The sequence below is a fragment of the Brevundimonas sp. FV1ps31S genome (assembly GCF_058681265.1).
In genome coordinates, this window is the sequence record NZ_CM178735.1 from 676,584 (window position 1) to 732,287 (window position 55,704).

Sequence of the window (55,704 nt, forward strand, 5' to 3'; positions counted from 1 at the left end):
GGTTCATCGCCTATGGGCTGATGTCCCTGCCGGCGGCGGCGGTGCTGGGCCGGCTGGGCTACAGCCGTTCGATCATCGGCGCCCTGGTGGTCATGGTGGCGGGCTGTCTGATCGTGCCGGCCGCCACGGCCGCCGACTGGTACCCCGGCGTTCTGATCGCCCTGTTCGTGATCGCCTCAGGCGTCACCCTGCTTCAGGTCGCGGCCAATCCGCTGGTCGCCGAACTGGGCAGCCGCAAGGGCGCGTCCAGCCGTCTGAACCTGTCGCAGGCCTTCAACTCCCTGGGCACCACGGTCGGGCCGTGGCTGGGGTCGCACGTGCTGCTGACGGGCGGCGTCTTCGCTGCGGGCGCCGTGGTCACGGCCGCGACCCGCACCCAGTCGCTGCGCAGCATCGACATGGCCTTCCTGGGCATGGGCGCCTTCTTCGCCGTCGTGGCCTTCTTCATCTTCACGGCCCGCAAGAAGATCAATGTGGCGGCCCCGGCCGCGACCGAGGCGGTCTCGCCGCTGAAGGCCCTGTCCTCGCCCTGGGCGATCTTCGGCGCCCTGGCGATCTTCCTCTATGTCGGTTCGGAAGTGGCCATCGGCGGCATGCTGACCAACTTCCTGGAAAGCCCCGATATCCTGAACGCCCCGATCGAGACGGCGGGCAAGATGGTCGCCCTCTACTGGGGCGGCGCCATGGTCGGCCGGTTCATCGGCTCGTGGGTGCTGTCGCGGGTCTCGCCCGGCGTGGTCCTGGCCTGCTGCACCGTCGCTGCGGCCGCGCTCTGCCTGCTGGTCAGCCAGATCGGCGGACCGACGGCGGCCTATGCGGTCCTGTCGATCGGCCTGTTCAACTCGATCATGTTCCCGACCATCTTCACCCTGACGCTGGAGCGGTCTACGGCGCCGACCTCGGCGACCTCGGGCCTGTTGATCTTCGGCATCATCGGCGGCGCCCTGCTGCCGCAGGTGGCGGCGCGCATCGCTGACGCCGCCGGCGCCCTTCAGCCGGCCTTCCTGGTGCCGATGGCGGGCTATGTCGGCCTGACCGTCTTCGCCATCGCCTGCGCCCGCACCAAGGCCAAGGCGGAAGTGACCACGGTCGCCTCGCACTAAGGGCCGGTCGTCGGACAAGACAAAGGGCGCGGAGGGCGACCTCCGCGCCCTTCTTCATTTCGGGGGCGTGATCAGCCGTCGATCAGGGACTGAAGGATCGGCGCCAGCCGGTCTCGCATCGCCTCGCATTCGGCCGGCTCGATGTTGAAACTGCCGCCGCCCAGTTCGCGGCTGACCGACATGCCCATGATGAATCCCGCCAGCAGCCGCGCCCGCACCGTGGCGTCCGGGCCGCTGAGCCAGTCTTCCAGGGGGCCAAAGAAACGGGCCGTGCAGGTGGTCTGCACCATGTCCGCCGCCTTGGCCGAGCCGATGGAGCGCAGCATGATCGACATGCCCTTGAGCTTCTCGGCCTTCTTGGGTTCGAACACGATCTCATGGGCCACGCGCCGGCCGAAATCGGATTTCTCGCCCGACATCAGGGCGCTGCCGTCGCCGCAGCTGTCCAGCGCCGCCAGGAACAGATCGTCCTTGGATCCGAAATACCGGCTGATCAGGGCCGCATCGACGCCGACGTCGCGGGCGATGTCGCGCATGCCCACGTCGTCATAGCTCTCGGCCGCGAATCTTTCGCGTGCTGCGTCGAGAATGGCCGTGCGCGTCGCAGCGGCGTTCCTCGGGCGTGGGCCGGGACATAACAAGGGGATGACACTCCACAGAACAATAACCGTAGACACCATATGGCTTTGTCAACGCGTGTTGACAAGCGCCACGACGCCCATCATTAAGTCACCACGCGTTGACAACGGCCGACTCCCCATCGGCCTCTGTCCGCACGACAGGGATTTACCTCCGACAGGGAGATTGCGCAGATGCGCGGGCTGAAGATTGCGGCCGTGTCCGTCATGGTGACGGGCGCGCTATATGGATGTTCCCCCAAGGCCGAAGGCCAGGCGCCCGGCGCCCCGCCGGTGACGGTGGCCACGCCGCTGCAGCAGAAGGTGGTGGACTGGGACGAGTTTACGGGCCGCTTCGAGGCGGTCGAGAGCGTCGATGTGCGGGCGCGGGTCGGCGGCTATGTCCAGGCCGTCCACTTCCGCGACGGCCAGATGGTCCAGAAGGGGCAACTGCTGTTCACCCTGGACCCGCGTCCGGCCCAGGCCGCTCTGGCCCAGGCCCAGGCCCAGGTCGCTCAGATGCAGTCGCAACTGACCCTGGCCCGCGCCAACCTGGCCCGCAGCGAGACCCTGCTGGCCTCGCAGGCGGTGTCCAAGGCCGAATATGATTCCAACAAGGCCGCCGTCGATGCAGCCGCCGCCAATATCGCCGCCGCCAACGCCGCCGTGCGCACGGCGCGGCTGAATCTGGAATATACGCGGGTCACCGCGCCGACCTCGGGCCGCGTTTCCGATCGCCGCGTCGATCCCGGCAACCTGATCGCCGGCGGCTCCTCGGCGGGCGACATCCTGACCACCATCATTTCGGGCGGCCCGATCCACTTCGTCTTCGACGGGTCGGAAGCGGTCCTGCTGAAATATCTGCGTGACGGCGGCGCTGCCAACGGCGCCCCGGTCCGCATCCGCCTGCAGGACGAGAGCGGCTTCACCCGCACCGGTCGCCTGGACTTCTCGGACAATGCGCTGGACACCTCGTCAGGCGTCATCCGCATGCGCGCCATTGTGCCGAACGGCGACGGCTTCCTGCGTCCTGGCCTGTTCGGTCGCGCCCAGGTCGCGGGCGCGGGCTCCTACGACGCCCTGCTGGTGCCGGACACCGCCATCGGCACCGATCAGTCGCGCCGCGTCGTCTCGGTCGTCAACGCCGACGGCTCGGTCACGGCCAAGGCCGTCCAGCTGGGGCCGATCGTCCAGGGTCTGCGCGTGATCAAGTCGGGTCTGGCCCCGACCGACCGCGTGATCATCGCCGGTCTCCAGCGCGCCGCCCAGCCGGGTTCGAAGGTCACGCCCAAGAACGGCCGCATCGCCCCCGTCGCCGAACAGGCGTCGGACGCCCCGGTCACCCAGGCGGCTCCGGCCTCGACCGGCTCGTTCGCCAACAGCCTCTCCACCGGCGACTAAGCCATGAACATATCCCGCTTCTTCATCGACCGGCCGATCTTCGCGGCCGTGATCGCGGTGGTGATCACCATCATCGGCGTCTTCGCCTATCCGCTTCTGCCCCTGTCGCAGTATCCGGAGATCGCGCCGCCGACGATCACCATCAACGCCGCCTATCCCGGCGCCTCGGCCGAGACCCTGGCCGAAACCGTCGCCGCCCCCATCGAGCAGGAGGTGAACGGCGTCGAGGACATGCTCTACATCACCTCCTCGTCCACCTCGGACGGCGCGGTGGCCATCACCGTCACCTTCCAACCCGGCACCGATCTCGACGCCGCCCAGGTGCTGGTCCAGAACCGCGTCTCCCTGGCTGAACCCCGTCTTCCCGACGCGGTCCGCCAGACCGGCGTCGTGGTCACCAAGGCCGAGAGCGGCTTCCTGATGGTGCTGGGTCTGACCTCGCCCGACGGCTCGCTCAGCAACGACTATGTCGGCAACTACGGCAATTCGACGCTGCGGGACCGTCTGCTGCGGCTCGAGGGCGTGGGTGCGGTCCAGGTCTTCGGCGGCGGCAACTATTCGATGCGGATCTGGATCGACCCGGCCAAGGCGGCCGAGCGCGGCCTGACCGGCCCGGATATCGTCGCCGCCCTGCGGGCCCAGAACGTCCAGGCCGCCGCCGGCTCGATCGGCCAGCCGCCGTTCCCCAACAGCGCCTCGGCCTTCCAACTGCCGATTCAGGTTGAAGGTCGTCTGACCGATCCCGACCAGTTCTCCAATGTCGTCCTGAAAACCGACAGCCAGGGCCGCGTCACCTATCTGCGCGACGTGGCTCGGATCGAACTGGGCGCCCAGGATTACGGCATCCGCGGCTTCTTCGACGGCCAACGCGGCGTCGGCCTGGCCGTCGTCCAGCAACCGGGGGCCAACGCCCTGGGCACCGCCGAACGCGTGCTGGCCGAGGTCGAGGCCGTCAAGGCCGAACTGCCCGCCGGCATGGACCTGTCCGTCCCCTATAATCCGACCGAGTTCGTCGCCGCCTCGGTGGAGTCGGTTCAGCACACGCTGATCGAGGCCGTCATCCTGGTCGTGATCGTGGTCATGATCTTCCTTCAGACCTGGCGGGCGGCGATCATCCCGATCGTGGCCATCCCGGTCGCCCTGGTCGGCACCTTCGCGGTGCAGCTGGCCCTGGGCTATTCGATCAACTCCCTGTCTCTGTTCGCGCTCGTCCTCGCCGTCGGCATCGTCGTCGATGACGCCATCGTCGTGGTCGAGAATGTGGAGCGGGCCATCAGCGAGGGGCTGACTCCGAAGGAGGCCGCCTACCGCTCGATGCAGGAGGTCTCCGGAGCCCTTATCGCCATCGGTCTGGTGCTGATCTCGGTGTTCATTCCGACGATGTTCGTGCCCGGCATCCCCGGCATCTTCTATCGCCAGTTCGCCGTGGTCATCGCCTCGGCCTCGGTGATCTCGCTGTTCGTGTCGCTGACCCTGTCGCCGGCCATGGCCGCCCTGCTGCTGAAGCCGCACAGGAAGGACCACGAGAACGACCGCAAGCCGGGCGTCCTGGGTTCGGTCGTCTATTACGGCGGCTGGGCCGGGCGTAAGTTCAACGAGGGCTTCGACTGGCTGTCGGATCGCTACGGCCGTCTGACGGCGCGCCTGGTGCGCACCGTGGGTCTGGTTCTGATCATCTACGCCGGTCTGCTGGGCCTGACCGCCTGGCGTCTGGTGGATACGCCCTCAGGCTTCATCCCCGAGCAGGATCAGGGCTTCCTGATCGGCGTCATCCAGCTTCCGGCCGGCGCCTCGCTGGATCGCACCGAGGCGATCATGCAACGCGCCAGCCAGATCATCCGCGACACCAATGGCGTCGACGGCACCGTGGCCTTCGCCGGCCTCGACGGCGCCAGCTTCTCGTTCGGCTCCAACGCCGCCACCATCTTCGTGCGTCTGAGCCCGTTCGAGGACCGGACCAAGGAAGAGGCCGCCGCCGCCCTGGCCGGGGCCATCACCCAGGCCACGGGTCAGATCGAGGACGCGCAGATCTTCGTCATCGCTCCGCCGGCGGTCCAGGGTCTGGGCAACGGCAACGGCTTCAAGATGATGATCCAGGACACCTCGGGCGCCGGCTACCGCGCGCTGGAGGGGGCGACCTTCGCCATGATGGGCGCCGCCGCCCAGGCCCCGGATCAGGTCAGCCAGGTCTTCTCGACCTACAACACCGGCTCGCCGCGCATCTCGGCCGACGTGGATCGTGACAAGGCGCTGATGATGGGCGTCCAGCCCGGCGCGGTGTTCGACACCCTGGGGGTCTATCTGGGCTCGTCCTATGTGAACGACTTCAACATGCTGGGCCGCACCTATCGGGTGACGGCGCAGGCCGAGCCCCAGTACCGCGACGACATCGCCGACATCGCCAACCTGAAGACCCGCTCGTCCAGCGGGGCCATGGTGCCGATCGGTTCGGTGGCGAACCTGGTCAATGACTCGGGTCCGTCCCGGATCGTCCGCTACAACCTGTTCCCGGCGTCCGAGCTTCAGGGCAACCCGGCCATGGGCGTGTCTTCCGGCCAGGCGCTGGGCGTCATGGAGCAGATGGCGACCAGCACCCTGCCGCAAGGCTTCAGCTACGAGTGGACCGAACTGGCCTACCAGCAGAAGGCGGCGGGTTCCGGCACGACCATGATCTTCCTGATGGCCGTGGTCTTCGTCTTCCTGGTGCTGGCGGCCCAGTATGAGGCCTTCACGCTTCCGCTGGCGGTCATCCTGATCGTGCCCATGTGCCTGCTGGCGGCCATGATCGGGGTGAACCTGCGGGGCCTGGACAACAACATCCTGGTCCAGATCGGTCTGGTGGTCCTGATCGCCCTTGCGGCCAAGAACGCCATCCTGATCGTCGAGTTCGCCAAACAGGCGGAAGAGGACGAGGGCATGAACCGGTTCGATGCAGCCGTGGCTGCGGCCCGGACCCGCCTGCGTCCGATCCTGATGACCTCCTTCGCCTTCATCCTCGGCGTCGTGCCGCTGATGCTGGCGACCGGGCCGGGCGCCGAAATGCGCCAGTCGCTCGGCACGGCGGTCTTCTCCGGCATGTTGGGCGTGACCTTCTTCGGCCTGATCTTCACGCCGGTCTTCTATGTCGTGACCCGCTGGCTGTCGTCCAAACTGCCGCAAGGCAAGAAGCCGACGCCGAAGTCGAACGTCACCGAAGCCGTCCGCTACGATCAAACTTCCAGCCTGACCGATCCCGATGCGCCGGCTCCGGCCGCCGGGCGGGGAGGGGACATCTGATGACCCGCACCAAGACCCTCAGCTTCCTGACCGTCGCAGCATCCGGCGCCCTGCTGGCCGCCTGCGCGGTCGGGCCCCAGGCGCCTGCCGCCGACCTGCCTGTGGCCGGGACGGGCGCCTTCGTCGGCTCCGCCTCGACCACGGTCTCGACCGCCCAGGCGCGAGACGACTGGTGGCGGCTGTACGACGATCCGACCCTGGACGGCCTGATCCGTCAGGCCTTCGCCGAGAACAACGAGCTGGAGGCGGCCTTCGCCAACCTGCGCGCGGTTCGGGCGTCGCTGTCCGAGGCGCGCGTGGGCCGGTTCCCGACCACGACCACCAGCGCCCAGGCCCAGCGCAGCCGCGCCTCGGCGGCCACCTCCTCGGTTCTGGAGGCGGACGGCAAGGCGCCCGAGATCGACACCTATGACGTCGGTCTGTCGGCCAGCTACGAGGTCGATCTGTTCGGCCGGGTGGAATCGACCATCCGCGCCGCCCGCGCCGACGCCCGCGCGGCCGAGGCCGCCCTGGCCACGGTCCAGGTCTCGGTCGCGGCCGAGACCGCCCGCGCCTATGCCGACGCCTGCTCGGCCAACGCCCAGATCGCGGTGGCCGAACGGACGCTGGGGCTGCAACGCAATACGGCTCAGCTGACACAGACTCTGCTCGACGGCGGGGCGGGCACCGGCCTGGACGTGGCCAGCGCCCGCGCGGCCCTGGCCCAGACGGCGGCGACCCTGCCGACGCTGCGCGCCTCGCGCAACGAAGCCCTGTACCGTCTGGCGACCCTGACGGGCGTGACACCGGCCGAGGCCAGCCAGGCCGCCGCGGCCTGCGTCCGGCCGCCGCAACTCAGCCAGCCGATCCCGGTCGGCGACGGCGCGGCTCTGCTGGCGCGACGTCCCGACGTGCGCCAGGCCGAGGCGAATCTGGCCGCCGCCGCGGCCCGCGTGAACGTGGCGACCGCCAACCTGTATCCGCAGATCAGCCTGGGCGGCTCTCTCGGCTCGACGGCCCAGGACTCGGGCGAACTGGGCGACGACCAGAACTTCCGGTTCAGCTTCGGTCCGCTGATCAGCTGGTCCTTCCCCAACGTCTTCGCCGCCCGCGCCCAGATCAAGGCCGCCGACGCCCGCTCCGACGCGGCCCTCGCCACCTTCGACCAGACGGTGCTGACGGCCCTGCAGGAGACCGAGACGGCGCTCAGCAACTACGCCAACGAACTGGACCGCCGCGCGGCCCTGACCGAGGCGCGCGATCAGGCCGCCCGCGCCGCCAACCTGTCGCGTCAGCGCTTCAACGCCGGCGCCGACAGCTTCCTGCTGGTGCTGGACGCCGAACGGACCCAGGCCGCCGCCGACGCCGCCCTGGCCCAGTCGGACGCCCTGGTCACCACCTACCAGATCGCCCTGTTCCGCGCCCTCGCCGGCGGCTGGCAGGCCGACAGCTGATCGAGAGCCCCGTCCCTCGCGCAGGCGAGGGGGCGGGGCCGTCGACGTCCTCTTTCCTTATGTCATTCCGGGCGTAGCGCAGCGGAGACCCGGAACCCAGCGGCGCCGCAGACGAAATCTATCCGCCGCAGGATGTCGAAAGACCGATTCCGCTACAGGTTCGCGCTCCCGCGCGCCGCTGGGTTCCGGGTCTCCGGGCCAAGCGGCCCTCCGCCCGGAATGACGAAAGTAGGAGGCCAGTGGAGAGCTGACATGGTTGCTCCCCGCTTGCAGGGAAGGGCCGCCGCATTGCGTCTGCGGCCCGCGTACAGCCCGATCCGCATCCGATCCTCGGGTCAAGCCCGAGGATGACGGGCTGAATGTGCCCAACCCCGCTATCGTCTGTCCCTGCCACGTCTTTCGTCACCCCCACCCACACCGCGGCGTCAGAAAACCTGGTTGCGGCGCCAGGAGCGGACACAGATCCAACTGCCGGAAGCGGACGTTGGTCCTCGGTCGATGTGATCCTTCAACGAACAGTCAAGCCTTTCCGACAAATCCTGTGATCGCGTTGATCGTAACGGAACGGCAACCGAGACGATTGAAGACGAGAGGCGACCCTGGGAGATTTCAAGCGTGGCGGAAAGCTTCAACTACATCTCGATCGGCGGCTGGGACGGCGAGGATCTCAATGATCTGAGCATGGGGCGGGGGCGAATGTTCGAATATACGCCGACCGACATCCAACAGCGCCTCGCCAAGCTGGATTCGACGGCTACCGACTATCTCGAAGCTCTACCGACCTTCCTCTGCAGGGAGGTGGACCGCACGCCACAAGGAAGCGCCTTGCGCGTCCGCTATGGACGGGTCTCGATCGTCAGAGTCGGCAATCGCAGGCTGGAGTTTGTCTTCACGACCGAGACGAACTTCGGTGAGCTCACCTTCGAAGACATCGAAGCGGCGCGAGCAGTCTTCAGCGCAGACCCATTCCAAATGTTCCGCACCCATTGGGCGGTGCGCACAGGGGACGTCCAGTCCATTCTGGACCGACTGTCCGCCGCCCAATCGGCGACGGCCGCACCGGTCGCCGCCACAGCCCCCGACCCTGCAGCCTCGCCTGCGGTGCCGCCACGAAGCAAGGACATCCTCGGCTCGGCAGACAGTGTCGAGGGTTTCCTCAAGTTGCTCTACGAGGCGCTCAACGACGATGGCGCCGAAACCTTCTTTCGGGGTCACGAGAACGCCGCCTTCGAACTCGTCCCGTCGCTGTTGCGCAAATGGGCCGACGGAAACTGGCAGTTCATGCCGAAGGAAGATCGGCTCTGTCAGGACCTCCTGATCAGCCACCACGACGAGTTCCAGTCCGACACCTATTGCTTCGACCGTCTGGTGCGAATGCAGCATTACAAGCTGCCCACCCGGCTTCTCGATATCACCAGCAACCCGCTCGTAGCCCTGTTCTTCGCCTGCCATAGCCTTCCGGAGCCCCTCGACGTCGACGGCGAGGTCATCATCCTACAGGTCGCTTCAGAGCGGATGCGCTACTTCGACTCCGACACGGTGAGTTGCGTTGCCAATCTCTCCAGACTCACATACGCGCAGAAGGATAGGCTCGACCTCGACTTGGACCTCAAGCTGTTCAACGCAACCGAGATGGCTGGCAAACTGCTCCACCATATCCGCTCCGAGAAGGGGTATTTTGAACCGCGCATTGATCCTGCAGATCTGGGTTCCGTCCTCTGCGTCAAAGCCAAGCACAGCAATAGCCGCATCAAGTCCCAATCCGGCGCCTTTCTTCTATACGGCCATGGTGCGAATCTCCCTGACGAGGGCGAGGAAGGTATCGCCATCAAGCGCGTCACGATCACCAACAAAGGCGAGATTCTGAAGCAGCTCGATCGGATCAACATCAACGCAACCACCGTCTATCCGAGCATCGAACAGACCGCCGTTCACTTGAGAGATCTGTACCGTATTCCAGACGTCGCGCCCGCGCCGGCGGCCTAGCAGCGGAAGCGGACATCGCTAAGGACTGCGTTGAGTCAGGGGCAGTCGTTTCACACCGACTAGGGCGATGTCGGAAACGGGTCGATTTGCGAAATGGGCGTCAGGCCCGGAAGCCGACATTGGCGCTAAGGCGGAACTGTCGCCTTTTAGGTCGGTCGGAATGCCGGATTCCGGTCCCAGCGCTTGCCAGACCCTTACCGTCCGGACGCCGATCCACGTCCCTCCGACCGACGACTATCCCGCCCTCCGCGTGCAGCGGCGCTGATGAGCGATGCCTTTGAGAAAGCCGCGGCGCACCAGGCCGGCGCGGATCGCCGCTTGAACTTCTCGATCATGGGCCGCCGCGCCGGACAGGCGACGCACCCAGCTCCTCAGCGGGATGAAATCGGTGGCGGTGTCGCGAACCATGTCGAGCGCGGCGTTGGCGGCCTGGTCGCCTGTGCCGGTCGCCGGCGACTCCTGGTCAACGTCGGGCCCCAGGGCCTCGTCCAGGGCGTCGATCTGGGCGATGACGGCCGAGCAGCGCTGCAGACCCGCCGTCGCATAGGGGGCGCGGCGCGCGGTGATCAGAATCTCGGGCACCTCCTGTCGCCGCAGGTTGAGATCGTCCAGCGGCGCCGTCGCCGCCTCGCCCACGCCGTCGCTGAATGTCTTTCCGCCCTGGGACGCTTGATCCCGGTTCAGCTGCACGCCCGATAGGCCAGGCACGGAGCCACAGGCCCCGAGGCCGGACAGACCCAAGGCCAGGATGGGCAGGACGATGAGGCGACGGGCGAATTTCAAGGAACCATTCCAGGGTGATGATAGCAGACACAGCGTTCTGGTTGCAGGACAGTTCCGGCGGCCGCCTTGATCCGGCGCAAACCAGGTCTGTAAATGGGCTGTCTGGGGCAGGATGCGAACATGGGCTCGACGCTAGGCTCAGAGTCGCGCGGGCCCCATGAGCAGACGCCCGCTGCATTCTGAACACCGCTATTGAATTCCCTCGACGTAGCGACGCAGCTCAAACCTAATCGCATCGGGCTCATCCTCCTCTATCGGGCACGGCCGGAAATGCATGGCGGGGGCCGTCGACACCTCGCACCCTCCTCTCCACTATCGAGCGGACAGCGTCTCACCTAAGCAGCCGGACAGCTTACAATCATGATCGATCCATCACCGGTCCGCAGGTTCTCTTGCACCGCCTGCGGCAAATGTTGCGATCGGGGACCGGAGATGGAACTCGGCGAGAGCTTGGGTCTCGCTGACCAGTTCCTTCTGTCGCTGCTATTTAAGGTTCACAGCCTTCCACGGAATGAACGGACTGAAAGCGCTCGTCGGTGGTGGAGGACCATAGACACGCGCCTGGGTCCTGGACCGGCGTTGGATGAGCATCGCCGTCATATTGAGATTTTCTCCGCTGTCCGCCAGGTTGATCGAAGCCGTGATCGTCAGCTGTTCTTGTCCATTTCCGCGATCGTTGAGGATGAGCACGACGGCAAATGTCCAGCGCTGCTCGAGAACAGCTGCAGCATTTACGATCGCCGCCCTTTGACGTGCCGCACGGTGCCGCTGCACTACTCGAGGCCGCCCTCCACGCTTGCGCGCTATGTGGACGGCTTTGTCGGAACGCCCGGCTATCAGTGTGCGACTTCCGAGGCTCCGGAAATCCTGAAGGGAGCCCGAATCCTCTCCCCGGAGATCCGGGCGTCTTGGGACGAGGCTGTACAGGTCGCGAACCGCGACCGGGACTGGAAGACGGCGCTCGTCGAGTCGATGAAACATCCCGAGGTGGCGGCGGCAACGGGGCTTCCGACCTTGGACGACGTCATTGCGAACAGCGATCGGGGCTACGCTTCCATGGTCCCAATCCTGGTCGCCTGGCGCGTCGCAGTCCGTGCCGAACTGATGACGTGGGAGATCCACGCCGACCTCTGTCGAAAGCAGATCGCGCTTGCCGAGAAGGCGATGGACGCCAAGCCGGAACGCCACGGCGATCTGACTGAAAGAATACACCTCTACCGATCCGCGCTCGGCAAGTAAGGTTGGGGGCTATGCGCCATCCCGGACCTCAGTGAGGTCCGTTGCGGGTCGTATCGTCGCACGGTCACATAGCCGACCCGCAGCCGGCCCCTGGGTTGGAATGGAGAAAGCCGCCTTTCGCCCGCCCTCTCAGGCCCATCCGCCCTAGCCGCCACCGGCCGGGGCCTTTTCCCTGGCGCCCTCCGGATCGGTGTTAGGCTGCGGTTCCGGTCTTTCACATGTCCATCGCCTGCGCACAGCCTCGTCCCGAGGGCGGTGCGCCCGATCCGCGCAACCGCACTCTATTGCACCGGTTTTCCCGGGGTCCGATCAGCCTAGAACAGGAAGGTCGCGCGCAGCAGGAAGCTGTAGCGGACATAGTCTTCCAGCAACTGGGCGTCACCCGAGATGGACAGGGAGCTCAGGCCGTTGGCCATGGTCATGCCCAGGCCGAAGATGGGGCCGCCGCCGCTGATCGGTTCGCCGGTCAGGGTGAAGCTGTCGCCGCCGCTGATGTAGCGCGCGGTGGTCTCCCCATAGTCGGCCGACAGGATCTCCTTCCAGCCCAGCTTCAGCTCCGGCCGGAACATCTGGTCCCGACCCAGGCCGTAGCCGATCTTCAGGGCTGCGGTGGCGCTGGCGATGTGTCCGTCGCGGTCGTCGATTTCCAGGTCGAAGGCGTCGCCGCCGCCCGATTCGCGACGCGAGCCTTCCGACAGGCTGAAGTATTCGGCATAGACCTCGGGCCGCAGCGACAGGCGTCCGAACCGGTGCTCGTAGGAGACGCCGCCCGCGGCCGACAGCGTATAGCCGTCCCAGTCCGCATCCGAGCTCAGATAGACGTCGTCGCCGACCAGGGTGCGGGTGCTGTTGAACGAGGCGTAGCCCACCGCGCCCCGCGCCCAGCCGCTCCAGCCATGGCCCTGGGCGCGCCAGTACAGGCCCAGCTCCAGCAGGTTGGACGACAGTTCCTCCTCGGCCTCCGACTCCGGGTCCTGGATGTCCGAAGAGGCCAGGGCCACCGAAACGCCGACCGCGCCGGCCTCGGTCATCTTCTCCACCCCGCCCGCGACGCCGAAGCCTTCCGAGCGATAGCCGTAGGTGTCGGTCTTGTCCTTGTCCTCGTAGAAGTTGATCTCCTGGACCCAGCCGCTGACCTCGCCGACGGCGGCGGTGCTGTTGCGGTTCGCCAGGGCCTGGGTCACGGCCTCGACCCCGCTGGACAAGGACATCAGCGTGCCGCCCGAATGATCCGGCAGGGTCTGCTCGTACAGGTTCATGAAATCGTCGCGCGTGGCCTGGTCGAGGAAGGCGTCCATCACGTCTTCGTCGCGGCTCAAGGCGCTGTAGAAGGCCTCGTAGGCCGCCGTCTCGACGCCGGACAGCTCCATCTCCGTCGTCGTCCGCTTGCGCATGTTCACATCGACCGTCCCCGCCGCCTCGTCGGCGGACAGGGTCGAGACGATCATATAGGGCGAGTTGCCGGTCAGATCGGTTCCCTGGACGTCCCCGTAAGACAGCGACCCGGCCGTCACGAGGCGCACGGTCTCGCCGCCGTCGTCGACGAGCGAGTCCAGGTGCAGGCTAATCGTCGCCCCGTCCGCAAAGACGGCCGCGCCGGACACCACATAGTCGCCCACCGTCCCGGCGTCGGGATCGACGGTGAAGTACAGTTCGCCGCTCTCGCCGACCGTCAGACTGGTCAGGTTCAGCGTCTCGCCGTGAAGTCCCTGCAGAACCCCGTCGATGATGTTGATGTCCAGCAGTCCATCCTCGTCCGACAGGGCGCCCTGGTAGGTGGCGCCGCCGTCGATCGACAGGCTGTCCGCCCCGGACCCAAAGGCGATGTCGCCGACCACATAGCCGTTCTGGATATCGACGACGTCATTCCCCGATCCCAGCAGGATGTCGCCGACGATATAGGGCTCGGCCGTGTCGGCGACGCCGTCGTTGTCGTCGTCGTTGTCGTCGTCGTCCTCGGCGTCCAGAATCCCATCGTCGTCGTCGTCCGGGTCCTCGTCGTCGTAAAGGCCGTCGCCGTCGTAGTCGGACAGGAGGTCATTGGCCGCCGCCGACTGGGTTATGGTCACGCCGGTGGTGTTGGCCGAGAAGTCGATGGCAATGGTCTTGCCCGTGATCTCTTCGTCGTCGGTCTCGTCGTCGTCGTCATTGTCGGTCGCGACGATGTAGCTGACGATGCCGCCCGTGTTGGTCAGACTGGTCACCAATCCACTGGCGTCGCGGATGGCCACCGCATCCCCCGCCTCGCCGTAGATATAGGTCGAGATGGTCCCGCTGTTGACGATGCTGGACAGGGCGGCGTCGGCGTCGATCTGCACGGCGGTGGAGGTGTCCGCCGCTTCCGTGGTCGCCGTGGCGGTGATTGAGCCGCTGTTGACCAGCGTGGGGGTCGTGGCGCCCGACGCCAGCCGCAGGGCGGTAGAGTCAGCCTCGCTAGAACTGGCGGTGATCGAGCCGTCGTTCAGTATCCCGCCTTCGATCACGGTCGATCCGGTCCCGCCGCCGATCAGCACGGCCGTCCCCGCGATATCGTCGAAGATGCCGTACGCCGTGATCGAACCCTCGTTGACCAGGCCATAGCCGCTGTCGCCATAGGCGCCGACGATGGTGTCGCCCGTCTCGGCGCCTATGGCCAGGGCGGGGGCGGCGCCATAGGTGCTGATGGACGACGTGCCCTCGTTTTCGTCCAGGATGCCGTCGCCGTCGCGGTCGTCGTCGTCCGCGTTGAGGGTTCCGTCGCCGTCGTCGTCCTCGTCGCCGTTGTCGACGCCGTCGCGATCATCGTCGCCGTCCTCTCCGTCGGAGTCCTCATAGGCCGGCGCGGCGCCCAGCAGTATGCCGCCGCCGACGCTGGCTGTGACCTGAACGGCCGACCCGGCCTGAAGCAGATCGTCCGCGTCGAGGTCTTCCAAATAGAGGCTGTCGTCGGACAGGTCGACGTCGTCCGCATCGTCCTCGTCCAGGTCGGCGACGGCGGTCGGTTGGTAGGTGTACCGGTAGCCGTTGCTGGATACCGAAGACTGGATCTGGAGGGCGCCGGAGACCGTGTTCTCGACCGAGACCCCGACGGAGCCTTCGCCGGTCACCGAGATCGAACTTCCGCTCAGCAGGATGTCGCCGTCCACATCCCCCGCGATGCGCACGCCGACGCCGTTGTCGCCGGTCACTGACACCGAGCCGAGGACGGTCAGATCGCCGGCCAGGGCGCTCTCGATCGAGATCCCTGCGGAGTCGTCGCCCTGAACGGCGATGCTGCCCGTGTCCTCGACCAGGATATTCCCGGTGCGTACGCCGTCTCCGGCGACGCGTATCCCGTACCGGTCGCTGCCGCTCGCGAAGGGGCCGTCATAGTCGCCGTCGTCGTCCTCGTCCTCATAGCTGTCGATGTCGTCGGTGATCGTGATGCCGCCACCCATCGTCAGATCGCCGGTCTGGCCGGTTTCGAGGAGGATGCCGGTGTCGCCGTCCTCGGCCTCCTCCATCGTGATCAGGGAGCCTTCTTCCAGCACGACGTCATTGTCGGAATCGCTGGTGATGGCGACGCCGCCGGTCATGACGACGGAGCCGTCCTCGGACACGGTCACGTCGGCCGCCGCACCGTTGGACACGGTCGAGGTCCGGACCGGCGTCGTCCGGGCGGAGCCGATATCGACCTGGGCTTGGGCGGCCGAAGCCAGCACGAGCGGCGCGATGGCGGCCGCTGTGGCGAACCTTGAAAGCATGTTGAGCAGATATCCCGACGACGACATTGTCGGGGCGCACAGTTCTTGGTCCCGGTGGCGGTTGTGCGGTGAAGTTGTTTCGGCGGTGAAGCGCAGGCGCTCATGCTTGCGCCGACGTATTTCGGCGCTGAAGTAATTGGCGTCAGGGCGCGGTTGTGGCGGTCGCCTCCCAGCGCGGCGCGGGGGCTGCGTCTGCGCATAGCGACGACTCCGTCGCGGCGGCGAAAAGGTCCTTGGCGGCGTCGGAGACCGAGATCAGATCCAGAGCCGGCTCGGCCAGGGTCGCGGGCCAGGCGCTGATGTCGGGGCCCAGTCGGTCAAGCGTGGCGTGCAGTTCGGTCAAGGTCATGGGTCCAGATCTTCTTCTGTTTCCGTAGGTCTTCCCGGAGCGCCATCCTGCCTCTTTTAAGCAGGGAACGCACCGAGTTTTCAGTGGCCGCAAGCCGCGCCATGATCTCCGGCACGTCGGCGTCCTCGAAATAGTGCAGGCTCAGCACCCGTTGCTGGGCCGTGGGCAGGCGAAGCAGCGCAGCACGGAGGCGATCGGCCGTCTCCTGGCGCGTGATCAGTTCCTCTGCATCAGGCCCGCCGCCGGCGCCGAAATCCTCGAGCGCGCTGCTGAGCGCGTCGGCCTCGGTCGGCGTATCGCGACGCCGTCTGCGATGGTCGATCGAGCGGTTGATCAGCACCCGGTGCAGCCAAGTCGTGAAGCGCACGTCGCCCGGGGTCCAGCCGCCCCGCTTCCACAGCGAGAAGAAGACCTCCTGCACCACGTCGTCCGCCTCGACCTCGTCGCCGAGGATGTTGCGGCAGACGGCATGGGCCATTCCCCGGTGCCGCTCCATCAGCGTTCGCAAGCAGAGATCATCACCGGCGCGCATGGCCTCATAGAGCTCCTGGTCGGACGCGACGGCGCGATCGGCCATCGGTGCGATGTCTTGATGGTTGAAGGTGTGGAGCGCGTGCGAGTGCATGATCAATACCTGCGTTAGGTCGATCAATACAAAGCAACGTGCGTGCCACAGGCGAATTATTACTGTATTGTATTATTCTGATTTAGTTGTGTCGGACGAGACATATTTATAATTGAACGGACCATGTTCTGAATTGGATCAGTCACGATTGACCATTCTCTGTTGCGCTTCGGTAGCATTCCGATGCGCCGGACAGAGCGATGGGTGCGGGCGTAGAATCGCTGCAGGTCAGCGCCTTCAGGCCCGGCCGCCGCGAAATCCATATGGAGTTTCAAGGCGCTAATGATCTGGCTGGCGACGCCGAGGTGAAAAACCATCTCGTCCAGCCGATTCTGCTCATCGGCAGATTTTGCCGAGGCCACAGCGGAGTAGAGTTTCTGGTGCAGGGCCAAGGCGATCTCAGTGGGGCTGAGCGCCAACTGGCTGGTGGCGCGATAGCCGGCGATGGCGCGGGAATAGGCGGCGTTACTCATCATCGTCACTCGCGCCGAGGATGGCCTCGATCTGCTCTTGCAGCAGACGGGCGGCCTCCAGTTCGGCTTCCATGTTGGCGTATTGGGTCACAAGCTTGGTTCGGTAGGTCTCGGCGTCCTCACGGATTTTGTCCGAGCGGTCCGACAGGTCGGTGTTGATTTCGGTCAGGGAGTCGATGCGCTGCTGGATCAGGCTGGTCGAGCTGTCGTCGAACTGCGTCAGGGTCTGCGTCAGCAGATTGGCGAATCCCTGCTGGATCGAGACAGAGATGTCCCCGGCGGTGGCGGGCGATAACGTGAAGGTCAGGCCTTCGTAAATGGTCCCTTCGGCGCCCACGAGGCGCGATCCTGAAACGGTGAAGGCGGCGCTGTCGCCGTCGGCGGCGGCGCTGGTGATCGCGCCCGTTTCGTCCGTGACGATGGTGAGAGTGAACGACAGCGAGCTGGTCGTGTTGTTGGCCAGCATTTTGAGGTTGCTGTCCGAGGCGGAGAAGTCGGTCTCGAAGAAGCTCTCGACGGCGTCGAGGTTGGAAAGAATGGCGTCGTTCAGCGCTGTCTCGTCACTGAGTTCCAGAAGGCCTTCCGAGGTCCAGGTGATGCCCATGTCGCTGAACATGGTGATGTCGTCGGAGGCGGCGTCGCTGCCGGAGTTGATCATGGTCTGCAGGGTGGAGTTCAACATCCGCAGGACCGAGTCGGCGAACAGGACCGCGTCCTCGTCCGCCCCGCCGTCCGAGGACACCGCCGACTGGTCCAGCATGTACTGCTTCAGCGCATTATAGGCGTCGACGAAGTCGGTGATCGCCGTCTTCACCGCCGAAGAGTCTGTGGAGACCGTCAGTGTGGCCGCCCCGTCGGTCACCCCCGACAACGACAGGCTCACGCCTTCGATGACGTCGGTCAGTTCGTTCGTGTCCCGCGTGACCGTCGCCCCGTCCACGGTGATGATGGACGGTTGGGCTTCGCGCAGAACATTGGCGAAGGCGCCGGTGTCGTCTGTCAGTCCGATGGTTTGTGCGACGTCGTCGCCGGAAACGGAGGAGATGACGATCGTCTGATTGGTGTCGGTCGCCGACAGCACCAACTGGACGGTCGAGGAGTCCAGGGTGATCAAGGAGGCCTGCACCCCGGTCGTGTCGCTCTGGGCGTTGATGGCCTTGGCGAGGTCGCTGAGGGTCGTGGTCGCGGTGACGGTGATCTCGACCGATTCTTCGCCGTCGACGCCCAGAGACAGAACGCCCGCGACGCCGATGGCGTCGGTGGATGAGCCGGACGAGGCGCTGACCTTCATCGCCTGGGCCAGTTGAACCACTTCGATTTCGTAGTCGCCGTTGATGGCGTCGCTGGTGACATCGACGGCCAAGCCAGTGACGGTCTCGCCGGAAGTGCTGCTCAGCGCCGCGCTGCGCGAGTCGAACGAGTTCTCGGACCCCAGGCTGGAATAGGCCGGCAGGGCCAGGCCTTCGATCGCGTCGGATACGGCGGCGACGAGGGTCTGTACTTCCTCGTAGGCCGCGATCTCGGCCTCGTTGGCGGTGATCTTTGCGTCAAGGGTGTCGGCGCGCGCGGTCTTTTGCGCCACGGCCGTCTCGATCAAGGCGTCGGTGTCGAGACCGGAGGCCGTCGAGGTGATGTAGCTGGCGCCGCTGCTGGTCGAGACGCCGGCTGTTGAGGTTGTGCTCATGGGATGTTCCGGGCGCGGGCCTGAAGGTCAAAGGGAACGGGCGGGGGCGAACCCCCGCCCGCGCCGTCACTGCAGGAGCTTGAGCAACGACGACGACATGCTGTTCGCCTGGCCCAGGGCCGCGATGGCGGCCTGCGTCAGGGTGGACAGGTTCGTGTAGTTGGTCTGTTCCGCAGCCAGATCGACGTCCGAGATGGCCGACTTGGAGGCCTCCAGGTTTTCAAGCGAGGTGTCGATGACGCTCGCCCGATACTCGAAGCGCGACAGGCTTGCGCCCACATTCGCCCGAGCCGTCGAGATGGTGTTGATCGCCGTGTCGACCGCAGTCATCGCCGTGGCGGCGTTGGCCGAGGTGCTGACGTCGGTCGAATCGACAGCTAGGTCCGTCGCCGTCGCTCCGTCGATGGTGATCGTCAGCGTATCGGTGCTGGCGGTGCCCAGGAGGAAGGAGACGCCGGTGGAGAAGTCGCCTGCGCCGTCGAGCAGAGCCGAGCCGTTGAAGTTGGTCGACGAGGCGATGTCGTCGATTTCCTCGATCAGCTGCTGGTATTCTGCGTCGATGTTCGCCCGTCCATCATCGTCGACCGAGCCCGATTGGGACTGGGCCGTCAGAGCCTTCATCCGTTGCAGGATGTCGCTGATCTGAGACAGGGCGCCGTCGGCCGTCTGAAGCACGGCGGTTCCCTGTTGGGCGTTGATGGCGGCCTGTTCCATCACCACGATGTCCGCGGAGATGTTGGTCGAGGTGGCGAGGCCGGCCGCATCGTCCTTGGCGCTCTGGATGCGTTGTCCGCTGGACAGTTTCGCCAGGGAGGCGGACTGGGCGGCGGAGTTGGCGTTCAGATAACGCAGGGCGGTGTTGGCGGCGGTATTGGTTGAGATACTAGGCATTCTTTCCTCATTCTCTCCAGACTGAACACCGTCGGGCGGTCGCTCGACGGGAAGGCCGCGGCGCTTTCTGGCCCCGACCTTCAGCAGAGAAACGGATCGGCCCCGGCAAATGGGGCGCTGAAATTTTGTGCGCCCCATCGGCGCCGGTCGCCTCGTTGAAGCCGGGACATCCACCGGCTTCGGCGGCGACCCATGACCTCGGTTAACGTAACGACATCAACGGCGACGGCGGCGGCGACGACCTCGTCCTCGTCGTCCGCCCTGTCCATCGACATGGACGAGTTCCTGGGGATCCTGGTCACCCAGCTGCAGAACCAGAACCCGCTCGAGCCGACGGACGTCACCGAGTTCACCAATCAGCTGGTCGGTTACGCCCAACTGGGCCAGCAGACCTCGACCAATGACACGCTGGAAAGCCTGTCGTCGTCCCTGACCTCCATGCTGACGACCCAGAGCGCGGGTTATGTCGGCCAGAAGGTCGAGTACGACGGCGCCATGGCGCCGGTCCAGGACGGGTCCGCCAGCTGGACCTACACCCTGGACGGCGCTCAGTCCTCGACCGCCCTGGTGGTCACCAATCAGGACGGCGACGTCGTCTGGAGCGGGACCGGCGAGACCGGCGACGGCGAGCACGGCCTGTCGTTGAGCCTGTCCGACATGAGCGACGTCGCCGAGGGCGACATCCTGACCCTGACCTCGGTCTCCACCGACGCGGACAGCGCGTCCACGTCCAACGCCGTCACCGCCTTCGCCACCCTGGACGCCGTCGTCTTCGAAGACGGGGTCACGACCTACCAGGCGGGTGACGCGGTCATCGATCCAGCCGCCGTCCTCGCCTTCTACGGCCAGGCCTGAGGAACATTCCATGAGCCTTTCCGCCTCTCTTTCTTCGGCCGTTTCAGGCCTGACCGCGCAGAGCGCGGCTCTGTCGGCGATCTCCGAGAACATCGCCAACTCCTCCACCACTGGCTACAAGACCAAGGAGACCTCGTTCGAGGCCCTGGTCAGCGCCAGCATGAAGTCCAGCGCCGCCGCCGGCGGGGTGACCACTTCGATGAGCCGCGCCATGTCGGTTCAAGGCACGATTTCGACCAGCGCGACCGAGACCAACCTCGCGATCAACGGCTCGGGTTATTTCATCGTCGCCGACAACACCTCCGGCGCGACGTCCGACCTGGCCTATACGCGCAACGGAAGCTTCTCGACCGACGCCTCCGGCTATCTGGTCAACTCCGAGGGCTATTATCTGCAGGGCTATCCGACCGACGAGGACGGTAATGTCGTCGGCGGCGGAGTTTCGGGTCTGGAGACGATCAACCTCTCGAACCTGACCAGCCCGGCTGAGGCCACCTCTACCGTGAGCGTCTCCGCCATTCTTCCGGCCGAGGCGGAGGTGGGCGACACCTTCACCTCCACCGCCTCCGTCGTCGACAGTCTGGGCGCCACCAATATCGTCGATCAGACCTGGACCAAGACTGACACCAACACCTGGACCTTGACGACAGGCGACCCCTATTCAGCCTCGACGGGTGAGGCCACGGGTACAGCCAGCGCGACCACGATCACGATCACCTTCGACAGCAGCGGGCTTCCCGCCACCATCAGCCCAGATCCGGCGGAGGTGACCTTCAGTTTCACCAATGGCGCCGCAGACGCCACGGTGGAAATGGACCTCGGCGAAATCGGCTCGTCGTCAGGCGTCACCCAGTCCGACTCCGGCGGCAACGACCCCAGCCTCACCGTCAACAGCATATCCAACGACGGCATCGTCGCCGGATCCTTGACCAGCGTCGCCATCAATGACGGGGGACAGGTCGAGGCGACCTTCAGCAACGGCCTGACGAAGGTCATTTATCAGGTTCCGGTCGCGACCTTCGCCAACTCGGAAGGCCTGACCCAGGTTTCCGGCACGACCTTCAAGTCCACGAACCTCAGCGGGTCGGCGACGATCAACCTTTCGGGCGTCGGCGCCTCCGGCAGTATCGTGGCCAGCGCCCTGGAAGGCTCGACCACGGACACCGCGACCGAGTTCAACAAGATGATCGTGGCCCAGCAGGCCTATTCCGCCGCGTCCCAGGTGGTCGGCAGCGTCAAGGACATGTTCGACACCCTGATCTCCGTGGTGCGTTGATGGACGAGATCGGCCGTATCGTCGACCGGGCCGGCCGCTCACGGCGCACTGGCTTCGATCGCCCCATCGTCGAAAGCTACGAACAGGCCGCCGCCATCGCGCGCGATCTGGCCGAACGTCTGGCGACCCTGCCCTGGTCGGACAAGGCCTTGCTGATCAGCGACGTTCGGCTTCTTGAAACCGCGCTGAAGCGACGGGCGGACACCCTGCGCGCCGTAATGAGCGAAACCTCCGCCGAGATCATCCGTCTCAATCGCGGGACAGGGGCGGCGGGCGCCTATGCGGCCGGAGGACGGCTGGGCGCGCGGAGGCGGCCATGAGCCTGTCCGGGGCCCTCGCCAACGCCTCCGCCGCGCTGACGACGTCCCAGTATCAGGTCGCCCTGAGCACGACCAATGTCGCGAACGCCAGCACCGACGGCTACACGACCAAGACCTATTCGGCGACGTCCCAGACTGCGACCCTGGCGCTCAGCACCGGCGAACTGTCGCGCGTCACCGACACCTATCTGCAGAAGTCGCTGATCACCAGCAGCGCCTCGGCCGGTTACGCCGAGACGATCGACAGCTATCTGACGCGCTACGATACGCTCTTGGGCGACACCTCCAGCGACGGCGACGTCGCCAGCCTGACCTCGGCGCTATCGACCAGTCTCACCAGCCTGGCGGCGGGCACGGGCGATACCGACGCCGCCGCCGTCGTCAGCGCCGCAGCGGAACTCGCCGATGGGCTGCGCACAATGTCTTCCGGAATCCAGGATCTGCGATCCGACGCCGACGCCGCCATCGCCACGACCGTCGATGAAGTAAACGCCCTCCTGCAAGAGATCGACACGCTGAACGACCAGATCGTGGCGGGGCAGGGCGATCAGACCAGCTTGGCGGACTCACGGGATACGGCCCTGCAGACGCTTTCAGGCCTGGTCAGCGTCACCAGCTATACGGACGCTTCTGGGCGGCTGAACATCTATGCCGACGGTCAGATGCTGGTCGGAACCACCGTCAGCACCCTGTCCTTCACGCCTTCCGGCACGGTGTCGGCCGACTCGGTCTATCCGGCCAGTCTCTCCGGCGTCAGCGTCAACGGACGCGACGTGACCTCCAGTTTGACCGGCGGCGAACTCGGTGCCCTGATCGCCCTGCGTGACGAGGTTCTACCCGCCGAACAGGACGCCTTGGACAGTCTGGCGACGACCCTGATCTCGGCCCTCAATACGGCCGCCTCCACCGGCGCAGCGGCGTCGCCCGGCAGCCTGACCTCCACCACCGCCGTCACGGCCGCCACGCCGCTTTCGCTGACTGGGACTCTAGGTGTGGTGCAGTCGACTACGGCCGGCGTCGCCACCGCTATCGACGAGATCGATCTGTCCTCCGTCACTACAGTGGGGGAGCTGGTCGATGCGTTGAACGGCGTCAGCGGAATCACGGCCGGCATCGTCGATGGCAAGCTGACGATCTCGAGCAGTTCGGGCGGCGTCGTGCTGGATTCGTCCGTCGCCCTGACCTCGGGCGGAGAGACCCTGTCCGACTGGATGGGGTTCAACGATGTGTTTTCCGGCGTCGACGCCTCGACCATTCGGGTCACGGCCGCCCTGACGGTGAACCCCAGCCTTCTGGCGACGTCCAGTCTGGATACTTCGGCGGCGGTGGGGCAGACCGCCGTGGCCTCGGGTGGGACGGGCGGGGCCTCGGCCTTGCTGGCCGCAATGACGGATGAACGGTCTTTCGCTGAATCCGGAAATCTCTCGGCGCGCACCCGCAGCCTGGCCGACTATGCGACGGACGTGCTGTCCGGGGCGGCGACGACCATATCGACGGCGGCCAGCACGGCCGCCAGCGCCACGGCCCTGCGGGACGGCTACGCCAACAGTCTGAGCAACGCCACGGGCGTAAATCTGGACGAACAGACCGCCCTGGTCAGCCTGTATCAGCAGCAGTACGAAATCTCCGCCCAACTGATGTCGGCCATCCAGGCGATGTACGACGCCCTGCTCAGTATGGTGGCGTCGTGATCGGGCGGGTCTCCACCTTCAGCCAGACCCTGTATGTTCTGGACCGCAGTCTGGCGAGCCAGGCCCGGCTGGCCGATGTCCAGGGCCAGACGGCGTCCGGGCTGAAGAGCGACACCTTCGGCGGCTACGGAACCGCGACCAGCGCAATCACGCGCCACGAGGCCGATATCGCCGCAGCGGACGTCGAGTCGGCTAGCGCCACCAGCGCGCTCAATGTGGTCGAACAGGCCTATTCGGCCCTGGGTTCGATTTCGGACCTCACCGAAACCATTCTCTCGTCCTTGGCCACCTATGGCGAGGACAGTACGACGTTGGCGTCCCTAGCCGAAGGCTGGCTCGACGATCTCGAGAGCCTGCTGAACAGCACATACGGCGATCAGGCTCTGTTCGCCGGCGACGCGTTGGACGCCCAGGCTGTGGATCTCGACGCCTGGGACGCGGCGGATGCGGACGCCTATTACAACGGCGGATCGTCGGCGCGCGCCTATACGACATCGGACGGTCAGGTCATCGCCCTGTCGGTGACGGCTGCGGACCCGGCCCTCAGCGGGTTGATCGACACTCTAAAGGGGCTGGAGGCCGGGACCACGTCCAGCGCGGACGCGCTCGACGCCGTGCAGGCGGCGGCGTCCGATATCGGCGTACTTCGGGCGGCTCTGTCGTCCAACGCGTCGCGTCTGGAGCGGATCGCCGAACAGGCCACGGCCCGCAGCGATTCTCTGACGACCCTGGTGAGCACCTTGAAGGAGACGGACCTCGCCGAGGCCGCCATCCTCGCCACCCAATACGAGACCCTGCTTCAGACCTCCTATTCGACGCTCAACATCCTGATCTCGGTCAAGCTGTCCGACTATCTGCGATAGGTTGACGTCAGCCGGGTCGCTTGGTCGGGCGCACGAAAGTGGAGATCTGGCAGCGTTCAGAACATAAAATCGCTCTCAGTAACGGCATATAACCGAGTTTATGGGCAGTTCTGTTTCCACTCTGAAACAAACGGCCGTTCAGACGAGGGTCATTGATGTTGGAAAGCAGCGCCTCCCGGATATTGGTCGTAGATGACGACGCGGGCATTCGCGACGTTCTGGGCGACTACCTGTCGCAACACGGCTTCATCGCCTATCAGGCCGGTTCGGCCAGCGAGATGGATGAGGTCCTGGCCAGCACCCCCGTCGATCTTATCGTCCTGGATATGATGATGCCGGGCGAGGACGGCCTCTCCGTCTGCCGTCGCATGTCGGGCAAGGGCGCGCCGATCCTGATGCTGAGCGCCATGAGCGAGGAGACTGACCGGATCGTCGGACTGGAGCTGGGCGCCGCCGACTATATCGGCAAACCTTGCAATCCCCGCGAACTTCTGGCGCGCGTCCGCGCCGTGCTGCGTCGGCAGGAGACGGCGCAATCGCCGATGTCCGGCACGGTCGTCACCTTCCTGGGATGGCGTCTGGATCGGGTGCGTCGCGAGATCACGACGCCGAGCGGACAGGAAGTCTCCCTGTCACGCAGCGAGTTCGTCATGCTGGAGATGCTGGTCGAGAACGCCGGCCGCATCGTGCGTCGCGAACAACTGCTGGCCCATGCCCGCGCCATCGGCCGTGACGTCAACGAGCGCGCCATGGACGTCCAGATCAGCCGACTGCGCCGCAAGCTGAACGAGGAAGACAGCAAGGAGCTGATCGTCACCGTGCGCGGCGAGGGCTATCTGTTCGACGCCGTGGTCGAAAACGAACACTGAAGTCATGAGCCGCATGCGGCCACCGACCGTCTTGTTACAGGTGGCCCTGATCGCTGTGGTGGCGGTCATCGCCACCCAGTTGACGACTCTGGCGATCGTCGTCCTGGCGCCGGCGCCCCGGCCGGCCGGCTATACGCTGGCCGCCGCCTCCGCTGCGCTTCGGGGAGAGACGGCGAAGACCGAGGATGGGCGGCCGCTGCGACGACGCTTTCAAGCTGAGGCGCCGTTCGAACAGGAACGCGATCCGCTGGCCGACGCCCTCGCGCGCAGCCTTGCGTCTGAACTCGGTCGCGACGTGGCGGAGGTCCATGTGCGCATGGACAGCGCGGGGCGTCCGCTCTGGGCTCGCCCGCCGCGTGAGCCTCGGGCTCTACGCAGACCTTTCGGACCCGACGAATGGTTGGGCGGCGTGCGGGTCGGCGTGGTGTCGGACCAGATCGCCTTTCCGCCCTTCCTCGCCACCGTCCGGATGGACGACGGCCAATGGTCGACGATCACGCCGCCCAGAGGGTGGCTGGCGCCGTGGCAGATCGCACTGTTGCTGAGCATGCTGCTCAGCCTGGTGCTGCTGTCGCCGCTGATATGGTGGATGGCACAAAGACTGGCGCGGCCGATCCGGCGGTTCGCCTATGCGGCCGACCGGCTGGGCGCGGACCCGGACGCGGCGCCGCTGACGCCGACGGGCCCCAATGAGGTGCGTCTGGCGATCGCCGCATTCAACGATATGCAGGCCAAGCTGAGGGAGCATATCGAACGTCGCACCCATACGGTGGCGGCGATCGCGCATGATCTTCGCACACCCCTGACGCGGCTGAGGTTCCGCATCGAGATGATGCCGCCTGAACAGCAACGCCAGGCCATTCGCGACATCGAGGAGATGGATGTCTTGATCGCCCAGGCGATGCAGTTCGTCAAAGGCCAGTTCGACGTCGGCCATGCCGAGACGCTGGACTTCGGCGATCTGGTTCAGGACATGGCCGGGCGTTACGCCGACACGGGGGCGGATATCGCCGTCGCGGCCGAACCGGGGCTGGAGGTGCGCGGCGATCCGGGGGGTCTCAGGCGCGGCCTCTCGAACCTGATGGACAATGCGATCGGGCACGCCGGCGCGGTGTCGGTCAGGGTCGGGGCCGAGGCCGGGCGCGCCGTGGCGCGGATCCAGGATCAGGGGCCGGGCATTCCCGAGGATCAGCTGGAACGGGTGTTCGACCCCTTCTTCCGACTGGAGGCGTCGCGAAGCCGCATGACGGGAGGGGCGGGCCTGGGCTTGTCCATCGCCCGTCACGCCGTGCGCGCCCACGGCGGCGATCTGACCCTGGCCAATGCGCCCGAGGGGGGACTGATCGCCACACTGTCCTTGCCGCTGGTCGAGGCCGACGCGGCTTAGCGGTCGTCTCAGGCCGCGGCCGGCAGGCGGACCTCTGCGGTCAGGCCGTCCTGTGACCTCAGCCGGATAGCGCCGCCGTGGGCGAGAACGATGGAGCGGCTGTTGGCCAATCCCAGGCCCATGCCGGATGCGTCGCTGGCGACCGCGTGGGGCGCCCGGTAGAAGGGCTTGAACACCCGTTCCAGCTCGCTGTCTGCCAGGCCCGGTCCGAAGTCGCGGACGGTCGCGATGGCCTCCGCCCCATCCTTGTCCAACCGGACCACGGCGCGACCGCCGTATTTGACGGCGTTGTCCAGCAGGTTGGCGAACACCCGGTTCAGGGCGACAGGATCGGCCTGGACCTCGACCGGTTCGCCGGGCTCCAGGGCGACGTCGGCGCCGCCGGCGACGGCGTTTTTCACCGCCTCGTCCAGCAGGGTGCGCAGGTCAAGGCGCTCGCGCGCGCCGCCCTCGGCCTGGTCGCGCATGAAGGTCAGGACTGAGCTGATCATGGCCTCCATTTGGTCCATGTCGCTCTCGAAGCCCGGCTTCAGCTTTTCGGGCGCGGCCTCCAGGCGGAACCGCATCCGGGTCAAAGGCGTGCGCAGGTCGTGGGAGATGGCTCCGATCATGGCGGTGCGGTCCTCCACATAGCGTTTCAACCGGGCCTGCATCAGGTTGAAGGCGGCGGCGGCGCGAGCGATCTCGGCGGAACCGCCCTCGACGGTGGCGGGGGCGGACGGATCGCGGCCAAGCCGTTCGGCGGCGTCGGCGAAGCTGCGTAGGGGAGCGGTCAGGCGGCTGGCGAACAGCCAGCCCAGAGGCCCGACCAGGATAAAGGAGAGCAGGAACCACAGCATGACGCGGCTCTGCCAGGCGGTGGGGAAGGCTTCCGGCCGAGGCTTGACCACGATCCAGCGATCCCCGACCCGCTGGGCGGCGATGAAGTCGCCCTCGACATAGCCGGCGGAGGCAGGGGCGAAGAGGCCGCGGCGCATGGGCGTCACGGGCGCAGCCTCGGATGCCTGGACCAGGTCTGCGGTCTCGGCCTGAGGTGCGGAGGCGCCGGGGGCGAGGGCCGGCTGGGGCGTGTTTGTCGGGGCGTCAGCGGATGCGGCGGCGGGCTGGACCGAGACCCGGGTCGTCGTGGGCTCAAGAGGGGCGACTGGCGGCGTCCTGTCGGGGGCCGGAGCAGGGGCGACGGGGGGCGAGGAAGATGAGGGCGACAGGGTCGTCGAGGCCCTGACCGTCGTCATGACGCCATAGGTCGGGGCGGCGGTGTTGCGGCGGGCCACCATGGCGGCCGCGAGGGCGCGGCCCATGCCGACCCCGCCCGGCTGCAGCGCCGCGCCGTCGCCCGTCTGCCCGATGGGACGCGGCAGGCCGGCGTCGCCGGTGGCCGGCAGGCTGAGGCGCGAGGCCATGGGGCGGCTCAGGCGAGTTTGGCCGCCGGCCCACGGCGGGGTCCGGGCGCCGCTCAGGGTTCGGTCCACGCCGGGGCGTGAATGGTTCCAGGCTTCGCGTCCCGCTGAGGCGTTGAAGCCGCCGGGCTGAAGGCCGGACCCGGAGCGGCCGAGGAACGGCGCGGTCTGAGGGCTTGGCTGGCGGTTGCGGATCAGGGCGGGATTGCCGAGGCCGATGGGCAGGAAGGCGGCGGCGACGATCCGGGGGCCGGCGGCTTGCGAAGACGCGCTCTCCGGGCGGTTCTGGGGCGGTCGCGGCGCCATCGGCTGCGCGCCGGCGGGAAGCGGCACATAGAACATCAGGACGACATCGGACGGATCGGCCTTCAGCAGATCGGCAAGGCGGTCGCGGGGCCCGACAGCGCTGAGCCAACCCGGCCCCTCGGCGTGCGGCGCCTCGTCGACGACCTGGCGCAACAGGGGGCGGGCGTCGTCGATGGCGACGGATTGACCCCGCATCGCCTTGGCGATGTCCTCGAGACTGTGCTGAGGCGGCGGCTGGGGCGGAAAGGTCAGGGTCATGAGCAGGGTCGCTCCCTGGGCGACGACCAGGACCCCGATCACCAGAAACATGACATGACCGGCGATCGGCATCGGGGGCAGACGGAACCTGTCCCTCATGCGCGCACCCTCCCGAACCGGTTTCGGACTGCCTGCCATCCCCTGACCTTCACCTTGGCGCGCCTCGTCGACTCAAACGAAACAGCCGATCCTCGACCATTGCAGGAAAGCGGGGCCTTGCGTCGCGGTGAAGGCCGGTTTGATACGAATCTGCAATGAAGCGGCGCCGTTGTGCGGCGCACCAAGGTCGAGGCTTCATCCACAGTCGTGTGGAGATGGCGAGTTCCGCTTTTGTTCCCTCTGTGCTTTAAGGCCGAACGGTCGGCGGCGTGACGGAGGATCAGATGAACGATGAAATCCTGGCCGATATGATGGCCGAGCTGGATGCGGAGCTGGCGCGGGCCGAGGCCTCCCTGCCGGAACATCCCGAACAGACGCGCCAGACCGAGGTGATGCGCGCCCTGGCCCTGGGGCTGGGCAATTTCGACCGGATGCGGGCTCACGAGGTGCATCTGCTGGCGGCGCGGCTTTCGCCTCGCCGGGGGTGAAGACGGAACGGCGAGCTCAGGGCTGGCGCTTGAAGGTGTCGCCGATTTCGGTCGCGTTGGGTCCGTCCGGTCCGGCGCTGTGTCGCTCCTGCTCGCCGACCTTTTTGACGTCGGCCTCCGGCGTAAGGGCGTCCGGCTTGCCCAAGGGTTCGGCGCCGTTTTTCTCTCGGCCTTCGGTCTGGTTGCGGTCCATTGGAATCTCCCTTGCTGTGAAGGGAGCGCTGGGAAGGGGGGAGGGTTCCGTCAGCTCCCCGTATCCACCTTCGCCACCACGGACATGCCGGGTGCCAGCCGGTCCATGCCTGCCTGACCCGGCTCGATGCGGATGCGGACCGGGATGCGCTGGGCGACTTTGGTGAAGTTGCCGGTGGCGTTGTCGGGGCGGATGACGCTGAACTCGCTGCCGGCGGCGGGGGCGATGCGTTCGACGCGGCCGCGCAGGGTCTGGCCGCCTAGGGCGTCGACGGTGATTTCGACCGGCTGACCAATGCGGATGTCGCGCATCTGGGTCTCCTTCATATTGGCCGTGATCCAGACCGTGTCGGGGACCAGGCCCATCAGCTGGGTTCCGGCGGTGACATACTGGCCCTGGCGCACGCCGATCTCGCCCAGACGGCCGGGGCGGGGGGCGATGATGCGGGTGTTGGCCAGGTCGATCTGGGCCAGGCGGACGGCGGCCTGGGCGTTCTCGACGGCGGCGGCCAGGCTGTCGCGATTGACAACGGCCGAGGTGACGCCGGTCTGGGCCACGCCCTCGGCGGCCTGGGCCTGGGCGAGCTGGGCCTGGGCGCTGCGCAGGGACGCGACGGCGATGTCCACATTGGATTGCGACACCCAGCCGCCGGCCTTCAGCGTGCGGGCGCGGTCGGCGTCGGCCTGGGCGCGGGTCAGGGTCGCCTGGGCGGCGGCGATGGCCGCGCGCTGTTGCGCCACCGTGCCGCGCGCCGAGGCCTGGGTCTGGGTCGAGTTGGACAGGGCCGCCTCGGCCGAATGGAGCGCCGCCTCGGCCTGTTCCAGGCGCTGGCGATAGGTTCGGTCGTCGACCTGGGCCAGCAGTTGGCCCTGCTGGACCGTCTGGAAGTCCTGGACCGGGACCTGGACCACATAACCGCTGACCTGGGGGCTGATGATCGTCACCTGGCCGCGCACATAGGCGTTGTCGGTGCGCTGGACATGGCCGGTGAAGGGCGGCAGCCGCCAGGCGTAGAGGACCAGGCCGACGGCGAAGACGGCGACGATGGCCGCCACCACGGCCCATAGGACGCGCTTGCGGGGTTCGGGCGCAGCAGGTGCGGCGGCGGGTGGAGCGGAGGGGGCAAGGGTTGTGTCGGTCATCGGGGTGCGGGGGCTTTCGGGGAATCAGTCGGCGGCGGCGGCGACAGTTGCGGCGTCGGGGGCGGCGGCGGGCGGGGGCGTGTTTCGGGCGTCGCGCCGGGCCTGGCGTCGCGCCTTGATACGGGGGCGCAGGTGGACGGCCGTGACCCAGGCGCAGCCCAGGCCGGCGATGGCGGCGATGATCAGGAAGACGTCGTTATAGGCCAGGACATTGGCCTGCTGGGTCACCTGGCGGGCCAACAGGGCGGCGCCCTCGGCGTTCAGCAGGGCAGGGTCGGTGATAGTCGAGGCATAGGCGCCGGACAGCTGGCGCAGGCGCATAACCACCTGGGGATCCAGGCTGGTGATGTCGGCGGCCAGCTGGTTCGAGTGGAACTTTTCGCGCACCACTTGGATCGTGCCGATCAGAGCTGAACCGGCCAGGCCGCCCAGGTTCTGAAGCACGCTGAACATGACGATGAAGCTGATGATGTTGCGCGCGCCCTGTTGCAGCACCTTGCCGACCCCGATCAGCAGGGCGGGGCCGACGAACATGGCCGAGGCGAAGGCGATCATGGCCTGGCTGACGTACAGCTGGGCCGGGCGGGTCAGGACGGTGGCGTGGCTGTCGATGAAGGCGCCGAGGGCGATGAGGCTCAGGGCGATGGCGATGGGCTTGTTCAGCTTGGTCATGTTCAGGGTCAGGGCGCTGACCGCCGTGCCGGCGATCATGGCCAGCAGGATGACCAGGAACAGGCCGTGCAACTGGTCCGGGCCCAGGCCGACCACGGTCAGGAAGCCCACCGCGCCCGAGGTCTGTTCCGACAGGGTGATGCGGATCAACAGGATGGCGCCGAACAGGCGCAGGATGTCGGGGCCCGTCAGCCAGCGGACATTGATCAGCGGATTCCTGCGATTGTACTCGACCGTCAGGGCGGCGGTCAGCAGCAGGATCGATCCTGACAAGGCCCAGCCGATCCAGGCGGCCTCGGTCCACCAGACGATCCGACCCAGGCCCAGGACGGCGGCCAGCAGGGCCACGCCGGGCGCGAACAGGGCGAAGGTGAGGAAGTCCAGCGGCTCGAATAGTTTCAGACGCTCGGACGGCGGCAGGCGCAGCACCTGGACCGCCGCCCAGGCCAGAAGCGCCATACCCAGTTCGAAGGTGTAGAAGGCGCGCCAGTCGTTCAGCTCCAGCAGGCTGGGCATGATCAGGCGGGCGATGGGGACGGCGAAGCTGGACAGGCCGATGCCGATCACCAGGCCCTTGAGCCGGTGCTGGGCCGGGAAGGCCTGGATCATATAGAGAAAGCCCAGGCTGCTGAGCCCCGCCGCCGCCATGCCGGCCACGGCGCGGACGAACAGGGTGGACTCATAGTTGTCGACCGCCAGGTGGGCGGCGCAGGTGACCACAAAGGCCGTCAGGCAGATCTGGGTGAACAGGCGCAGGCCGTACTGCTGGCGGAACTTGAACAGGATCAGGTTCATGCAGGCGTTGGTCATGACGAAGACGACCGGCAGCCAGGCCGCCTCGGTGATCGTGATCCCCAGCGAACCCTGAAGATTGGTGAGATTGGCGATGACGGCGGCGTTGCCCAGACTGCCGACCAGGGCCACCAGGACGCCGGTCAGGGCGTACTGGAGCCGCAGCAAGGCCGTGTGGTCGGGCGTGGCCGGAGAGCCGGGCAGGGTGGGGCGCTCGTGGGGTTTCAGCGTGGCCAGGTACTGGTCCCACGGCAGATGCCAGTTGTGATCGGCGCGACGGGGCATCAGGAGGCCTCGGGCCGGGGACGCAGCCCGTCGAGGATGAGGACGCGGGTGCGCTGGGACACGGCCTGACGCTCGGCTTCGTCGGCGCCCTGGAAACCGGCGCCCAGCAGGGTGGCGATCAGGCGGATGTCCATCGGCCGCAGATCCTTTCGCACCAGACCGGCCGCTTGGGCGCGTTGCAGAGGGGCGGCGCCCGCCTCCATCAAGCTTTGCCGCAGGGGGGTAAGCGCATCGGGCGAGCGCACGTTCCGCACAAGTCCCGCCAGACCGGCGTTGCGGATCATGTCCTCGGCCAGCCGGTCCAGAAACCAGAAGAAGACCTCGGGGGCCTCGCCTTGTTCGGCGGTGCGCCGGCCCAGGTCGGCGACGTCGGCCTCGAGCACGGCCAGGGCCAGTTCGGTGCGGTCGGCGAAATGACGATACAGGGTGCCGCGCCCGACGCCGGCCTTTTCCGCGATCAGGTCCAGCGGCGCGTCCAGCCCCTGGTCGGCGAAGACGGCGCGCGCGGCTTCGAGCAGGGCGGCGCGGTTGTGGATGACGTCCTTGCGGAGGGTTTTGGGGGCGGGGCGCGACATGGTGAAGCGCTTAAATGGACACAGGTGTCCGTTTTGCAAGGGGCCGTTCAAAGATCCCTCTCCCATTGGGAGAGGGCTTGAGCGCCTGAGAGCGCAGCGATCAGTCTTGCGCGACCCGAAGGGCGGCGCGAAGCAGCCAAAGGGTGAGGGCGCGGTGGTGCGAGTTGGCCCACCGACGGGCCCTCATCCGGCCCTGCGGGCCACCTTCTCCCCACGGGAGAAGGAAGGGGCGTTTACAGCCTCTTTTCCAACACCACGAAATCCAGTTCCGGCCGGGGTGGCACGACGGGGAAGGGGCGGGTTTCGCCGGTGGGGCGGTAGCCGCGCCGTTCGTACCAGGCGATCAGTTCGGCGCGGCGGTGGATGACGGTCATCTCCATGCGGCGGGCGGCGAAGCGGGCGACGGCCTCGGTCTCGGCGGCGGCCAGCAGACGGCGGCCCAGGCCGGACGCCTGAAGGGTCGGCTCCACGGTCAGCATGCCGAGATAGGTCCGGTCGTCGCCGACGCGGGCGACCTGGACGCAGCCGATCAGGGCGTCGTCCTTATGGGCCAGCAGGATGACCCGGTCGGGATCAGCGATCAGGGCCGACAATTCTTCGGCGCTGGTGCGGGTGTCGAACAGCAGATCGGCCTCGTGCGTCCAGCCGGCCTTGGCCGTCTCACCGCGATAGGCGCGTTCGATCAGGGGATGGAGGGCGGCGACGTCGTCGAGGGTCGCCGCGCGGAAGACGATGTCGGTCACCGCCCCCGGTCTGGGGAAACGCCCAGCTCCCGGATCAGATGGTCCATGCCATAGACGTCGCGCAGGGCCACGGTGACGGCCTGGGTGGTGACGATGACGCTGCGGTTGACGGCGCGGTCGTAGCCGTAGGCGTTGCGCTGGGTCAGGACGGTGGAGTCGAAGTTGGCGCCGATGATCTCGCCCTTCGCATTGATGGCGGGCGAACCGGACGAGCCGCCGATGGTGTCGGTCGAGACGGCCATGTCCATCACCGCGTTCGGGTCGATCCGGTCCTTGGCCGCCAGCAGCTTGGGCGCGACGGCGAAGGGCTCGGCGCCGGTGGCGCGGTCCCACAGGCCGGCGAAGGTGGTGAAGGCGGCGAACCTCTGGCCCGGAACGTCCGAGCCTTCGACCTGGCCATAGGTCAGGCGCAGGGTGCCGGTGGCGTCGGGATAGACGGCGTCGCCATAGGCGGCGAAACGGGCGGCGGCCAGCTGTTCCGAGGCGCGGTCGGTCGGGGCCTGGACCCGCGTCTCCCAGGCGTCGCGGACGGCGCGGGCGTCGGCGTCGATCGCCAGGGCGTAGCGGATCATCGGATCGGTCGAGGCCTGGACGGCGGCGAGACCGCCGGTCCACAGGGCGCGGCGCACGGCCGGGTCGGCCAGGGTCGTGCCGGCGACCACGCGGGCCGACAGGCTCTCGGGGCTTTCCTTGCCCAACAGGGTGCGGACCGAAGGGTTGTCGACCGTCAGCCATTCGCGGGTCTTGGACAGCCACCACTCCAGACGGATCTGCTCAAGCTCGGGATAGGTGGGGCGTTCGGCGAACAGGCGGGATTCGACGCCGGACAGGCGGCTGTCGGCGAACTCGGGCAGGCGCTGGTCGGACGGCTTGGCCCGCTCCTGGGCGCCGCGCACCAGGGTGCGGGCATAGGCGAACAGCTGTGACCCGCCGCCGGCCGAGGTCGTCCCCAGGCCCGTGCCGCCTTCCAGCAGGGCCATGGAGGGATAGAGTTCGCGGGCGATGGGCTGGACGGCGCCGAGCGTGGACCAGGGATCGACGCCTGAACCGGCCGCGCGGGCGCGGAAGTCGGTCTCCTGCTCGGCCTTGCGGGCCATGAAGGCGGGGTCGATCAGAGCCGCCATCCGGCCACGGCCGCGCTTGTAGGTGTTCTCCAGGCTGACGATGGGGTCCATGGCGATGAAGGCCTGCTCCTCGCCCTCTTCCGAATAGCGGATCAGCCGGCCGCGCAGCTCGGACGCGATCAACTGGTCCAGAGGCAGGACCACGTCGCGGATGGTGGTCAGTTGATCCTGGGTCAGCAGGCGCTGGGTCGAGCCGGGATTGCCGGAGATGAAGACGGCCTCGCCCTGCGTCGGCTTGTTCGGGTTCCAGGCGAAATGGGTCGGGGTCTCGACCGGCTTGCCGTCCTCGTACAGGCGGATGAAGGCCGCATCGATGGCGAAGCGGGGGAAGGAAAAGTTGTCCAGATCGCCGCCGAAAGTGGCGGCCCGATCCTCGGGCGCCCAGGCCAGGCGGACGTCGGAATATTTGCGGTACTTGTAGAGCTTGAACTGACCGCCCCGGTACAGGCTGACGACCTGGCAGCGGATCTTGGGATCGTTTCCGCAGGCTTCGCTTTCGATCCGGCCGGCCTCGGCGTCGCGGGCCTGGGTGAAGGCCTGGCCTTCGAGACCGGCGCCGGCCTTGTGCATCCGCTCGGTCACGTCGCTGATGTCGGTCAGGATCTCGGCGGTGGCGCCGGGGCATTTCAGCTCTTCCTCGCGCGACTTCGGAAGGAAGCCGGTCTCGGCGTAGTTGACCTGGGGCGTGGACAGGTTGGCGACGCAGGTGGCGACGCAGTGGTTGTTGGTCATGACCAGGCCCTGGCCCGAGACCACGCCCGCCGAACAGCCGCCGAACTTCACCGATGACAGACGGACCCGGTCCAGGAAGGCCTGGTCGATGTCGGTTCCAAGCGCCTGGTTGGCGCGGGCGATGGGGAAGTTGTCGTAGGTCCACATGCCTTCTTCGGCGCTGGCCGATGAGGCGAAAGCGAGGACGGCGGCGGAGGCGAGAAGGGCGAGGCGCATGGGGTGGTCCTTGAAGTCTCCTCCCCATCGCTCCGCGATGGGGAGGTGGCGCGGCGCTTCTTCAGCGCCGTGACGGAGGGGCTCTGCGATACATGACAGGCGCCGGCGCGGTGGTGAAGAGCCCCTCCACCCCCGGCTTCGCCGGCGGTCCCCCTCCCCATTCGCAAGAGGCGAATGGGGAGGAGACGTTGGGTCTTACCGCCGAACGCCCAGTTCGCGCAGCAGGCGCGGCTGGTTGTAGACGGTGCGCAGGGCTTCGGTGATGGCGGCGGTCGAGACCGTCACCGTGCGGTTCAGTTCGCCGTCGTAGCCGAAGCTGCCGCCCAGCGAGTGGATGTTGCCGTCGAAGGCCGCGCCGATGACTTCGCCCTTGGCGTTGATCACGGGCGAGCCCGAGTTGCCGCCGATGATGTCGTTGGTCGAGACGAAGTCATAGACGGTCGACTTGTTGACCTTGCCCTCGGCCGCCAGCCAGTCTTCGGCCGCGTTGAAGGGCTCGGCGCCGGTGTTGCGTTCGTACAGGCCGCCGATCTCGGTGAAGGGCGTCACCGTCACGCCGCGATAGGTCCAGCCCTTCACCTGGCCGTAGGACAGGCGCAGGCTGAAGGTGGCGTCAGGGTAGAGGTTCGTCCCGTAAACCGCGAACCGGGCCTGGGCGATCTTTTCGCCGGCGCGGCTGGTCGGGCCGGACACGGCCGATTCCCACTGGGTGCGGATGGCCTGGGCCGAGTCGTCATTGGCCAGAACGAAGGCGATCAGCGGATCGCCCGAGGCGGCCAGCTGTTCCGGCGTCATGGCCAGGGCCTGGGCGCGGAAGGCCGGGTCGGCCAGGCGGGTGCCGTCTACCAGGCGTTCGGCGATCTGTTCCGGGCTTTCCTTGCCCAGCAGGGCCTTCACATTGGCATTGTCGACGGTCAGATATTCGCGGGTCTTGGACAGCCAGAAGTCGAGATAGATCTTCTCGAGATCGTTGGAGATCGGGGTCTCGGTCGCCAGGCGGCGACCCAGCGAGGCGATGTCGGCGTCCGAATAGCCGGCGCGGCGTTCGGCGACCGGCTTGGCGCGTTCCTTGGCCGCGCGGACGATGGCCTTGGCGTAGCTGTACAGCGACGAGCGCTGGCCGGCGGCGGCTTCAAGCTGGCGATAGGGCAGGTAGAGGTCGCGTTGGGCGGTCGAAACGCGCTCCAGCTCGGCCCAGGGATCGCCGATGGTCTGGGCCAGGGCCGGGTCGGCGGCGACGCGCTGACGCAGTTCCTGTTCGGCCGCGCGCTTGGTGGCCATGAAGGCCGGGTCGGTCAGGGCGCCCTGCTGGCCGTAGTTGACCTTGAAGCCGTTCTCCAGGCCGAAGATCGGATCGACCGAGACGCGCTTGGCCTCTTCACCCGTCGTCGAATACTCCAGCAGGCGGCCGCGCAGTTCTGAGGTCTGGATCAGGCTGATCGGCAGTTGCTGGTCACGCAGGACTTCAAGCTGGGCCATGGTCAGCAGGCGCGAGGTCGAGCCGGGGTTGCCGGCGACGAAGGTGACGTCGCCTTCCTTGGGCGCATTGGGGTTCCAGGCCAGGTGGTTCGGCGTGGCGACGGGCTTGCCGTCCTCGTAGATGCGCAGGAAGCCGGCATCCAGGGCGTAGCGCGGGAAGTTGAAATTGTCCGGGTCGCCGCCGAAGAAGGCCGCCTGAAACTCGGGCGCGAAGACCAGGCGCACGTCCTCGTATTTGCGGAATTTGTACAGCTTGTACTGGCCGCCCCGGTACAGGCTGATGACCTGGCAGGTCAGCTTCTGGTCGTCGCCGCAGACTTCTTTCTGGATCTTGTCGATCTCGGCGGCCCGGGCCTGGACGAAGGCGGCGCCTTCAAGCCCGGCGCCGGCGCCGGCGCCGACGACCCGGTCGGTCACATCAGTGATGTCGGTCAGGATCTCGGCCGTCTGGCCGGGGCATTTCTTCTCTTCCTCGCGCGTCGCGGGCATCCAGCCGTTCTTGACGTAGTCGTTCTCGGCCGTGGACAGGTCCTGGATGCAGCCGACGACGCAGTGGTGGTTGGTCAGGATCAGGCCCTCGCCCGAAACCAGCGAGGCCGAGCAGCCTTGCAGGCGGACGGCGGCGTTGCGCACGCGGTCCAGCCAGGCCTGGTCGATGTTCGTGCCGTACTTCTCGTTCACCGTCGCGATGGGGAAGTTGTCGAAGGTCCACATGCCCTCGTCGGCCTTGGCCGGCGTGGCGGGGGCGGACAGGACGACGGTGGCGGCGCCGAGGGCGGCCAGCGAAGCGGTGAGACGAAGGGACGGCAACGACATTCGGGGTTTCCTACAGAGGACGGAACGCGGCGCCCCGTCTGTTATCTTGTAACTAGCGCCGTTTCACCGGCGTCGCCAAGAGGCTGAGACGGCCATAGAGGCTCGCTCCACCCGCCGCAACGCGGCGAACTGCCAGCCTTACCCCGATTTAACTTGGCGGTGAGGCCGTGCTCGCTCAGATAGACAGACGTATCGGGGGTTTATCGACGACCATGTCGCTTGCGCTATCTACGCTGCTGTTCGAGTGGCGCCGCTATATGGCGGCGGTCATGGCCCTGGCCCTGTCAGGGCTGCTGGTCCTGGCGATGACCGGTGTCTTCATCGGCATCGGCAAGGGGTTCACCGCGACCATCGAACGGTCGGGCGCGGACATCTTCATCCTGCAGCCGGGCGCCAAGAGCCTGATCAACGGGCCGTCGGGCGTGCCGCGCCGGTTCATTCCACTGGCCTATAATCACCCCGAGGTCATCGAGGTCATGCCGCTGGACGGCGCCGGCGGCACCTTCCAGAACATCAAGAACGTCGATCCGACCAAGAGCCAGGCGGATAGCGCCAGCCAGGGCGCGCCCCGGCAAAAGTTCGTCCAGGCCAGCATCATCGACACCCGTCCTGGGTCGGTGACCATCCCGACCGACTATTCCCAGGAATTGGTAGACGCTCTGCGTCAGCCCTACACCGTCGCAGTGGACGAGACGGCGCTGTCCACCCTGGGCGTCAAGCTGGGGGACAAGGCGCTGTACAACGGCCAGACGGTCACCATCGTCGGCGTGACACGCGGCTATCCCAATATGATGCAGCCCGGCGTGGTGATGTCGCGCGACACCCTGCGGATGCTGGGTCAGGCGGACACCGGACCGCGCGTCGGCCCGCTGATGGTCAAGCTGCGCGATCCGGCCCGCGCGCCGATCGTCGTCGCCCAGCTGAACGAGATGGGCGCCGGCCAGTGGAAGGCCTGGACCAAACAGCAACTGGCCGAGGCCAACGCCGGCGCCATGTTCGAGGAAGGCATTCTGGTCATCATCATCGGCGGCTGCGTCGTGCTGGGGATCATCATCGGGGTGGCCATCACCTGGCAGACGCTGCGCGGGGCCATCATGGCCAATATCAAGGAGTTCGCCTCGCTGCGGGCCCTGGGCGTGGGCATGGGATCGCTGCGGCGGATCGTGGTCGAGCTCAGCTTCTGGGTCGGGGTGGTTGGGGTGTTCGCCGCCATCTTCCTGACCTGGCTGGTGTCCTTGCTGGCCATGGCCGGGGCCGTGATCATCGCCCTGCCGTTCAGCCTGCTGCTGGTCGTCGGGATCGGCCTGATCCTGATCTCCATGGTGTCCGGCTTGCTGTCGCTGGGCATCCTCAAGAACAGCCAACCGGCGGACCTGCTGCGATGAACGACATGTCATTCGGTCACACCAAGGTTCACGGCAAGCACGGCGATTTCGCCATCGAGGCCAAGGGTCTGGTCAAGCGGTTCAAGTCGGGCAAGTCGTGGGTCGAGGTGCTGAAGGGCGTCGATTTCGACGCCAGGCACGGCGACCTGACCATGGTCATGGGGCCGTCGGGCTCGGGCAAGTCGACCCTGATCGCCGCCCTGTCCGGCCTGCTGCGCCCCGAAGAGGGACGGGTGGACGTGCTTGATGTCGACGACCTGTGGAAATTCTCGTCGGGGCGGATCGACAAGTTCCGGCTGGATAACTGCGGCTTCATCTTCCAGGGCTTCAACCTGTTCCCGGCGTTGACGGCGTTGCAGCAGGTCGAAACCGTGCTGAAGTTCCAGGGGCTGAGCTCGGGTCAGGCGAAGAAGCGCGCCACGACGGCGCTGGAAGAGGTCGGCCTGGGCCATCGTCTGCACCAGCGGCCGGCGGCCCTGTCCGGGGGGGAGAAGCAGCGGGTCGCCATCGCTCGCGCCCTGGCCAAGGATCCGAAGATCCTGTTCGCCGACGAACCAACCTCGGCCCTGGACGGCGAGAACGGCCAGGTGGTGATCAAGCTGTTGCGTCGCGCCGCCACCGAACATGGCGCCGCCGTGATCTGCGTGACTCACGACCCGCGCCTGGAGGCCTGGGCCGACCGGGTCATCCATATCGAAGACGGCGAGATTCTAGACGATCAGCGCCGCATACCCGATCCGAACGCCATCCTGGCGTCCCACTGAACAACGACGAAATCCCTTAGGACGATACGCCCATGCCCGGCTTTCTGAAGAAAAAACGCACCTGGATCGGCCTGTTGCTGGTCATCGTGCTGGTGGTCGGCTTCATGCTGTTCCAGTCGGCCGCCAAGACCAAGAAGGTCGAACAGGAAAAGGCCGCCGCGACCAAGGTCGAGAGCCCCTATGCGGCCATCGCCAACGGCAAGGTCGATGTCGAGGGCGGCATCATCCAGATCGCCGCACGGCGCGGCGGCATCGTCCGCGAGGTCCTGGTGCAGGAGGGCGACACCGTCGTCGCCGGCCAGATCCTGGCCCGCCAGGAGGACGATGAGGCGCGGTTGGCGGTGCAGAGCGCGGCGGCCGCCGTGGCCCAGGCCGAAAGCCAGTTGGCCCAGATTCGCGTCGATATCCGCACCGCCCAGCGCGAGCGGGACCGTCTGCAACGACTGGTCGCCACCAACTTCGTCGCCGCCCAACGCATCGACCAGGCCGACGACCAGATCGCCGTGGCTCAGGCGCGTCTGGGGTCGCAGGCGGCGGCGGTGCAGACCGCGCGGGCCCAGCTGGAGGAGGCGCGCTATAATCAGGAACTGACCATCATCCGCGCGCCTACCGCCGGCCGGATCGTGCGCCGCTACGCCAATCCCGGCGCCGGCGCCTCGACCCTGAATGTCTCGACCATGTTCGATCTCGAGCCGGATGCGCCGCGCATCGTCCGCGCCGAAGTGGTGGAAAGCGACCTGCCCAACCTGCGCGACGGCCAGGCCGTCGAGATCACGCCTGAAGGCGACACCTCCAAGGTGTATATCGGCGCTGTGATGCGTCGGGCGGCGGTGTTCGGCGCCCGCAAACTGGCCTCGGACGATCCGTCGCAGCGCACCGACGAGCGGGTGGTCGAGGTCGTGGCCTCGGCCGGCGACGCGCCGCTGCTGATCGGCCAGCGGGTGCTGGTCAAGTTCATGAAGCCCGGCGAGACCGCCGGCGCCAAGCGCGCCGTCGCCGCCGGCGTCGGTCCGAACCAGGCGATGCGCGCCCAGTAAGAAAGCGGATCAGCGGCCGGTGAAGTCACCCGGCCGCTTTTCCAGCACGGCGTTGACGCCCTCCAGGTGGTCCTCGGTCATGTGGGCCAGGGCCTGCATGGCGGCGGACAGCTCCAGGATCTGTTCGAAGGTCTGGTCGCGACCCTGACGCATCAGGGTCTTGGCCATGCGCAGGGCCTGGGGCGGCTGGGCGGCGATCTGGCCGGCGGTGATCAGGGCCTCTTCCATCAAGTGATCGTGCGGCACGACGCGGTTGACTAGGCCCCAGCGCTCTGCCGTCTCGGCGTCGATGCTGCGGCCGGTGAACAGCATTTCGGCGGCGCGGGCGTAGCCGACGTCGCGCGGCAGGCGCCAGGCGCCGCCGTCGCCGGGGATGATGCCCAGCTTGAGAAAGGGGACGCCGAAGCTGGCGCGGTCCGACGCGATCCGGATGTCGGCGGTGGCGGCGATGCCGCAGCCCAGGCCCATGGCCGGACCGTTTACGGCCGAGACCAGCGGGACTTCCAGATCATAGAGGCTGCGGACGATCCGGTGGACGACGCGGCGATAACGGGCCCGGATCTCGGCCCCGGACCCCTCGAACAGATCACGCCGGTCGCGCATTGCCGTCAGGTCGCCGCCGGCCGAGAAGGCGCGCCCGGCGCCGGTCAAGACCACGCATTTGACCGTCATGTCGGCATTGGCGCGGGCGCAGGCCTCGGCGAACTCGTCGCTGTCGGTCAGGTCGGGCAGGGCGTTCAGCCGATCCTCGCGGTCTAGCGTCCAGATCAGGATCGCGCCTTGTCTGGTCTCGGCGATAAGGCCCATCGGTCGTCTCCCTCGTTCCCCGCCGTCATCGACCGCGAACGCCGCGTCAGGCAAGCCCGGAATTGCAAAAGCCCCGGCTGAACCGGGGCTTCCGCAGCATCAGGCTTTCGAGGCCGTCAGCGTTTCTTGGGCGTATAGGGTACGAAGTTGGACGGATGGCTGACCACACGTCCCGAGTTCGACGGCATATGCCGACTATTGACCAGCATCCCGCCCCACAGAGCAAAGGACATCATGGCGTGTTGGAGGTTACGCTCCTTATCGTTCATCTTGGCGTCTCCTTTCCCAGAACGATGAAAAGAGACGCGTCGTACCTTTGGGAATCTCACCCTCAGTCGTTTCGCGTCAGATCCAAACATAGTCGGTTTTGACGAAATTGCAAATTAATCGATCAGGAAACGGAGTATATTTCGTGGCGATGTCACATTGACCGAGACCCCAAGACCCGGTCCTCCCAAGGCCGTCGCCACCCCCTGCGTCATGGTGTGCGCCGTGGATGGAGCCAGCGGCCTGTGCCTGGGATGTTACCGCACCTTGACCGAGATCGCCGGCTGGCGGGCGTTGAGCGACGCGGAACGGGCAGCGGTGATGGCCGACTTGCCGTCGAGACGTGACCGGATTGATCCAGCGAAGCTGAGCTAGCCGCCGGCTTTTAAGGTTTTGTCAGCCAAGTCGTTTCACCCCATTCCAACCTGGGGCGGATATGCAGGGGGCATGATCCGTATCGACCTTCAGTCCGTCGCCGTGTTGAGCGTCGCCCTTGTGGCCTCGTTCGCGACCGCCCTGACGATCCGCCATCTGGATGGGGGCGAGGCCGCCATGGCCGCTTCAACGGGGGCCGCTTCGGCAGAGATCGTCGCGCCGTCCTCAGGAATCGCGACCCAGGTGGTGAAGGGGCCGGACGGCCATTACTGGGCCCAGGCGAAGATCGACGGTCGGGCGGTTCAGGTTCTGGTCGACACCGGCGCCAGCGTGGTGGCGCTGACCCGTGCAGACGCGCGTCGGCTGGGGGTCGATCCGGCGCCGGACGCCTTTACCGGCAAGGTACAGACCGCCTCGGGCGTCGTTCGCGCTGCGCCGGTCGAGCTGAAGGCGATCTCGGTCGCCGGGGTTCGGGTCGATAATGTCGAGGCCCTCGTGGTCGAGGAAGGCCTGGCCTATTCGCTGCTGGGCATGAGCTATCTGGGCCGTTTGTCGGCCTTCGAGGCGACGCCGGCCGGACTGACCCTAAGACCCTGAGACGGATCAGAGGTCCCGCATCTGCCGGCGGGCTTCGTGGAAATACTGCCAGCCGGTCCACAGGGTGATGACGGCGGCGAACCAGATCAGGAAGACGGCGAAGGATTCGAACGCCGGCTGCCAGGCCAGCGGCGAACCGTCGGGATACTGAAGCCCGAACGCGTCCCACAGCAGGGTCAGCTGAAGCGCGGCCAGCGCCACCATCTGCACAGTGGTCTTCCACTTGGCGGCCAGGGTGACGGGCAGTTCGATACGCCCGGCCATGGTCTCGCGCAGGGCCGAGACCGCGAACTCGCGGAAGAGGATCAGGCCGCAGGGCAGGGCGATGCCCGGCAGGGAGCCGGACGCCAAGACGCCCAGAATAGCCCCGGTGATCAGCACCTTGTCGGCGATCGGATCCAGGATGGCGCCCCAGCGGGTGGTCGAGTTCCAGCGCCGCGCCAGGAAGCCGTCGACCCAGTCGGTCGAGGCGGCGATGACGAATATCCAGAAGGCCCAGACCCCGAACTTCAGCTGAACTTCAGGCGACAGCCAGGCGTCCAGCGCGCCCGGCGCCGCCCCGGCCATCATGGCGAACATCACCACCCCGGCGAACAGGCGGATGCCCGTCAGGATGTTGGGAATGGGATTCGCGCGGTGGGCGGTGGTCATCGTCATGTCCGTTGCAACGCGCCGGGTTTGGCACGGTTCGGCGATCACGCCAACGGTTCGAACCTCGGCTTGTTCGTCAGCGCTCGCAGCACGCCGTCGGCGATGCCGAAATGCAGGCCGGTCAGGGTCAGTTCGCCGGCCGCCTCGCGCTCGGCGATCCAGGGGAAGGTGCGAAGATTCTCGATCGACAGGCGGACGACGGCCTCTTCGGCGGCGCCTTCGACCTGGTCTTCGGACACTTCTTCAGCCACGCGACGGACGACGGCCGCCCCTTGCGCCACCCAGGGGGCGACGAAGTCGGCGCAGCTGTCGGGGGCGCCGTTCAGCATGGCGTTGACCCCGCCGCAGTGGGCGTGACCCATGACGACGATGCGCTTGACGTTCAGCACCTTGACCCCGAACTCCAGCGCCGCCGACACACCGTGCAGCAGGCCGTCGGGCTCATAGGGCGGCACCAGATTGGCGACGTTGCGGACCACGAACAGCTGGCCGGGCGCGGCGTCGAAGATTAGGGCCGGATCGGCGCGGCTGTCCGAACAGGCGACGATCAGGGTGTGCGGCTTCTGGCCCTGGGCCAGGGCTTCATACTCGGCACGGGCGGCGGGCCAATGCTCGCTGCGGAACCTGCGATAGCCGGCGGTCAGTTCGTCGTTGATGTCGCTCATGAGGCGCCTGTAGCGCTTTGAGCCGCAGTGATAAATCGTGTATACGTGTGTATACAGAGGAGCGCGCTATGCCCGTCACCAGTCGAACGTTCCGCAGCGGCAACAGCGACGCCGTGCGCCTGCCCAAGGAAATCTCGTTCGGACCCGGCGTCGAGGTCGAGATCGAGCGCAGGGGCGATGTCATCACCATGAAGCCGAAGCGACCGTCCATTCAGGAAATGTTGGACAAGCTGGACGCCTTGCCCAAGCCGAAGACAATTGGAAAGCGCGATCCCTTTATCGCGCCGATCCGAAAGGGCCTGTGAATGGCCGTCATGCTGGACACCAGCGTGGCCATTCATCTGCGAGACGGCGACCCGAACATTCTGAGGCGGATCAAGTCGGTGCGGGACGTCATCACCCTACCAATGGTGACGCTTGCCGAACTGGAAGCCGGGGTGCGGGGGGAGGTCGCCGATATTCGACGCGCACAACTCGATATACTGCTCGACACCTTCGAGGTCGTTCCCTTCCTCGCGGAAGACGCCCGGATCTATGGCGAGATCGTCGCTGCGGCCGGATTTTCGCGGCGCAAGGTGCTGGACCGCATGATCGCGGCGCAAGCGATCAGGGCGAAGGCCTCGCTCGCAACGGTGAACGCCGTCGACTTTCGCGACATTCCCGGCCTGACTCTGCTGGAGTGGTGAGGCGGTCTACGGCTGCCTGAAGAAGCCATAAATCCGTTCGGCGAGGGCCTGACTGACGCCGTCCACCTTGACCAGGTCCGACACCGAGGCCCGGCCGACGCCCTTGGCGGAGCCGAAGGCGTGGAGCAGGGCCTTCTTGCGGCCGGGGCCGACGCCTTCGATCTCGTCGAGGGGATTCTTCTTGATGTCCATCGAGCGGCGCTTGGCGTGGGCGCCGTTGGCGAAGCGGTGGGCCTCGTCGCGTAGGCGTTGCAGGTAGTAGAGGGCCGGGGACTTCAGCGGCAGCATGAAGGGCGGCTTGCCGGGCATGAAGAACTTCTCCATCCCCGCATCGCGGTCCGGCCCCTTGGCGACGCCGACCACGGCGATGTCGTCCAGGCCCAGGTCGGCCAGGACGGCCAGCACCTCGGCCAGCTGGCCCGCGCCGCCGTCGATCAGCAGCAGGTCGGGGCGGACGGCGTCCTCGCCCTCTTCCTCGTCCTTGACCAGGCGGGCGAAGCGTCGGCGCATCACCTCGCGCATCATGCCGTAGTCGTCACCGGGCGTCAGATCCTCGCCTCGGATGTTGAACTTGCGATACTGCGACTTCTGGAAGCCGTCGGGGCCGGCGACGACCATGCCGCCGACCGCATTGGTGCCCTGGATATGGGCGTTGTCGTAGATCTCGATCCGCTCGGGCCGGGTCTCCAGGCCGAAGGCCTCGCACACCTCGTCCAGAATCTTGCCTTGCGCCGAGCTCTCGGCCAGGCGGCGGCCCAGGGCCTCGCGGGCGTTGGTCAGGGCGTGGTCGACCAGGGCCAGTTTCTCGCCGCGCATGGGGCGAACGATCTCGATCTTGCGGTCGGCCTTCATCGAAAAGGCCTCTTCCAGCAGCTCCAGCTCGTGCGGGCGGACGTTGGACAGGATCAGGCGCGGGATCGGCTTGTCCTCGTAGAACTGGCCCAGGAAGGCGGCCAGGATCTCGGGATCGGTGTCGGTCTTGTCCACGCGCGGGAAATAGGCGCGGCCGCCCCAGTTCTGGCCGGCGCGATAGAAGAAGACCTGGACGCAGGCCTGGCCGCCGTCGGAGTGCAGGGCGAAGACGTCGCCCTCGGCCACGCTGTCGGCGCTGACGGAGTTCTCCATCGAGATGGCGGACAGGGCGCGGATGCGGTCGCGGACCCGTGCGGCCTGTTCGAAGTCCATCTCGTCCGACGCCGCCTGCATCTCCTGCGACAGGCGGCCGATGACGGCGCGCGACTTGCCGCGCAGGAACTGTTCGGCCTCGGTGACCAGTTCGCCATAGTCCTCAAGCGAGATCAGGCCGGTGCAGGGGGCCGAGCAGCGCTTGATCTGGTGCAGCATACAGGGGCGGGTGCGGGTCTCGTAGACGCTGTCCGAACAGGAGCGCAGCAGGAAGGCCTTCTGCAGGGTGTTCAGCGTCCGGTTGACCGCCCAGGTCGAGGCGAAGGGGCCGAAATAGTGGCCGGGCGTCGTGTGGGTGCCGCGATGTTTCTTCACCTGGGGCGCGCGGTGGTCGCTGCGGATCATCAACTCGGCGAAGGACTTGTCGTCGCGCAGCAGGACGTTGAAGCGCGGCTTCAGCTTCTTGATGAAGTTGGATTCGAGCAGCAGGGCCTCGGTCTCGGACGCCGTGACGACCAGCTCCATCGACCGGGTCTGGGTCACCATCAAGCCGATGCGCTGGGTGTGGAACCGGCCCTGGGCGTACTGGACGATCCGCTTCTTCAGCGACTTGGCCTTGCCGACATAGAGGCATGAGCCGTCCTCGCCATACATGCGATAGACGCCCGGCTTGTCGGGCGCCCGACGCGCCTCGTCGGCGATCAAGGCGGCGGCCGTCAGGTTCGAATCGAGCGTCTCCTCGGTCATCCGGGTGGATATAGGCTCACGACCGCCGAACCAGAAGGACGCCCGCCAGAACCAGTCCCACCCCGGCGATGCGGCCCAGGTTCAGCGGCTGGCGCGGCACGCCCAGGGCGCCGAAATGGTCGAGGACCAGGCTGAGCAGAAGCTGGCCGCCCACCATCAGGGTGATGGTCATGGCCACGCCCAGGCGCGGCACGCCCCAGGCGGCGGCGACCACGAAACAGGCGCCGTAGACCCCGCCCAGCCAGGCGTACCAGGGCAGGGCCCGGGCGGCGGCGAAGTCGGGGCGGGTGTGCATCAGGGCGGCGACGATCCCCAGCACCGTCGTTCCGACGGCGAAGGAGATGAAGGCCGCATTGACCGGCGAGGCGACGGCGGTCGCCAGCTTGGCGTTGGTCGGCGCCTGGAGGGCGGTGGCGCCCCCGGCCAGGACGACGACGATAATGGCGAGGAGCGAGGGGTTCATGGCCTTGGCTAGCACGGCTTTCGCCGGTTGAGCAGAAGTCCGCCTCACCAATTTGTATCGGTTTGTACGTCGTCGAAGATTTCGGCCAGGCGGGCGCGCGTGCCCCGGTTCGCGTCCTCGGGCAGGACGGCGGGGTGGAACCAGCCGATTTCGGCGATTTCGCCCTCGCTGGACCGCTCGCCCAGGTCGAAGGCGTCGATGCGGAAGACCAGCACATGATCGCCGGCGAAGAAGCGCTCGTTGGAATGGATGGAGATCAGGCGCGGCGGGGTGCGGGCGATCAGACCGGCCTCTTCTCTCAGTTCACGCACCACGGCGTCCTGGGTGGTCTCGCCCTTGTCCACCCCGCCGCCGGGCAGCCACCAGCCGGCCAGATAGGTGTGTTTGACCAACAGCACCCGCCCGCCCGCGTCGACGGCGACACCGCGCACCCCCAGGGTCTTGCCGCGCGTCAGCCGCGACCAGACGAAGAAGAGGGGGCGGGTGAAGGGTTCGATGCGGGTTCGCCAGGTGCTCATGGCGCGACCATGGCATGACGGATCATCGCTAGGTCAAGAACCGCGCCGCAGCGCCCTGGTTGCGGATCAGATAGAGGGCCATGTCGCGCAGGCGGGGAAGGCGTTCTTTCAGGCGGCGGCGCAGCGAGGGGGTCTCGGTGTTGACGCTGGGGGTCAGGTCGGGTTCGACGCCATCCAGAACACGCATCCAGCCGCGATCCGGCTCATAGCCCAGGGCGATCAGCTCTGCGCCGATGTCGCCGTGACGACGCAACTGACCCTGGAGCCGAGGCAGGTGACGGCGCCAGGCGCCCAGGCTGGACGGACAGACGGGACGGATCTGGCGCATGGCCGGAGCCCATTCGGCGTTCGGCCGGTCCACGGCGAGGTGATAGTCCGAGAAGCGACGGATCGGCCGCAGCCAGGGCATGACGGTCATCAGTTCGGTCTGGACCACGTCCGGCTCGGTCACCAGTCGATGGTAGTCGACGACGTGAAACCGCGGATGGTTTCGGGCGCGGGCGGCGGTGCGGGCGGCGCGGCGCCAGACCCGCAGATTGGTGAAATAGCGGCCGGGGTAGGCGGCGTGTTCGCTGGTGATCACCTCGCGCGGGTCGCGGGCCAGATAGATGACGTCCAGTCGGGGATCCAGTTTCAGGATGGCCACCGTCGCCTCCACTTCGCCCGGACATTTGGTGCAGACCAGGCGGCGGTCGCGGGGCACGGGACGACGCAGCCGCTGTTCCGCCTCGACCGGCCCGTCGATGTCGAAACAGGTCAGGATCATGACGTGGAGCAGGGTGGTGCCGCTGCGGGGCGCGCCGGTGATGTGCAGGCGTCTCGGGCGGGGGGCGTCGTGCATTCTGGTCCTCTTGAAAGCGAGGCGCCAGTGAAGCCGAGCATTGCGGGCGTCGTTGGGTGATCGGGTATCGGCGGTGTTTCAGTCCGGGGGCGGATGTTTCGCGCGTGAGACGCAGGATGGAGGCGCCGGGGCCGCTTGAACCCCGCCGCCACTCGCTCTAATCCTGAAGGCCAACAGGAGCATAACCATGCTGGCTCTCGGCATCATCTTCGGCTTCATCGCCGTCATCGCCCTCATGAACCTGGTCGAGTTCGGCCGGGTTGACTGATCAGGGGCCCAGCGCCGTGCGGGGCGTCGCCCTGGTTACGGGCGGGGCGCGACGGATCGGGCGGGCTATTTGCCTGACCCTGGCCAAGGCCGGTTATGACGTGGCCGTGCATCACCATGCGTCGGGCGAGGACGCCCGGACCCTGGCGGACGAGATCGCGGCCCTGGGGCGGCGGTCGTGCTTGTTGCAGGCGGATCTGATGGACGAGGCTCGGGTGCGGGGGCTGGTTCCTGCGGCGGCCGAGGCGTTGGGGCCGGTGACGGTGCTGGTCAATAACGCCTCTGTATTTGAGGACGACCGGATCGGCGGCCTGACCCGCGAAAGCTGGGACCGGCATCTGGAGACCAATCTGCGGGCGCCGCTCGTGCTGGCCGAGGCTTTTGCGGCCCAGACGGTCGAGGGGGCCATCGTCAATCTTCTGGATCAGAAGGTGCTGAAGCCGGATCCGCGCTTCTTCTCCTACAGCCTGTCGCGCAATGGCCTGTGGTGGGCCACCCAGACCCTTGCCCAGGCCCTGGCGCCCGGCATCCGGGTCAATGGGGTGGGGCCGGGGCCGACCCTGCCGTCGATCCATCAGACCCCCGAAGAATTCGCCGCCGAGGCGCGCGGCACCCTGTTGCAGACCCCCGGCAGCCCGGATGCGGTGGCCGAGGCGGTGCTGTGGCTCATTGACGCGCGGATGGTCACGGGCCAGATGATCGCCGTCGACGGGGGCCAGCATCTGGCCTGGCGCACCCCGGACATCCAGGAGTAGTCGCGTGGTCCAGTCGTCTTCGGTATCGCCGTTCCCGGCGGACGAACCGCTGCGCTACGAGCGGCTGAGCGTCTTCGTGCGCGGACTGGAGGTCGAGGCCGGGATCGGGGTCTATGACCACGAACAGGGGCGATTGCAGCGGCTGGTCATCGACGTGACCCTGGAACTGGCGCCCAGGCCGATCGAGCGGCTGGGCGACACCATCAACTATGAGACCGTGGCCAATGCGGCGCGCGCCATCGCCGCCGAGGGCCATGTGGGCCTGGTCGAGACCTTTGCCGAACGTCTGGCGCGGGCCTGTCTTGAGGACCGCCGGGTGCAGCGGGCGACCGTGCGGATCGAGAAGCCGGGCGCCCTTCAGGCGGTTATCGCGCCGGGCTGCGAGATCGTTCTGGCGCGCTAGGGCGTTGCGTCGGACCCCAAGGGCGGCCATTGTCGTTAATGATCCAGCCGCCTGGGGCGGCGCGAGAGAAGCGTTCCTCATCCATGGCCGAACCCGGCGATCCGACAGGCCCCGAGGCCGGTTCCGACGACCACGATCACGACGCCCATGTCGGTTTTGTCTCGCCGGCGTCGCTGGCAGGCCGGGCGCGCCCGGCCGAGACCCAGCCTGAACAGAAGCCCGAACCGAAGCCGGAGCCCTTCGAGACACCCGCTGCAACACGCGAGCCCGACCTGTTCGATCCGCCCGAGCCCCTTCCCCCCGTCCGATCCGATCCGTTCGTGCGCACCGCGCCGCAGGCGAAGGTTCCGCGCGGATCGTCTCCGGGCAAGCCGGGGGGAAACCGGGTCGAGCCGGCGCCCGCGCCGATGAGCCTGTACGCCGTTTACATCCTGATCCTGCTGGCGGTGCCCAGCCTGGGGCTGTCGGCCGTGCTTGCCTTGCTGGCGGTGACCGGACGCGACGGCCCCGAAGAGCCCCTGGCCGCCAGCCATTTCGTCTATCAGCAGCGCACCCTGTGGAGCGCGGCGGTGGCGGCGGTGCTGGGCGGCCTGCTGGTGATCGTCAATATCGGCGTCTTCGTCCTGTTCCTGCTGGCCCTGTGGATCCTGGCGCGCGGCGCCTTCGGCGTCCTGCGGCTGAAGGCCGGGCGGGCGATCGACAATCCACAAAGCTGGCTGTTCTGAAAGGGCGACCATGACGACCGAACCGAATTTCACCGCCGGGCAGGAATCGGAAGGCAAGGTCGCCGCCCTGATCGCCTGGGCCCTGTTCATTCTGTCCATCCCCAGCGCCAATGTGCTGGTGCTGGTCGGGCTGGTCGTCTCCTATGTGGCGCGCGGCACTGCGGTGGGCGTGGCCCGGCAGCATATCGAGGCTCAGATCGCCCTGTTCTGGTCCGTCTTCTGGTGGACCATCGCCGCCTGGCTCGGAATCTTTGTCAGCGCCCTGCTGTCGGTGATCCTGATCGGGATTCCCTTCCTGCTGCTGTTCGCCCTGATCTGGTTCCTGCTCAGCGTCTGGTTCACGGTCAAGAGCGTGCTGGGCCTGATCAACCTGCTGCAAGACAAGCCGATCTGACGCACCCGGCCGATGGAACGTCCAGCCCTCCAAGCTGTTGAAGCGAAAAGGGAGTTGAGTATGGGACCGTTCACGGACGCCACAAATGAGAACCGCTTCGAACAGGAGTTCGACAGCGAGGCCGGGCACGGCCGGGTCTGGGCCGACTACGCGGTGCGCGGCGGGGCCCGGATGATCCTGCACGTCGAGGCGGAACAGGGGCTGCGCGGCTCCGGCGCCGCCGGGCGTTTCATGCAGTCGATGGCCGAATATGCGCGTGAAAAGGGGCTGAGACTTTTCCCCCGCTGCAGCTATGCGGTGATCTGGCACAAGCGACATCCGGACTACGACGACGTGCTTGCTTAAGGCGGCGCGACCCATTTGAGTCCGTCATCCTCGCCCTCGTGGCGAGGATCCATACTCCCGGTCTCTCACGTCTGAGACCGGGAGTATGGATTCTAGGGACAAGCCCTAGAATGACGAGCAAGGGGGAGCCTCCTCCCCAAGACCCCTTATCCCCCCGAATAGCCGCCGATGATGGGCAGGATCTCGCCGGTGATGAAGCTCGACATCTGGGGCGAGGCCAGGAAGACGTAGGCGGGGGCGATCTCTTCCGGCTGAGCCGGGCGTTTCATCACCGTCTGGGCGCCGAACTGGGACGTCTTGTCGGCGTCCTTGTCGGCGGGGTTCAGCGGGGTCCAGACCGGGCCGGGGGCGACCACGTTCACGCGGATGCCGCGCGGCGCCAGGTGCGTGCCCAGCGAGCGAGCGTAGGCGTGGATGCCGCCCTTGGTCAGGGAATAGTCCAGCAGGTCCTTGTTGCCCTGAAGCCCGGTGACCGAGCCGGTCATGACGATGGCGCCGCCGGCCTTCATGTGCGGAACCGCCGCCTTGGTCATGTTGAAATAGCCGTAGAGGTTGGTCTTCAGCGTCCGGTCGAAATGCTCGTAGGTCAGGTCCTCGAACGCCTTGACGTGTTCCTGGAAGGCGGCGTTGGGCACGAGGACGTCGAGACGGCCGAAGGCGTCCAGCGTGGCCTTGACCGCCGCCTCGGCGAAGGCGGGATCGGCGACGTCGCCCTTCAGCACCACGGCGCGACGGCCCTCGGCCTCGACCGCGGCCCTGGTGGTTTTGGCGTCATCGTCCTCGTCCAGATGGCAGATGACGACGTCGCAGCCCTCGCGGGCGAACAGGACAGCGACCGAACGTCCGATGCCCGAGTCGGCGCCAGTGATCAGGGCGGCGAAGCCCTCAAGCTTGCCCGACCCCTTCCAGAAGGGGGCGTCGTACATCGGGGCGGGGTCCAGGGCGGCCTCGTCGCCGGGCTTGGTCTGGTGCTGTTTGGGAAAGGGCGGTTCGGGATAGGGCCGCGCGCCGGCCTGGACCGCGCCGGATGACTTGTCGCCGCCCGACTGCTGGTCCTTGGCGTCTATGTCGCGCTGGATGGCGCGTTCCTGGTCGGCGGTGGCGTTGGCGCGGGCGTCGAAACGGTCGTCCATGACGGTCTCCTGAAGACTGGGGGGGGCTTCAGGAGAGCGATCCAGACGGAGAGCCGTTCCCAGTCTTCAGCCGACCCGGCCGACGATGGTGCGGATGGTCTCGGCCCGGTTTGGCAGATCAGCGGCCAAGCGGGTTGCGATCTCGCGCACGCCCACGGGATAGGCGTCGCCTCCGGAGGCGATGTCCTTGGCCTTGTCCGCAGCCTGGGTCAGAAGCTTCTCGAACTGTTCGATCTCTTCCAGCGCCAGGGCGTGGGCTTCGAGCTGGAGGCGTTTGACCCTCTCGCCCGTGGTCTCGGGCGCGCGCATCAGGTCATAGACGGCGGCCTCGGTTCCCACGAGCCGCAGGTCGGGTTTGGAATCGGCGCCGGTCTTCTTGGTCATGGAATCGGATCCCCAGCAGAGCTGAGGATCGAAAATGGCTGCTACCAACCGTCGCGTCGAGCTTGACCGTAGCGGTTATGGCGGCGCTGTGGCCGCCATGCATCGGTTTTCGCTGGCTTAAAGCCGGGACCTACAGCTCGGGGGCGCGAGCCGGGACCATGGCCGGAGCCGCAACCGGGGCCAGGACGCCGCCGGCGACCGCCCGCAGCGGCGAACGCGGCGTGTGCAGCACGGCCGGATTGACGCTGACGCCGTCCTGGGCCGGCGTGACCAGGAAGCCCTTGGCCGCGAGCTTGTCGCCCGAGCGGACGCGCGAGGTCCAGACCGCGATCGGTGCGGCCAGCAACAGCGGCAGGACGATCGGGGCGAACCAGGTGGCCAGGTCGGGACGGACGCACAGCGGGATGATGAAGCCGACGCCGGCGATCATCTGCCAGCGCATGGCGCGCAAGGCGTCGGACCATGCCAGGCCGTCGGCCTCGCGCTGCTGCGTCGACCAGCCGGTGTCGTGGCCGGACAGGATCTGGATGAAGGCCTTGGTGTTGGCGACCATCAGGATGGGGGCCAGGATGGCCGACAGGGCGATCTCGGCAGCCATGCCCTTGGCGATGGCGCGACGCCCGCCGAAGGCGCGCAGCTCGGCCGGACGGCTGAGGACCAGGGCGGCGCCCATGAATTTGGGCCCGATCAGCAGCACGCCCGACAGGAAGGAGGCCAGCATGAAGGGGGTGAACTGGGGGTTCAGGATGTAGAAGAAGCTGGTCCAGTCGACCGGATAGAACATCTGGATGAACAGACCGACCATCAGCGACGCCAGCCACAGCGGCGAGGAGAGATAGGCCATGCAGCCCATCGCCAGCTGCAGGCGGCTCATCGGCGACAGGCCCTTGGCGCCGATCAGGCCCAGGTGCTGCAGATTGCCCTGGAACCAGCGGTGGTCGCGGCGGATGAAGTCGGTGATCGACGGCGGGGTCTCTTCCCACGATCCGTCCAGGGCGGCGGTGACGTGGACGGCCCAGCCCGCGCGGCGCATCAGGGCGGCCTCGACGACGTCGTGGCTCATGATATGGCCGCCGAAGGGCTTGCGACCCGGCAGATGGGGCAGGCCGCAGCAGGCGGCGAAGGCGCGCGTGCGGAGGATGGCGTTGTGGCCCCAGTAGCTGGATTCTGAACCGGTCCAGTAGGCCAGGCCCGCCGCGGCGACGCGGCCGTACAGGCGCACCGAATACTGAGACACGCGGGCGAAGATGGTGCGGGCCTTGATGATGACCGGTGCGGTCTGGATCAGGCCGACGCCCGGATTGCGTTCCATGGCGTCGACCATGCGCAGCAGGGTTTCGCCGGCCATGGTGCTGTCGGCGTCCAGGACGATCATGTTCTCGTAGGCGCCGCCGAAACGACGGACCCATTCGGCCAGATTGCCGGCCTTGCGCTCGGCATTGTCCGAACGGCGGCGGTAGAAGGTCGTCGAATTGGCGCTCAGGCGGAAGGCCTGGAAGACCGAAAGCTCGGCTGCGGCGGCGGCCTCCTTGGTCGAATCGCTGAGCACGAAGATGTCGAAGGCGGCCGAGGCGCCGAGGCGGGCCAGGGATGCGTCGATCAGGGCCAGGCGCGCGAACGAGGCGCGGGCATCCTCGTTGTACAGCGGCATCAGCAAGGCCGTGCGGGTGGTCGGGAGTGCCGGGCGGGGCGCGAAGGCGAGGTCGGCCTGGTCCTTGCCGCGCAGCATGACGAACAGGCCCATCAGGCCGCTGACGAACCAGCAGGAGATGGCGGTGATCAGGACCATGAAGATGCCGAAGGCCAGCATCTCGGTGGGATCCCAGCCCTTGCGGGCATAGAGATAGAAGGGAGTGATGGCCGACAGGCCGGTCAGCACGACGGTGCCGGCCAGCAACATGAGGCGGCGCAGGGCCACGCCGTGCGGGGCGGTCGCCGGCGTCGCGTCCGCGACTGCGTCAGGCGCGCTCAGCGACTGAACCGGCATGGCCAGCGGCGCCTCGTCGGGCAGCCAGGACCAGGCCGGCCCCTGCGGAGCCGAGTTGATCGTCTCGAATTCAGCCTGTTCGACAGGCCGGATCGCCAGCTTGTTCATGCCGCTCTGGACGCCCCCGTGTTGACCGACCGTCACCCGAAGGCGGGATGACGCGGACTGCTGCATCGCAGCGTGCGCCTATAGTCGATCACATTCGCGCGATTTTCAATCA

General features: G+C 67.0%; 53 protein-coding genes (1 of these 53 cut by a window edge). 26 read left to right on the top strand and 27 right to left on the bottom strand.

The window, feature by feature from the left end; translation table 11 throughout:
* On the top strand, positions 1-1,103 hold the 3' portion of the coding sequence (locus ACVPT3_RS03165; protein WP_492042762.1) for a sugar MFS transporter. It extends 172 nt beyond the left edge of the window; the window shows 1,103 of its 1,275 coding nt (coding positions 173-1,275); its start codon lies off the left edge, out of view; its stop codon occupies positions 1,101-1,103.
* 71 nt (positions 1,104-1,174) lie between these two features.
* Here ACVPT3_RS03165 and ACVPT3_RS03170 read toward each other — a convergent pair whose 3' ends face one another.
* Positions 1,175-1,783: a TetR/AcrR family transcriptional regulator gene (locus ACVPT3_RS03170; protein WP_164952606.1), complete on the bottom strand. Its 609-nt coding sequence runs from the start codon at positions 1,781-1,783 to the stop codon at positions 1,175-1,177.
* A gap of 132 nt (positions 1,784-1,915) precedes the next feature.
* Between ACVPT3_RS03170 and ACVPT3_RS03175 the strand changes: the two genes are divergently transcribed.
* The 4 genes from ACVPT3_RS03175 (at position 1,916) to ACVPT3_RS03190 (ending at position 9,816) form a co-directional block, all read left to right on the top strand.
* A complete protein-coding gene (locus ACVPT3_RS03175) occupies positions 1,916-3,121 on the top strand; it encodes an efflux RND transporter periplasmic adaptor subunit (protein ID WP_008260475.1) in 1,206 nt (401 codons plus the stop codon).
* Between the two features lie 3 nt (positions 3,122-3,124).
* Positions 3,125-6,397 (top strand): efflux RND transporter permease subunit, encoded by a 3,273-nt coding sequence (locus ACVPT3_RS03180; RefSeq protein ID WP_492042763.1) that lies wholly within the window; start codon positions 3,125-3,127, stop codon positions 6,395-6,397.
* A complete protein-coding gene (locus ACVPT3_RS03185; protein ID WP_426026642.1) occupies positions 6,397-7,830 on the top strand; it encodes an efflux transporter outer membrane subunit in 1,434 nt (477 codons plus the stop codon). The genes ACVPT3_RS03180 and ACVPT3_RS03185 overlap by 1 nt, the downstream gene beginning before the upstream one ends.
* Before the next feature lie 615 nt (positions 7,831-8,445).
* Positions 8,446-9,816: an FRG domain-containing protein gene (locus tag ACVPT3_RS03190; RefSeq protein ID WP_492042764.1), complete on the top strand. Its 1,371-nt coding sequence runs from the start codon at positions 8,446-8,448 to the stop codon at positions 9,814-9,816.
* Between the two features lie 234 nt (positions 9,817-10,050).
* Here the strand turns inward: ACVPT3_RS03190 and ACVPT3_RS03195 are convergent, their stop codons facing one another.
* Positions 10,051-10,599: a hypothetical protein gene (locus tag ACVPT3_RS03195; RefSeq protein ID WP_492042765.1), complete on the bottom strand. Its 549-nt coding sequence runs from the start codon at positions 10,597-10,599 to the stop codon at positions 10,051-10,053.
* A 579-nt stretch (positions 10,600-11,178) separates the two neighbouring features.
* Here ACVPT3_RS03195 and ACVPT3_RS03200 point away from each other — a divergent pair.
* Positions 11,179-11,838 (top strand): YkgJ family cysteine cluster protein, encoded by a 660-nt coding sequence (locus tag ACVPT3_RS03200; protein WP_492042766.1) that lies wholly within the window; start codon positions 11,179-11,181, stop codon positions 11,836-11,838.
* 314 nt (positions 11,839-12,152) lie between these two features.
* Here the strand turns inward: ACVPT3_RS03200 and ACVPT3_RS03205 are convergent, their stop codons facing one another.
* The 6 genes from ACVPT3_RS03205 to ACVPT3_RS03230 all read right to left on the bottom strand — a co-directional run bounded on the left by ACVPT3_RS03205 (position 12,153) and on the right by ACVPT3_RS03230 (position 19,582).
* Positions 12,153-15,560: an autotransporter outer membrane beta-barrel domain-containing protein gene (locus ACVPT3_RS03205; RefSeq protein WP_492042767.1), complete on the bottom strand. Its 3,408-nt coding sequence runs from the start codon at positions 15,558-15,560 to the stop codon at positions 12,153-12,155.
* A gap of 142 nt (positions 15,561-15,702) precedes the next feature.
* Complete coding sequence (locus ACVPT3_RS03210) at positions 15,703-15,909, bottom strand: hypothetical protein (RefSeq protein ID WP_492042768.1); 207 nt, start codon at positions 15,907-15,909, stop codon at positions 15,703-15,705.
* Positions 15,878-16,561: an RNA polymerase sigma factor gene (locus ACVPT3_RS03215; RefSeq protein ID WP_492042769.1), complete on the bottom strand. Its 684-nt coding sequence runs from the start codon at positions 16,559-16,561 to the stop codon at positions 15,878-15,880. Before ACVPT3_RS03215 ends, ACVPT3_RS03210 begins: the two co-directional genes overlap by 32 nt.
* 32 nt (positions 16,562-16,593) lie before the next feature.
* The gene (locus tag ACVPT3_RS03220; protein ID WP_492042770.1) at positions 16,594-17,010 is read right to left on the bottom strand and encodes a flagellar protein FliS; all 417 of its coding nucleotides are present in this window, start codon (positions 17,008-17,010) and stop codon (positions 16,594-16,596) included.
* Positions 17,000-18,691: a flagellar filament capping protein FliD gene (fliD, locus tag ACVPT3_RS03225; RefSeq protein ID WP_492042771.1), complete on the bottom strand. Its 1,692-nt coding sequence runs from the start codon at positions 18,689-18,691 to the stop codon at positions 17,000-17,002. The genes ACVPT3_RS03220 and fliD overlap by 11 nt, the downstream gene beginning before the upstream one ends.
* A 66-nt stretch (positions 18,692-18,757) precedes the next feature.
* The gene (locus ACVPT3_RS03230) at positions 18,758-19,582 is read right to left on the bottom strand and encodes a flagellin (RefSeq protein WP_271163626.1); all 825 of its coding nucleotides are present in this window, start codon (positions 19,580-19,582) and stop codon (positions 18,758-18,760) included.
* A 192-nt stretch (positions 19,583-19,774) separates the two neighbouring features.
* On the opposite strand from ACVPT3_RS03230, the gene ACVPT3_RS03235 reads away from it, so the two are divergent.
* The 7 genes from ACVPT3_RS03235 (at position 19,775) to ACVPT3_RS03265 (ending at position 26,843) form a co-directional block, all read left to right on the top strand.
* Entirely contained in the window at positions 19,775-20,437 is a 663-nt protein-coding gene (locus ACVPT3_RS03235) for a flagellar hook assembly protein FlgD (protein ID WP_492042772.1), read from the top strand.
* Positions 20,438-20,447: 10 nt separating this feature from the next.
* Positions 20,448-21,713, top strand: a complete 1,266-nt coding sequence (gene flgE / locus ACVPT3_RS03240) for a flagellar hook protein FlgE (RefSeq protein ID WP_492042773.1) — start codon at positions 20,448-20,450, stop codon at positions 21,711-21,713.
* Positions 21,713-22,033, top strand: coding sequence for a hypothetical protein (locus ACVPT3_RS03245; RefSeq protein ID WP_492042774.1), 321 nt, complete (start codon positions 21,713-21,715; stop codon positions 22,031-22,033). The genes flgE and ACVPT3_RS03245 overlap by 1 nt, the downstream gene beginning before the upstream one ends.
* Positions 22,030-23,724: a flagellar hook-associated protein FlgK gene (gene flgK / locus ACVPT3_RS03250; RefSeq protein ID WP_492042775.1), complete on the top strand. Its 1,695-nt coding sequence runs from the start codon at positions 22,030-22,032 to the stop codon at positions 23,722-23,724. Before ACVPT3_RS03245 ends, flgK begins: the two co-directional genes overlap by 4 nt.
* On the top strand, positions 23,721-24,587 hold the full coding sequence (locus ACVPT3_RS03255; RefSeq protein WP_492042776.1) for a flagellin: 867 nt from the start codon (positions 23,721-23,723) through the stop codon (positions 24,585-24,587). Before flgK ends, ACVPT3_RS03255 begins: the two co-directional genes overlap by 4 nt.
* A gap of 155 nt (positions 24,588-24,742) precedes the next feature.
* Positions 24,743-25,456 carry a response regulator gene (locus ACVPT3_RS03260; RefSeq protein WP_492042777.1) on the top strand — a complete coding sequence of 238 codons (714 nt, stop codon included), beginning with the start codon at positions 24,743-24,745 and terminating at the stop codon, positions 25,454-25,456.
* A gap of 40 nt (positions 25,457-25,496) precedes the next feature.
* Positions 25,497-26,843 (top strand): ATP-binding protein, encoded by a 1,347-nt coding sequence (locus tag ACVPT3_RS03265; RefSeq protein WP_492042778.1) that lies wholly within the window; start codon positions 25,497-25,499, stop codon positions 26,841-26,843.
* An 8-nt stretch (positions 26,844-26,851) separates the two neighbouring features.
* Here the strand turns inward: ACVPT3_RS03265 and ACVPT3_RS03270 are convergent, their stop codons facing one another.
* The gene (locus tag ACVPT3_RS03270; protein WP_492042779.1) at positions 26,852-28,906 is read right to left on the bottom strand and encodes a sensor histidine kinase; all 2,055 of its coding nucleotides are present in this window, start codon (positions 28,904-28,906) and stop codon (positions 26,852-26,854) included.
* Positions 28,907-29,190: 284 nt separating this feature from the next.
* On the opposite strand from ACVPT3_RS03270, the gene ACVPT3_RS03275 reads away from it, so the two are divergent.
* The gene (locus ACVPT3_RS03275) at positions 29,191-29,394 is read left to right on the top strand and encodes a hypothetical protein (protein ID WP_492042780.1); all 204 of its coding nucleotides are present in this window, start codon (positions 29,191-29,193) and stop codon (positions 29,392-29,394) included.
* Positions 29,395-29,410: 16 nt separating this feature from the next.
* Here the strand turns inward: ACVPT3_RS03275 and ACVPT3_RS03280 are convergent, their stop codons facing one another.
* From ACVPT3_RS03280 to ACVPT3_RS03310, 7 genes are all read right to left on the bottom strand, one after another.
* Positions 29,411-29,587, bottom strand: a complete 177-nt coding sequence (locus tag ACVPT3_RS03280) for a hypothetical protein (RefSeq protein WP_492042781.1) — start codon at positions 29,585-29,587, stop codon at positions 29,411-29,413.
* Between the two features lie 50 nt (positions 29,588-29,637).
* Entirely contained in the window at positions 29,638-30,729 is a 1,092-nt protein-coding gene (locus ACVPT3_RS03285; RefSeq protein WP_492042782.1) for an HlyD family secretion protein, read from the bottom strand.
* 24 nt (positions 30,730-30,753) lie between these two features.
* The gene (locus ACVPT3_RS03290; protein ID WP_492042783.1) at positions 30,754-32,478 is read right to left on the bottom strand and encodes an MFS transporter; all 1,725 of its coding nucleotides are present in this window, start codon (positions 32,476-32,478) and stop codon (positions 30,754-30,756) included.
* The gene (locus ACVPT3_RS03295) at positions 32,478-33,053 is read right to left on the bottom strand and encodes a TetR family transcriptional regulator (RefSeq protein ID WP_492042784.1); all 576 of its coding nucleotides are present in this window, start codon (positions 33,051-33,053) and stop codon (positions 32,478-32,480) included. The genes ACVPT3_RS03290 and ACVPT3_RS03295 overlap by 1 nt, the downstream gene beginning before the upstream one ends.
* A gap of 233 nt (positions 33,054-33,286) precedes the next feature.
* A complete protein-coding gene (locus ACVPT3_RS03300) occupies positions 33,287-33,796 on the bottom strand; it encodes a GNAT family N-acetyltransferase (RefSeq protein WP_492042785.1) in 510 nt (169 codons plus the stop codon).
* Positions 33,793-35,868, bottom strand: coding sequence for a S46 family peptidase (locus ACVPT3_RS03305; RefSeq protein WP_492042786.1), 2,076 nt, complete (start codon positions 35,866-35,868; stop codon positions 33,793-33,795). Before ACVPT3_RS03305 ends, ACVPT3_RS03300 begins: the two co-directional genes overlap by 4 nt.
* Before the next feature lie 195 nt (positions 35,869-36,063).
* On the bottom strand, positions 36,064-38,163 hold the full coding sequence (locus ACVPT3_RS03310) for a S46 family peptidase (protein ID WP_492042787.1): 2,100 nt from the start codon (positions 38,161-38,163) through the stop codon (positions 36,064-36,066).
* A 212-nt stretch (positions 38,164-38,375) separates the two neighbouring features.
* On the opposite strand from ACVPT3_RS03310, the gene ACVPT3_RS03315 reads away from it, so the two are divergent.
* Genes ACVPT3_RS03315 through ACVPT3_RS03325 form a run of 3 tightly spaced genes read left to right on the top strand, consistent with a single transcriptional unit; the run spans position 38,376 to position 41,349 of the window.
* Complete coding sequence (locus ACVPT3_RS03315) at positions 38,376-39,548, top strand: ABC transporter permease (protein WP_492042788.1); 1,173 nt, start codon at positions 38,376-38,378, stop codon at positions 39,546-39,548.
* On the top strand, positions 39,545-40,312 hold the full coding sequence (locus ACVPT3_RS03320; RefSeq protein WP_492042789.1) for an ABC transporter ATP-binding protein: 768 nt from the start codon (positions 39,545-39,547) through the stop codon (positions 40,310-40,312). Before ACVPT3_RS03315 ends, ACVPT3_RS03320 begins: the two co-directional genes overlap by 4 nt.
* A 32-nt stretch (positions 40,313-40,344) precedes the next feature.
* Entirely contained in the window at positions 40,345-41,349 is a 1,005-nt protein-coding gene (locus ACVPT3_RS03325) for an HlyD family secretion protein (RefSeq protein WP_492042790.1), read from the top strand.
* Between the two features lie 9 nt (positions 41,350-41,358).
* Here the strand turns inward: ACVPT3_RS03325 and ACVPT3_RS03330 are convergent, their stop codons facing one another.
* Together ACVPT3_RS03330 and ACVPT3_RS03335 are read right to left on the bottom strand one after the other, a co-directional pair.
* Positions 41,359-42,156 (bottom strand): crotonase/enoyl-CoA hydratase family protein, encoded by a 798-nt coding sequence (locus tag ACVPT3_RS03330; RefSeq protein ID WP_492042791.1) that lies wholly within the window; start codon positions 42,154-42,156, stop codon positions 41,359-41,361.
* A gap of 116 nt (positions 42,157-42,272) precedes the next feature.
* Positions 42,273-42,425 carry a hypothetical protein gene (locus ACVPT3_RS03335; RefSeq protein ID WP_183196055.1) on the bottom strand — a complete coding sequence of 51 codons (153 nt, stop codon included), beginning with the start codon at positions 42,423-42,425 and terminating at the stop codon, positions 42,273-42,275.
* Positions 42,426-42,636: 211 nt separating this feature from the next.
* On the opposite strand from ACVPT3_RS03335, the gene ACVPT3_RS03340 reads away from it, so the two are divergent.
* Both ACVPT3_RS03340 and ACVPT3_RS03345 read left to right on the top strand, forming a co-directional pair.
* Positions 42,637-42,798: a DUF1289 domain-containing protein gene (locus ACVPT3_RS03340; RefSeq protein ID WP_492043778.1), complete on the top strand. Its 162-nt coding sequence runs from the start codon at positions 42,637-42,639 to the stop codon at positions 42,796-42,798.
* 72 nt (positions 42,799-42,870) lie between these two features.
* Complete coding sequence (locus tag ACVPT3_RS03345) at positions 42,871-43,395, top strand: retropepsin-like aspartic protease family protein (RefSeq protein ID WP_492042792.1); 525 nt, start codon at positions 42,871-42,873, stop codon at positions 43,393-43,395.
* 6 nt (positions 43,396-43,401) lie between these two features.
* Here the strand turns inward: ACVPT3_RS03345 and pgsA are convergent, their stop codons facing one another.
* Together pgsA and ACVPT3_RS03355 are read right to left on the bottom strand one after the other, a co-directional pair.
* Positions 43,402-44,046 (bottom strand): CDP-diacylglycerol--glycerol-3-phosphate 3-phosphatidyltransferase, encoded by a 645-nt coding sequence (gene pgsA, locus ACVPT3_RS03350; RefSeq protein WP_492042793.1) that lies wholly within the window; start codon positions 44,044-44,046, stop codon positions 43,402-43,404.
* Positions 44,047-44,090: 44 nt separating this feature from the next.
* On the bottom strand, positions 44,091-44,711 hold the full coding sequence (locus ACVPT3_RS03355) for a carbonic anhydrase (RefSeq protein WP_492042794.1): 621 nt from the start codon (positions 44,709-44,711) through the stop codon (positions 44,091-44,093).
* A 68-nt stretch (positions 44,712-44,779) separates the two neighbouring features.
* Here ACVPT3_RS03355 and ACVPT3_RS03360 point away from each other — a divergent pair, with 68 nt between their 5' ends.
* Both ACVPT3_RS03360 and ACVPT3_RS03365 read left to right on the top strand, forming a co-directional pair.
* Entirely contained in the window at positions 44,780-45,016 is a 237-nt protein-coding gene (locus tag ACVPT3_RS03360; protein WP_492042795.1) for an antitoxin, read from the top strand.
* Entirely contained in the window at positions 45,017-45,397 is a 381-nt protein-coding gene (locus ACVPT3_RS03365) for a PIN domain-containing protein (RefSeq protein ID WP_492042796.1), read from the top strand. It abuts the gene before it with no gap.
* Between the two features lie 6 nt (positions 45,398-45,403).
* Here the strand turns inward: ACVPT3_RS03365 and uvrC are convergent, their stop codons facing one another.
* Genes uvrC through ACVPT3_RS03385 form a run of 4 tightly spaced genes read right to left on the bottom strand, consistent with a single transcriptional unit; the run spans position 45,404 to position 49,091 of the window.
* Positions 45,404-47,269: an excinuclease ABC subunit UvrC gene (uvrC, locus tag ACVPT3_RS03370; RefSeq protein ID WP_492042797.1), complete on the bottom strand. Its 1,866-nt coding sequence runs from the start codon at positions 47,267-47,269 to the stop codon at positions 45,404-45,406.
* A 16-nt stretch (positions 47,270-47,285) separates the two neighbouring features.
* Positions 47,286-47,732 carry a DMT family transporter gene (locus ACVPT3_RS03375; RefSeq protein ID WP_492042798.1) on the bottom strand — a complete coding sequence of 149 codons (447 nt, stop codon included), beginning with the start codon at positions 47,730-47,732 and terminating at the stop codon, positions 47,286-47,288.
* Between the two features lie 44 nt (positions 47,733-47,776).
* Positions 47,777-48,250, bottom strand: a complete 474-nt coding sequence (locus ACVPT3_RS03380) for an NUDIX domain-containing protein (protein ID WP_492042799.1) — start codon at positions 48,248-48,250, stop codon at positions 47,777-47,779.
* A gap of 28 nt (positions 48,251-48,278) precedes the next feature.
* Positions 48,279-49,091 (bottom strand): sulfotransferase, encoded by an 813-nt coding sequence (locus ACVPT3_RS03385; RefSeq protein ID WP_492042800.1) that lies wholly within the window; start codon positions 49,089-49,091, stop codon positions 48,279-48,281.
* Between the two features lie 260 nt (positions 49,092-49,351).
* Here ACVPT3_RS03385 and ACVPT3_RS03390 point away from each other — a divergent pair, with 260 nt between their 5' ends.
* From ACVPT3_RS03390 to ACVPT3_RS03410, 5 genes are all read left to right on the top strand, one after another.
* The gene (locus ACVPT3_RS03390) at positions 49,352-50,113 is read left to right on the top strand and encodes an SDR family oxidoreductase (protein ID WP_492042801.1); all 762 of its coding nucleotides are present in this window, start codon (positions 49,352-49,354) and stop codon (positions 50,111-50,113) included.
* A 4-nt stretch (positions 50,114-50,117) separates the two neighbouring features.
* Positions 50,118-50,516, top strand: a complete 399-nt coding sequence (folB, locus tag ACVPT3_RS03395) for a dihydroneopterin aldolase (protein ID WP_492042802.1) — start codon at positions 50,118-50,120, stop codon at positions 50,514-50,516.
* A gap of 83 nt (positions 50,517-50,599) precedes the next feature.
* Positions 50,600-51,241, top strand: coding sequence for a DUF4870 family protein (locus ACVPT3_RS03400; protein ID WP_492042803.1), 642 nt, complete (start codon positions 50,600-50,602; stop codon positions 51,239-51,241).
* Between the two features lie 10 nt (positions 51,242-51,251).
* The gene (locus ACVPT3_RS03405) at positions 51,252-51,635 is read left to right on the top strand and encodes a hypothetical protein (protein WP_492042804.1); all 384 of its coding nucleotides are present in this window, start codon (positions 51,252-51,254) and stop codon (positions 51,633-51,635) included.
* Positions 51,636-51,695: 60 nt separating this feature from the next.
* Positions 51,696-51,980, top strand: a complete 285-nt coding sequence (locus tag ACVPT3_RS03410) for a GNAT family N-acetyltransferase (RefSeq protein WP_492042805.1) — start codon at positions 51,696-51,698, stop codon at positions 51,978-51,980.
* A gap of 146 nt (positions 51,981-52,126) precedes the next feature.
* On the opposite strand, the gene ACVPT3_RS03415 is transcribed toward ACVPT3_RS03410, so the two are convergent.
* The 3 genes from ACVPT3_RS03415 to mdoH all read right to left on the bottom strand — a co-directional run bounded on the left by ACVPT3_RS03415 (position 52,127) and on the right by mdoH (position 55,592).
* Complete coding sequence (locus ACVPT3_RS03415) at positions 52,127-53,113, bottom strand: SDR family oxidoreductase (protein WP_492042806.1); 987 nt, start codon at positions 53,111-53,113, stop codon at positions 52,127-52,129.
* Between the two features lie 66 nt (positions 53,114-53,179).
* The gene (locus ACVPT3_RS03420) at positions 53,180-53,497 is read right to left on the bottom strand and encodes a hypothetical protein (RefSeq protein ID WP_492042807.1); all 318 of its coding nucleotides are present in this window, start codon (positions 53,495-53,497) and stop codon (positions 53,180-53,182) included.
* Positions 53,498-53,627: 130 nt separating this feature from the next.
* The gene (mdoH, locus tag ACVPT3_RS03425) at positions 53,628-55,592 is read right to left on the bottom strand and encodes a glucans biosynthesis glucosyltransferase MdoH (protein ID WP_492042808.1); all 1,965 of its coding nucleotides are present in this window, start codon (positions 55,590-55,592) and stop codon (positions 53,628-53,630) included.
* Positions 55,593-55,704: the final 112 nt, after the last annotated feature.

What these genes read in the sequence shown, in the direction of transcription:
- ACVPT3_RS03275 (WP_492042780.1), top strand. Translation starts at nt 29,191, where the DNA reads ATGAACGATGAAATCCTGGCCGATATGATGGCCGAGCTGGATGCGGAG.
- ACVPT3_RS03230 (WP_271163626.1), bottom strand. Translation starts at nt 19,582, where the DNA reads ATGCCTAGTATCTCAACCAATACCGCCGCCAACACCGCCCTGCGTTAT.
- ACVPT3_RS03330 (WP_492042791.1), bottom strand. Translation starts at nt 42,156, where the DNA reads ATGGGCCTTATCGCCGAGACCAGACAAGGCGCGATCCTGATCTGGACG.
- flgK (WP_492042775.1), top strand. Translation starts at nt 22,030, where the DNA reads ATGAGCCTGTCCGGGGCCCTCGCCAACGCCTCCGCCGCGCTGACGACG.
- ACVPT3_RS03400 (WP_492042803.1), top strand. Translation starts at nt 50,600, where the DNA reads ATGGCCGAACCCGGCGATCCGACAGGCCCCGAGGCCGGTTCCGACGAC.
- ACVPT3_RS03365 (WP_492042796.1), top strand. Translation starts at nt 45,017, where the DNA reads ATGGCCGTCATGCTGGACACCAGCGTGGCCATTCATCTGCGAGACGGC.
- ACVPT3_RS03305 (WP_492042786.1), bottom strand. Translation starts at nt 35,868, where the DNA reads ATGCGCCTCGCCCTTCTCGCCTCCGCCGCCGTCCTCGCTTTCGCCTCA.
- ACVPT3_RS03340 (WP_492043778.1), top strand. Translation starts at nt 42,637, where the DNA reads ATGGTGTGCGCCGTGGATGGAGCCAGCGGCCTGTGCCTGGGATGTTAC.
- flgE (WP_492042773.1), top strand. Translation starts at nt 20,448, where the DNA reads ATGAGCCTTTCCGCCTCTCTTTCTTCGGCCGTTTCAGGCCTGACCGCG.
- ACVPT3_RS03405 (WP_492042804.1), top strand. Translation starts at nt 51,252, where the DNA reads ATGACGACCGAACCGAATTTCACCGCCGGGCAGGAATCGGAAGGCAAG.
- ACVPT3_RS03270 (WP_492042779.1), bottom strand. Translation starts at nt 28,906, where the DNA reads ATGAGGGACAGGTTCCGTCTGCCCCCGATGCCGATCGCCGGTCATGTC.
- ACVPT3_RS03315 (WP_492042788.1), top strand. Translation starts at nt 38,376, where the DNA reads ATGTCGCTTGCGCTATCTACGCTGCTGTTCGAGTGGCGCCGCTATATG.
- ACVPT3_RS03170 (WP_164952606.1), bottom strand. Translation starts at nt 1,783, where the DNA reads ATGGTGTCTACGGTTATTGTTCTGTGGAGTGTCATCCCCTTGTTATGT.
- ACVPT3_RS03375 (WP_492042798.1), bottom strand. Translation starts at nt 47,732, where the DNA reads ATGAACCCCTCGCTCCTCGCCATTATCGTCGTCGTCCTGGCCGGGGGC.
- ACVPT3_RS03380 (WP_492042799.1), bottom strand. Translation starts at nt 48,250, where the DNA reads ATGAGCACCTGGCGAACCCGCATCGAACCCTTCACCCGCCCCCTCTTC.
- ACVPT3_RS03185 (WP_426026642.1), top strand. Translation starts at nt 6,397, where the DNA reads ATGACCCGCACCAAGACCCTCAGCTTCCTGACCGTCGCAGCATCCGGC.
- ACVPT3_RS03310 (WP_492042787.1), bottom strand. Translation starts at nt 38,163, where the DNA reads ATGTCGTTGCCGTCCCTTCGTCTCACCGCTTCGCTGGCCGCCCTCGGC.
- ACVPT3_RS03205 (WP_492042767.1), bottom strand. Translation starts at nt 15,560, where the DNA reads ATGCTTTCAAGGTTCGCCACAGCGGCCGCCATCGCGCCGCTCGTGCTG.
- uvrC (WP_492042797.1), bottom strand. Translation starts at nt 47,269, where the DNA reads ATGACCGAGGAGACGCTCGATTCGAACCTGACGGCCGCCGCCTTGATC.
- ACVPT3_RS03345 (WP_492042792.1), top strand. Translation starts at nt 42,871, where the DNA reads ATGATCCGTATCGACCTTCAGTCCGTCGCCGTGTTGAGCGTCGCCCTT.
- ACVPT3_RS03420 (WP_492042807.1), bottom strand. Translation starts at nt 53,497, where the DNA reads ATGACCAAGAAGACCGGCGCCGATTCCAAACCCGACCTGCGGCTCGTG.
- ACVPT3_RS03235 (WP_492042772.1), top strand. Translation starts at nt 19,775, where the DNA reads ATGACCTCGGTTAACGTAACGACATCAACGGCGACGGCGGCGGCGACG.
- ACVPT3_RS03290 (WP_492042783.1), bottom strand. Translation starts at nt 32,478, where the DNA reads ATGCCCCGTCGCGCCGATCACAACTGGCATCTGCCGTGGGACCAGTAC.
- ACVPT3_RS03285 (WP_492042782.1), bottom strand. Translation starts at nt 30,729, where the DNA reads ATGACCGACACAACCCTTGCCCCCTCCGCTCCACCCGCCGCCGCACCT.
- ACVPT3_RS03335 (WP_183196055.1), bottom strand. Translation starts at nt 42,425, where the DNA reads ATGAACGATAAGGAGCGTAACCTCCAACACGCCATGATGTCCTTTGCT.
- ACVPT3_RS03260 (WP_492042777.1), top strand. Translation starts at nt 24,743, where the DNA reads ATGTTGGAAAGCAGCGCCTCCCGGATATTGGTCGTAGATGACGACGCG.
- ACVPT3_RS03210 (WP_492042768.1), bottom strand. Translation starts at nt 15,909, where the DNA reads ATGACCTTGACCGAACTGCACGCCACGCTTGACCGACTGGGCCCCGAC.
- ACVPT3_RS03295 (WP_492042784.1), bottom strand. Translation starts at nt 33,053, where the DNA reads ATGTCGCGCCCCGCCCCCAAAACCCTCCGCAAGGACGTCATCCACAAC.
- ACVPT3_RS03320 (WP_492042789.1), top strand. Translation starts at nt 39,545, where the DNA reads ATGAACGACATGTCATTCGGTCACACCAAGGTTCACGGCAAGCACGGC.
- ACVPT3_RS03415 (WP_492042806.1), bottom strand. Translation starts at nt 53,113, where the DNA reads ATGGACGACCGTTTCGACGCCCGCGCCAACGCCACCGCCGACCAGGAA.
- ACVPT3_RS03360 (WP_492042795.1), top strand. Translation starts at nt 44,780, where the DNA reads ATGCCCGTCACCAGTCGAACGTTCCGCAGCGGCAACAGCGACGCCGTG.
- ACVPT3_RS03280 (WP_492042781.1), bottom strand. Translation starts at nt 29,587, where the DNA reads ATGGACCGCAACCAGACCGAAGGCCGAGAGAAAAACGGCGCCGAACCC.
- ACVPT3_RS03385 (WP_492042800.1), bottom strand. Translation starts at nt 49,091, where the DNA reads ATGCACGACGCCCCCCGCCCGAGACGCCTGCACATCACCGGCGCGCCC.
- ACVPT3_RS03220 (WP_492042770.1), bottom strand. Translation starts at nt 17,010, where the DNA reads ATGATGAGTAACGCCGCCTATTCCCGCGCCATCGCCGGCTATCGCGCC.
- ACVPT3_RS03355 (WP_492042794.1), bottom strand. Translation starts at nt 44,711, where the DNA reads ATGAGCGACATCAACGACGAACTGACCGCCGGCTATCGCAGGTTCCGC.
- ACVPT3_RS03180 (WP_492042763.1), top strand. Translation starts at nt 3,125, where the DNA reads ATGAACATATCCCGCTTCTTCATCGACCGGCCGATCTTCGCGGCCGTG.
- ACVPT3_RS03410 (WP_492042805.1), top strand. Translation starts at nt 51,696, where the DNA reads ATGGGACCGTTCACGGACGCCACAAATGAGAACCGCTTCGAACAGGAG.
- ACVPT3_RS03245 (WP_492042774.1), top strand. Translation starts at nt 21,713, where the DNA reads ATGGACGAGATCGGCCGTATCGTCGACCGGGCCGGCCGCTCACGGCGC.
- pgsA (WP_492042793.1), bottom strand. Translation starts at nt 44,046, where the DNA reads ATGACCACCGCCCACCGCGCGAATCCCATTCCCAACATCCTGACGGGC.
- ACVPT3_RS03325 (WP_492042790.1), top strand. Translation starts at nt 40,345, where the DNA reads ATGCCCGGCTTTCTGAAGAAAAAACGCACCTGGATCGGCCTGTTGCTG.
- mdoH (WP_492042808.1), bottom strand. Translation starts at nt 55,592, where the DNA reads ATGAACAAGCTGGCGATCCGGCCTGTCGAACAGGCTGAATTCGAGACG.
- ACVPT3_RS03175 (WP_008260475.1), top strand. Translation starts at nt 1,916, where the DNA reads ATGCGCGGGCTGAAGATTGCGGCCGTGTCCGTCATGGTGACGGGCGCG.
- fliD (WP_492042771.1), bottom strand. Translation starts at nt 18,691, where the DNA reads ATGAGCACAACCTCAACAGCCGGCGTCTCGACCAGCAGCGGCGCCAGC.